This window comes from Escherichia sp. WS1265 (genome assembly GCF_046487585.1).
In the GTDB taxonomy this organism is placed as follows: Bacteria; Pseudomonadota; Gammaproteobacteria; order Enterobacterales; family Enterobacteriaceae; genus Escherichia; species Escherichia coli.
Genome location: NZ_JBJQJE010000027.1, coordinates 1 through 55,558 on the forward strand (window position 1 = coordinate 1; position 55,558 = coordinate 55,558).

The window sequence follows — 55,558 nt, forward strand, 5'->3', positions numbered from 1 at the left end:
AGCAAGCACCTGACCGCCACGCCAGAGCTGCTTGTACTCAAGCTGGCGGCGCATTTCATACCAGCCCTGATCCAGTATCGAACGGTTTAAACCTGATTTTGCCCGGACATTCCGCCCCGGCTGGCTGACCGTTCCCGCCGCTGACCTGGACATGTTGCTGACCTTCAAATCCTCAATGACTATCATTGCGTGGTTTTTGCTGACGGTCGTTGTGACTTTGTGAAGGTAGTCTCTGCGGATATTTGCGATACGGGAATGCAGTTGCTGTATTTTGCGTTTCTGCTTCTGCCAGTTGTTGCTGAATCTGACCTTGCGGCTTAACTGTCGCTGAAGTCTCGCCAGCGTCTTCTGGTTTTTCTGAAAACTGTTTACAGGATCAAAAATAGTGCCATCTGACAGCGTGGCGAGTTTAGCCACGCCAGCATCCAGCCCGACCATTGATACTGAAGGGTGAACCGGAGTTGATACTTCACTTTCTGTCTGAATACTGATGTACCACTTACCGCAGGACTGACTGACAGTGACATTTTTCACAACGCCCGTGACCTGACGGCTGTTCCGGTAGCGCATCCAGCCAAGTTTTGGCAGAAAAATTCGGCTGCTTTCCTGATCGAGCTTAACGCCCTGCGGGTAGCGGAATGCATCATTCTGTCCCCGCTTTTTGAATCGGGGAAAAGCCGCCCGCTTCTGGAAGAAATTTTTGTAGGCCCGCTCAAGGTCTTTCAGTGACTGCTGCAATGGCTGTGATGGGGCATCTTTAAGCCATTGGGTTTCAGTGGCATTTTTCCACTCAACCAACCACGAGGCCATCCTTGGGTAAGGAATATATTTGTTCCCTGCCTCATGGTTCTCATTCTGAAGCGCCAGAGCACGATTGAAAACGAAACGACATGCGCCTGCGAAGCGCCTCATTTCTCGCTCCTGTTGACCACCGGGTCTTAACTGGAATTTAAATGCCTGTAGTCGTTTCATTCGACCATTTTAAACAAAAAAAGCCAGGTGGAAAAACTCGCCTTATATCCTCGCCCTGAAGGACGGGGTTTTACGGCGCACTGGATAATGCTGTTGGCGCTTGAGGCTTTCTGCCTCATGGCGAAAAGGTGGTTTGTATCTTGTTGTGCGGCAGAAAGAAGAAAGCCCCGTAGTTAATTTTTCATTAACCCACGAGGCGATCCCAATGCTTGAACAACATCAGGATAGCCTCTTACCGCGCGTTACGCAAGGAGAAGAAGGCCATGAAACAGCCGAAAAACGCCCTGACCTGGTGTTTATTAATCGTGTGCTGCACATTGTTAATATTCACGTATCTGACCCGGAATCGTTTGTGCGAGGTCCGGCTGAAAGACGGAGACAGGGAGGTTACGGCAAGTCTGGCTTACGAATCCAACGGTAAGTAGCAACCCGGAGGCGGGCGAAAGCCCGCCTTTTTGGGGATGATGTGGTTCTGGCATTAAGCGCCTTTACAAAGGGGGTATTCTGTACGGATACCCCCTTTTTCCATGTATTTTCAGGATATTAACTGCTGAAAATGGTATAATTAGTCAATATGACAGCAATTATTGAGGCGAGTATGCAGCCAAAAAAAACACCCGTGATTGTGGTCAAAAAACGCCGCGTTCTGGTCATGCCAGAAAATCCTGTGGTGAATGAAAAGCCGCAGGAAGTACAAAAATCAGCAGTTAATGAAAACAAGAAAGTACAGAAGAAAGATGCTGTAGCAGAGAAAACACGTAAAAAGCAGCCTCAGCCCTGGTATTTGAAAAAACAAATCACTTTTCCCCCAAAATATCCGAAAGAATATTTTGAAAAGTGTTTCAATAAAGTTCGTGCTGTTTTTCCTGAACTATGGACAGACGAAAAAAAGAACTTGCCCCTGAAAAGCGGGATTCTCCAGGACGTTGAGAAATACCTGGCGGATAACCCGGATGTGGATCTGACGATTGAAGAGTGGAATTGTGCGGTTCAGGTGATGACGTTCCGGTGGCAATATCTTCAGAATTGTACTGTACCAGGCGCAACACGTTACGACCTTTACGGGAAACCTGCTGGTACAGTAAAAAAAGCACACGCAACTTATGCGCAACTGGTTCTCGATGCCCGTAAGAAAGCCAGCGAGAAGAAACAATTAAAACGTAAGGGATAAAGCCCCGAAGGGCTTTATCATTTCAGCCTGGCTGACTGTAGAATCCAGTGATTTTTTCCGTTTTCGTCCAGGCCGTGTTCGTAAGCTGCAAGAGCCGCTTTCATTATTGCTGTTTTTGTCTGGCCTGTTCGCAGTGCTTCCCGTTCCAGAATATCTTCGTAAACGTCCCCAAGCCGGACATTGGTCACTTTAGTTGCTCCCGATTTTTTGCGGGTAGCTTCATTGATGAATCGGGCTGTGTCTGCATTGGTTTGTTCTGTTTTTTGTCCTGGTATTACCGGAGTTTTCAAGTCAAGAGCCATTATATCACCTTTCGTGTGTTACATTAGCTTTACTGTGTAAAGCTAATGATGTAAAGCTGTCGTATTACATCCATTAGGGATTGATGCCTAACTCTTGCGCCAAAAGCTCTATTTGTGCTTTAGCTGTAGAAAGGCTGGATGCGCGACGTACATCATGAACGCCAGCGCCTTCATTACAGGCCGCTTCAAAAATATCTAAATCTGAAATACGTGTACGAAGTGGCTGTATCCACACCGGGTTCTCCCGGAGTAACTTGTCGAGATCAATCGCTGCTTTTCTGTGGCGTGGTTTTGTCGTGTTAATTCTCGTGAAAAGTACCCAGGGTTGCAGGTCTGGATTGATCTGTTGAGCTGTGCGAACTTTTTCTGTTACATGAGTCAGCGTTTCTGCTTCGAAATCTGAAGACGGCTTAACGAGAGTAAGCAGAGTGTCAGCTACAGTTAAGGCGCTGCGAAATTCCTTGCTGTCATGCCCTGGACAGTCAATGATCAGCACTTCACATATTTTTTTCAGGCGCTTAATGACTTCTGATACATCGCCATACTCTTCATAAACAGGAACCGGTAATAAGCCATTTTGCTTTCTTTTTTCGTTCCAGCTAAGAATATCATTGTTTTTATCGGTCTTCAGAATGATGACCGTTCGTGAATTATTTACCAGATAAGAAGCCAGGTTTGTTGCTGTGGTGCTTTTTCCTACACCGCCTTTATCTGATGCGACAAGTAATGCTCTCCCCATAGAAACCTCGGATATACAGTGTAAAGGTTTATTTGTCTTTACATTGTATTCATTATAGTTACGTTGTAAAGATGTTTCTGTATTTACAATGTAATTGTTTTTGTGCTTTACATTGTGTGTATGTTACAGGGTAACTTTTCAGGATGCGATTTTGCCTGGTGTGTTGTTGCGCCCGTAGCTCGCTGACGCTCACACGCGCAGTACAGCGCCCCGCCCTGCTGCAATGCACCAGGACGGCGTAAACTCGCTGGCGCTCGCGCTAACTGCGGCATTCTGCGGCGCAAATCAGCATGATCATGGCCTGTTGGTCCGTTGGGCTTTGCAGGGTGAAGGGATGGCCCTGTGCATCCTGGTATGTTCGTCAGCGGCTGCGCCGCGCTTCGGGGCGATGTGGCCCCGCTGCTCCCTGGTATTTCCTTTCGCCCCTTCTATCCGCTGACGCGGATTAAGAAATGAGCAAATCATCAAGTAAATTGCTGTTTTCAGGCAATAAATCTTGATGATACATCTAAATAGATGTATTATTATTTCATCGAAAGGGGATTGGCTCCTTTCCTTCTTAAGTCCAAACGGACAGGAGATTTAAAATGAAAACATTGACTTTTAATAACGGCACTGTTTCTGTTGGCGATGTGTTTGTATCTTCCTGGGGATATGAGCAAACGAACGTTAATTTCTACCAGGTTATTTCTGTTCATGGCAAAAAAACCGTAACTGTTCAGGAGATTCGCGCTTCAGTTCATCGGACTCATTCAATGAGCGGATATAAGACCCCATTACTTAATGATTTCTGTGGTGAGCCATTAAAACGGCGAGTGCGTGATTATTACAGTACGCCAGCAATTGAAATTGAGGAATTCGAAACAGCATATAAAGGATCACCGGAAGAAAAACACGAGTTCACATCATACTACTAAGAAAATAGTTGCAGGGGGTATCCCCTGCAACCATGTTAAAAATGTTAATAGTAGTAGTATTTACCCAGGGGGTTTTAGTATGAATGATGGGGTAAAACTCCGTCCTTCAGGGCGTGGAGAATGCCGGGCTAATGCAGCAATGTAATGTTGCGCCCGTAGCTCGCTGACGCTCACACACGCAGTACAGCGCCGCGCTTCGGGGCGATGTGGCCCCGCTGCTCCCTGGTATTTTCTTTCGCCCCTTCTATCCGCTGACGCGGATTAAGAAACGAGCAAATCATCAAGTAAATTGCTGTTTTCAGGAAATAAATCTTGATAGTACATCCAAATAGATGTATTATTGTTTCATCGAAAGGGGATTGGCTCCTTTCCTTCTTAAGTCCAAACGGACAGGAGATTTAAAATGAATATCCAGGAAGCATTAAACGTTTTTGGATTATCCGGCGAATTAACTGAAAAAGATATCAAAGCAGCATACAGAAAAGCCGCTTTAAAATATCATCCAGATCGTAACCCGTTAGGGGCTGAACTGATGAAAGCGGTAAATGCAGCTTTTGATGTCTTGATGGCAAATATTGATAAAATAAATCAGTTCCAGAGCGCTGATGAACATGCACGATATAATTACGGTGATGACCTGGAAAAAGTATTAAACGTTCTTTCTGGTTTATCTGGTCTGGTATTTGAAGTGATAGGTAACTGGGTATGGATTAGTGGAGAAACTATTACACATAAGGAAACTTTAAAAGAAATCGGGTGTAAATGGGCGGCAAAGAAAAAACAATGGTTTTATCGTCCAGACGAACATAAAAGTTACTGGAATCGTGAAGAACACACGATAGAAGAAATCCGCGCAAAATACGGTACAACCGGACAGCGCAGGGCGACAGGGTGGCAACGCGTGGAAACCAGAGCGTAACCAGAACGGGGGCGAGAAGCCCCCGATATCATACCAGCCCGTCTTTTGGGGCATCGAACCCAAAAAGACGGGAACAGCAGCCACGTAGCAAAAAGGGAAACAGATGAACTCTTTTTTTGAACAATATCACCCTGTCTTTGAAGTTGTCTGCCGTATCCTGGGGAACGGCTGGCGCGTGAACAAACTTGATGATTGTCCGTCTCGTATAAAACTGACGTCACCGCAGTTTAAAAATTACTCTGTGCATATTCGGATGGAAAAAGACCGATTTTCTGTTGTGGGGAGTGTGGATAGTCGTTCCTGGAGTAGTCCGTATCATGTTTGTACGTTATCCAGGAAGCGGAATCCCGTTGATATAGCAGCCAATATCGAGCGAAAAATTTTGCTAAATGCTTCGCAGGAGGTGTTACAGGCGATTGAGTATGAGAAACGCCAGGCGGCAAAAAAGGACGAAATTCTGATCCTGAAAGGTATGTTATCGCAACTTGTCCAGCTTGAAAGCTGGTATGGGGCATTGACAGGCTTTAAAGCTGAAAATGGATTGAACGGTAAAGTCACCGAGCAGGGCGAGCGTTATGATTTGCAGATTAGGGGTTTGAGTATAGATCAACTTGTTAAAATTACAGGATATTTGAAACAGTTATGAGAAAAAACAAAGGGCGATTGACTTATTATCTTGAAGTGATTGATAAAAAATACCATTTTGTAAAAAAAATAAGCAGTTATTCAAAGGAGTTCACTGACGGAAAAACAAAAAGAACAAAGAGAACGTTAAGTGAGCTGGTTTTTAATGAAAGTGAGGTCGAGGCAATAGACTTTACAAAAAATGGTTTAAGACCTGTTGATAAGAATATTCTCTTAACTATGGTGAAAGAATATAAGGAGAGTGATGCATGACTATTGAAAATACACCGGAAAACATAAAGAAATTACGTAAAAAAATTGGCCTTACCCAGACAGAGTGCGGTGAGATTTTTGGCGTAGGCTTAAGTACATGGCAGAAAAAAGAAGCTAAAACCCACAACCAGCTTAATTTATCGAAAGGTGAATTTGAGTACCTGTTATTACTTGCAGGGGAGCACCCTGAATACGTCCTGCATAAAAAAGCTGAATCCCGCTCACCGGAGGAACCGTGAGCGAGAAGAAAAACACCACGACGCAGAAATCTAAGATATACAGTGTAAAGGTTTATTTGTCTTTACATTGTAATTGTTCTTTGTCTTTACACAGTGTGTGTTTGTAACAGGGCGACTTTACATAATTGCGATTTTGCCTGGTGTGTTGTTGCGCCCGTAGCTCGCTGACGCTCACACGCGCAGTACACCGCCCCGCCCTGCTGCAATGCACCAGGACGGCGTGAACTCGCTGGCGCTCGCGCTAACTGCGGCATTCTGCGGCGCAAATCAGCATGATCATAGCCTGTTGGTCCGTTGGGCTTTGCAGGGCGAAGGGATGGCCCTGTGCATCCTGGTATGTTCGTCAGCGGCTGCGCCGCGCTTCGGGGCGATGTGGCCCCGCTGCTCCCTGGTATTTTCTTTCGCCCCTTCTATCCGCTGACGCGGATTAAAAAATGAGCAAACCATCAAATAACTTGCTGTTTTCAGGCAACAAATCTTGATAATACATCTAAATAGATGTATTATTGTTTCATCGAAAGGGGATTGGCTCCTTTCCTTCTTAAGTCCAAACGGACAGGAGATTTAAAATGAAATTCACTTCAACCACGAATCATGTTTTCACATTCGAACGAGTAACTCTTTGCACTATTACCCTTATACATAAGGGGACGGAGTATGTTGTCATCTTTACTGATAACAATAAAATTCGTGACTATAAAACCGGAATTGTTCCTCAGTTTGGCGAACTTAAGCAGAGTGATATTGATTTAATCCTTTTCTACAGGGACGAATATGAAAAATATTTTGATTCATTAAAAGATGGCGATGAATGCTTGAGTTTTAAAGATTTTATTGAGTGTCTTTGTTAAGCATTATGAATGCAGGGGCATCCCTGCATTTTCCTGAAAGGAGTTGATTTTATGAAAAGTGTTTATGTTGTTGGCAAAGGTTTAATCGTTGCCGGTAATAAAATTACAATCGATGGAAAAGAGCATGTCTCGGTAGAAAATAGTGAAAACATTGTTATCACTGATGATTGTATTAAAATTGGTAATAAAACAGTGGTTTTTAAAGGCAGGAGTATTAAGATAGAAATACATGGAAATGTAAATAAAATAGTAACCGAAAATGCTGATGTCAGTATTCATGGGAATGCTGGGGATGTTGAAACCGTGAGTGGTGATGTTGATTGTCGTCAGGTTAGTGGCGATATAACCACTGTAAGTGGTGATGTTACTTGTGGCGATGTTTCTGGTGACGTAACCACTGTCAGCGGAGATATAAACAGAAAATGATCACGGAATCGGATATGCTTACTGAAGCTAAAAAAATGGCAGTAGAGATGATGTTCTGGCCTGCTTGTCCTGTAGATGATGATTATTGTTTCGACGCTATAATGTATACATCAGTTATTGACAAGAAGTTTGAAGATGAACATGGGGTATATCTTCATCAGGTTTACAAAGAACTATGCTCAACACCTGAATTAAAAAAACTTCTAAAAAAGAAAGCAATAAAATTGATTGCTTTTAAGTACGATATTGATCTTGATTCAGCTAACAAGATTTTAATGAAAAATATGCTAAGGAGGATTGAAAACTGAAAAAGTGAAAGTGATCAGGTTGCTGGAACAACCTGATCACGTTATCGACAATCAAAACTGAATGAGGTTTTTAAATGTCAACGCGGCAGATCGTACAGCTTGCTGACTCCCTTGTCAAAGGCTGGGAAACCAGAATTCCGGCAATGACGTGCACGGAGTGGGATCAATTCCGGTGGTGGTTAAACTACCTGCAAGGGTATGAAATGTTTTAAATAACCGGGATAAATTCATATATGGGGAGAGTGTCATGCTCTCCCTTTCTTATTGGGTAGCGCGTTGTATTACATAATTGGCTTTACGTTGTAAAGATTTTATTGTCTTTACAGTGTGGTGCGTTTTCCGGCGGTTGCGCTGCGCTTAGGGTATGTGGCTTCTCTGCTCCCTGGTATTTTCTTTCACCCTCCTATTTGTCCGATGACTTTTGACAACAACGCCATTTGTAACTATAATTAGTTGCATGTTGGCAAGGGATGGGATTATAGCGTATGGGGAAAGCAGATAAGCTACTGGCAAAATTTTTAAACAGTAAAAAAACGTTTGAATGGGATGAACTCGTTGTTTTGTTTTCTTCTCTAGGATATGTCAAAAAGGAAATGCAGGGATCAAGAGTGCGATTTTTCAATGCTGAAATTAATCACACAATATTAATTCATCGCCCACATCCAGAAAGTTATATTAAAGGTGGAACGCTGAAAGCTATTAAACAGAACTTGAAAGAGGCTGGAGTTTTATGAAACATTTAAAATATAAAGGATATTTAGGTACGGTTGAGCCGGATTTTGAAAATAATATCCTGTATGGAAAGCTGGCATTTATTCGTGATCTGGTGACTTATGAGGCAGAAACATTGGCTGACCTGGAACGGGAATTTAAAACATCGGTTGATTTGTATTTACAGTCCTGTGTGGAGGACGGAAAGGAGCCTGACACGCCCTTTAAAGGTGTGTTTAACGTCAGGCTTGATCCAGAGCTGCATCGTCGGGTCGCTGAAATGGCGATGGAAGAAGATTTGTCGCTGAATGCCTTTGTCAATAAGGCACTGGAAAAAGAAGTCAGTCATCATCGCGCAGGGGCTTAATCGCCCCTTTTTGTTGCTCGCAGGCGTTGATGTTTCTTGGTATTACGGTGTAGTGTGTTGTATTTACAAACAATGCTTTACGGTGTATTACGATGCATACTCTTTAATTGCTTGCAATCTCTTTTCACGTTCGTTGCTTTGTTCAGCCTTTTTCAATTCACTGAATATGTACTCTTCATCTTTACCCGTGAGTTTTGAACCGGAGAGCAAGCGATTAACAACTTTACGTCGAATTGCAGGGTAATCTTTGGTTTTATCGAGTATGGACAATATGCGGTCACTACTAAGAATCTGGCCTTTCCCTGATTCCACATAATGTAGAAAAAATGCGATTGCGGACACGCCCAAAAGCACTGTAAGGACGGCTACACCATCAAGACGAAACTTTGATATAAAGGAATACGCGACCACTCCAATAATTGCTAAGCAGAGACATAAATAAATTAAGAGGTTTTTGTTGCGTTGTTTTTTTTGTGCGCGATCATGATCATCTATGATTTCCAGTATCTTTTCTGGGATTAGTTGAGTCATTTTCTTTCCTTATTTGGGAGACGGAGTGTTTAATTACATAGCTTTACATTGTAAATCTATGTTTGTCTTTACGATGTAAATGATGAGATGTGCAGTTAAAAGTGTCAATCAGGTATCATATAGTAAAACACTATATGATTTTCTATGTATCACATGCATAGCGATAAAACTGGATAAATGATTTACACTGTAAAGATCTATCTGTCTTTACAGTGTGGTTCAGAAGTCATGCGAATGAAATAATTTGCTTTTGTGTGTATGCGTGTGTATAATTGTTTTCAGGTTAGGGAGGACATATGAAATCTGCTGACCTGTTGAAAGAACTGATAGCTGCTGGTTGCGAGTTGAAACGGCATAAGGCAAGCAGTCACCAGATATGGTGGTCGCCAATAACAGGAAAAACTTTTCCTGTTCCTCATCCTAAAAAGGACTTGCCGCTAGGTACTGTCAGATCGATCAAAAAAATGGCGGGGATTTAATCCCCGCCGACTTTGGAGGTAGCCATGTTCTTTTCTGTTGGTGTCGAAACACCGAAAGATGATCATACAGCATACGGTATCACTGTTCCGGTTTTTGATTGCTTTGATTTTGGATGTGTTTCTGCTGCTGATTCTCAGGCAGAAATACCCGCAATGGCGCGTGAAGCGATATTGGCAATCGTGGAAGAGATGGTAATAAGCGGTGCTCATTCTGTTGATGATATTCATGATGAAGGGTGTTTGACTTATTCCGCCAACCCAAATTATAACCACTGTGATAGCTGGTTTGTAATTGATGTTGATTTGTCAGAAATTGAGGGCAAACAACAACGTATTAATATTTCATTGCCTGATGTATTGATTCGTCGTATTGATGGATATGTGAGAGAAAGTGGTGGCGTATACAAAGATCGTAGCCATTTTCTGGCTCAGGCGGCACGTCATGAACTTGCATATAAATAAAACTATCCCCGCGTTGTGCGGGGATTTTTTTTGATAGCTAACCGCTCGCCGCAGTCCAGCGACCGAGCATAGCGAGCGAGTGACGAGGAAGCGGAAGATCCACCGTTGCCAGGAGAAAAGCAGGTACGCACTATGCATTCTGCCCTAGTGATGCTTTCACAAACCACGCGGCCTGAACTATTACGCCATGAATCCAGCGCAAATCGGCATCACGATTTTCTTTTTTCATTTTTTCGCCACTTAAAGCCTTGCTTACGTGACTTTTTACCAGATTTTCGTGTAATTCTTTTGCTTCTTCAATTGTGAAACCACCAGGCAAATTTGGCGCTTCTGCTTCCAGCGATGCCAGAGCAATTTCATAAGCCCGGCGCTCAATATTGTCTCGCACGTCCAGGCTGCCTATGCGCTCTTTGATTTCTTTAATCATTTCTTTGTCGGTTAAAGTTGTCATGCCGCGTTTCCTTCTTTCTTATTAACAATTACACCGTCATATATTTCATTAAGGTGTCCTCTTAGCTCCATGCGCCTTAATGCAGATAACATGTAATCGCATTCAACCTGCTTATTCCCAGTAAATGGCTTATCGTCAGGATTACCCCAACAGCAATTCCCCTTGGGCCATCCATGTACTTTCCGTACTCTTCCGTTAACAACGTGAAGTAATCCCCAGCCGGGAGGTAAATCCTCAACTGAAATAATTCCCGGCTCACTAATAAAGAATCGCCAGTCGCCCATTCCAAGAGACGGATTTTTACGGAAACGCTTTTTTCTATCTGCCAACAAGTCAGCACGAGAACACTTCGCCTCTATCAAGCATGATGCTGAATTTCTGAATCCCATAGCATCTGGCTGTTCTCCGGTACTGGTTACAGCTATAAAGCGGTCATGAAAGCAAACCTTGAACCCGTTGCGCTTAAGGAACTTGTACGCAATCTGACAGAGTTCGCGGTGTGTTAACGCCATCTCACTCTCCTTTAGTGCGCAGATAACAGTGGTTTTTCCAGCGGTTTTGCACCGCGCTACGCTTATCTTTGACTCCCTCTCTGGCTATTCCAGAAAATGAGAACAACACCACACGGCGATTGCTAACTCTCAACCACTGGCTGGGGTAGCAAAGTCTGTATACACGGGAAATTAGCATCTTTGCTTTACGATTGTTGGTTGCCATATCGTTCATCCTTTGATGCATGTATTTACAGCCTGACAAGCCTCTTCGAGTACCCAGTCAACAGCGTCTTTCCACGCACCAGTCCCAACTGGCGGATTCTCATTTTTTACCTGCTCATAAAAACGCACCGCTTTAACCAGTCCTTCAGGCACTACCGACGCTGGCAAGGCAGCGTGACAGTAGAGTGGCATAGTTTTGTACAGTGGTTCGCCAGGACTTCCGTCAACCTGATTCCATTCTTCAACCCAGGCATCAACAACCGCTTTGCTGGTTGATACATGTTCTTCTGAATCTACATTTTGTCCTGATATACAGAACATAACTGGATCTGCTTCCAGCGATGCCAGAGTAATTTCATAAGCCCGACGCTCAATATTGTCTCGCACGTCCAGGCTGCCAATTCGCTCTCTGATTTCTTTAATTAGTTCTTTGTCCTCGTCGGTAAAAGTGGTCATTAGGGACTCCTTTTCATATTTATGGTTTTCTTGAATCAATTTCGTCTAGTTTGAGTTTTATATTTTGCTGGTCTGATTTTGGTAATTTTCTCATGCTCTCTTCAGTTATTTTTTTCATATCAAGAAAGGCTCTTGCATAGAAGCGCAGACTTGCCTCTTTTTCATGTTGTGCAACATACCAGGTTGCGCCAGAAAATGCCGCAGACAGGCATAATGTGCACAGGGCACAAATTGCAATGGCTGTTCTTGTACTGAAGGGTTTTACAGCCTTAGATAATGACTTCAACTTTTCTTCATATAATTTGTTGTTTTTTTCCTGGTTGCGTTTAATTCCAGATATGAGTTCAATAATATCATCTGTTAATTTTTCTTTTACCTCAACACTTGTTTCTTTTAGATCGTTTTTTCCCTCTTCTACTTTTTCTTTTATTTCATTATCCAGATCGCCGCACGTCTCAACAATATTCTTGAATCTTTGAATATAGTCATTTTCTACAGATGAAACGACCTGTCTGAAGCCCTCAGACAAGGCAGTGAAGTTAGCTTGTAATTCATTGCTGAATTTTTCCTGTATCTTTTGGTTCAGAAAAATTAATGAAATAACTGGATCATCTTTTGATATTTTATGCCCTGTCTCCTTGAATACATCAACAATAAAATTATCAATATCTTCACTGGAAACAGCCTTTTCAGGCTGTTTTAATTCTGGCTGATTAACTGTACTCATATTATTCACCGTGTTCATCGTCATAGATGCTATCTAATTGTTTGTAAATGTCATTGAAGACTCGTTTTAATCGTGATTTAGCCATTAATCCAAAATGGTCGGACTCAAGAGCTTCTTTCAGTGTTAGTGATTTTTCTGTTAGCTCTTTGATGTCAGAGGCAAAGGCATCACTTTTTCTGTCCTGAATAACCACAACGCCAGCGATTACATCCTTGTTTTTTTCAATGAATTTAGTTTCTATTAATGGGATATTTTCAAGTGCTGGAATACCCTGAAATTCATTTATCCAGACAATAAGTTTTACCTTACTTCCTTTAACCAGTTCTTTCAGTTCTTCAAATCCCTGCAAGGTATCCGCAAGAGCTTGTCCACCAACGATAACAGTATGGATATAAACGTCTTGTTCTACATCTTCAAACATGTCCATAACACAGTTATCATTGAAATACTGAATTAACGGTAAAAATGTAGATGCGCCATTGTCAATAACAAAAGTATTCTGACTATTGGTCAGCATTGATTCGAACATTGGATCAAATTTGGATTGTATTACTTTGCTGTTTTCAGTGATTTGTATCAAATCTGCATTTAATCTTTTTACTTTAACCGTAGTTGTATTAACCGGGTCTGTGTCACCGACTACGATATTATCCATGTGATTTTCATCAATAAAGTATTGTGCCAGTATTGCGGTCGCGAATGATTTTCCAACACCACCTTTACCCTGAAGGATGAAATTGATTGAGTTTTTCATTTATAATGCTCCTTTACTTAAAGATATTTATTTATGAATTTTTCATTCGTAGCACTTGGATCGTGCTCTATTTCTTTTTTGTTCTCACTAATGTTTGAAAAAAAACCTTTTACCCCCCCTCTCGGTTCATCGCCTTTAGCTTCATTCTGATCAATTACATCTATGGTTTTTGCCTGTTCTTTTGGTTCAGTGCATTTTTGTCTTTTTTTAGCCCTCTCTGTCATATTTATATAAGTCTTTTGGGCTAGTTCTGTCTTGGTGTTGTTGTTTATGTAATCAGCTATTTGCTCCCATGTATAATATTTCTTTGCTTCAAGTATATTTTGCAAATACATATTGAAGACAGCCTGTTTTGATTTCGATTTTGTTTCGTTTATAGCCTCGCATATTGGAGTTAATAAACTCTCGATCTTTTTCATTTGTTACATTTCCTCTCTCTCTCTACCTCCTACATTGGCATAATACCTTATTTAAAGCAATTTGCTCGCCGTTTGTGTGGGTGATTATGTGGGTTGTTTTGTGGGTTGTCAATGGGGTTGTGGTCTTTTTTGTGGGTTAAAGTGTGGGCGATTGTGTGGGCTGTGTGTTTTGAGTTGTGGGTGATTATGTGAGTCATTGTGTGGGCTGTATGCACGGCATTTTTTTGTTCTTCTAAAACACAGGCACGATACCGATTGTACACAAGACCGTTCCGGTCATGTTACAATCGTGTGCCAAAGGGGGACGCCCCTTTGAAACCCCGAACGATGCAGCCGTTCTTATGCGGTTCTACGAACCTTGAGGACATATGAAGAAAAAAACCAACAAAAACGTTCATGTAACATTCAGACTTACCGAAGAAGAATATGCTCCGTTCGATAGGGCTATAAAAGAGCTTAATATTAGTAAGTCTGAATTTTTCAGGCTGCTTACTATTGGTAAAATAAACACATATGCATCTGATAAACGTAACATACCAGAATACAAACGTTGTCTTTCTCAGTTGAGTTGGGCAGGAAACAACATAAATCAAATAGCGCACCGATTAAATTCAGATCATTTAAAAGGTATTATATCAGAATCGCTTTATAAAAAGGTTTTAAATGGACTAATCGGTATTCGTGATCGCCTTCAGGAGATAGCTAAATGATTGTCAGATACGGTGGTGGTAATGATGGTATCGTTGATTATCTGATAAATGGTCGCAAAGCAGAACGCCAGTACACGCGTGATGAACTTGATCATCGTGTTGTTCTTGATGGTGATTTACAGACTACAGATAAGATTATTGATTCTATTGAAAACAAAAGTCAGGAACGTTATTTGCACATTACTCTGTCTTTTCATGAAAGTCATGTGTCGAATGAAGTGTTAAAGGCTGTTGTTGATGATTATAAAAAATTATTGATGAATGCTTATCATCCTGATGAATACTCTTTTTATGCGGAAGCTCATTTGCCTAAAATTCGTCATATCCAGGATAATAGCACTGGTGAACTTGTTGAAAGAAAACCACATATTCATATTGTAATTCCTAAAGTAAATTTGATTACTGAAAAGTTCCTGAATCCAGTGGGAGATGTTACCAAAGGGCATACAATTGAACAGCTTGATGCTATACAGGAATTTATTAATAATAAATATAATCTTGATAGCCCTAAAGACTATCCGCGTAAAGATGCGGATTACGGAAAAATTATAAGTAGAGTTAAGGGGGATCTTTACAAAGAGCATCACTCTGAATTGAAAGGTGAGTTGCTTTCGCGTATAGAGAACGAGAAAATTGAAAATTACTCTGTATTCAAAGATATTGTTGCAGAGTATGGTGAACTTCGTATAAGAAATGCTGGTAAAACCAATGAGTATCTGGCTGTAAAATTGCCTGGAGATAAAAAATACATAAACTTAAAAAGTCCTCTTTTTCGTCAGAATTACATTGAGACAAGGACATTAACACTTGAGAAACCAACACACAAAGAGATAGAAAAGAGACTTAATACCTGGTTAAATAAAACAAGCCAAGAGATTAAGCATATTTTTAACCAGGCGGAGAAAACAAGGGAACTTTACAAGACATTAAGCCCTTCACAACAAATTGATTTCCTGCAAGAGAGGATAAAAGAATATGACTCAAGAGAAAAACTTAACGAAAGAAATTCTCAGCAAACGTCAGGACGAGCGGGAGGTTACAAGTCGTGTCCTAAAAAGTTTGCCAGAATCCGTCAATCTGAAGCAACAGTCGGATTGTCACGTATGCCCCAACGCGGTATGGTTTACGGAATCAATGGATTCACAAGACCCGACTCTGTCAGTGTATTGTCAGATATTTCGCAGCGTGATCTGGCAGAGCAATTATCGCAAAGAGAACATCCTGGTCAGGATGTGCGACGGGATTATGATAGACAATTCACAGAGTCAGGAATAAAAAGTCTTGAACGCTCTTCTTTTTTGTGTGAAACGATGTTTCAGACTCTGAATGAGGCGGCAGAGAAAAACGAAATTGCAACGATGGCAGAAATTCGCAGAAATATTGATCCTGTCAGGTTTCTGTCTTCTGCCGCCGAGCGTTTTAATATTATTCCAGCGCAGCATAAAATCAGAACAGCAAAGGACGGTTCCCCCCGGTTTTCTGTGGGGAATCGTAATATGAACGCATCTGATTTTCTGACAAAGCATATTAATCTTGCCTGGAAAGATGCGAAATCCTTTCTGCTTGAAGTTTATTCACAGCAGTTAGAAAACACGCCATATACGCGCTATCCAACCTACAGACGCCTTACGCATCATGAAGCCCGTGAGCGTCTTAACTCACTGAATTTATCGGAAAAAACATTACGAAATACTATCAGGTTTGAGCGTGGCAAGCTGTATAATGATCTGCGAGAGATGAGACGCGAGTTGAAGTTAATACCACGTGAACAGCGTGATATTGCCGTGGGTGTGATTGTTTACAAAAAACTAACCACACTTGAGCGTCTTTCTGAACTCGACACAGAGGGGCGACACATAATTCGTCAATATCATGCTGACTGGCATAAGGATAAAGATGAAATGAAAGCCCTTGAACGTCTCAAAAGCTATCTCAACTTCGATGAAATCAACGCCATTTCTGCTGACGAACCCGAACTTTCGCTTCAGAAAGCGGTGGATTCCCAGCGCCGCTTAGAAGAGGCGAAAAAGGTTAACTCCAAACTAAAAGATCTTGTGATGGATAAGCAGGATTCCAGGATTGTTTATCGCGATCAGGAATCGGAAAAGCCTGTCTTTACCGACAAAGGGAACTTTGTCGTTGCGGGTAAAAATCCTTCAAAAGAAGAGATCGGAATAATGCTTGAGTATTCCAGGGAAAAGTTTGGTGGTGTACTCAAACTTACCGGCTCTGAAGATTTCAAAAAAATGTGCGCTGAAGTTGCCGCAGAGCAGGACATGAAGATTATTTTACGCCCGGAGCAGTATCAACAGATGATGCTGGAATTAAAAGCAGAACTTCAGGGTAATAAGTTTGAGCAGGTGGAAACACAGGAAAATAGCCAGGAGTCCGAATCCAGAATAGAGAAAGGTGATGCATTGAAGGAACAGGCCACCGAACAGGAACAGGCTACAGAGCAGGCACAGGCTACAGAGCAGGCACAGGCTACAGAACAGGCACAGGCTACAGAGCAGGCACAGGCTACAGAGCAGGCACAGGCTACAGAACAGGCACAGGCTACAGAGCAGGCACAGGCTACAGAGCAGGAACAGGCCACCGAACAGGAACAGGTCACCGAACAGGAACAGGCTACCGAACAGGAACAGGCTACCGAACAGGCACAGGCCACAGAGCAGGCACAGGCCACAGAGCAAGCACAGGTCGCAGCGCAGGCCACATCTTCATATGATCCTGGTGTTATTACCAGGGCAAACACCCTGGATTCACAGATGCTTAGTAAAGGCACAAATGGTGAATTTGGCTATTTGAAATCTCTGGATAGCGATGAAAATGAGATTTGGGAAGTGCTGGGACATGTACCTGGAGACAGCGATGATATTTTTGACGTTGCCAGTTTTGATAATGAAAACGACGCAAAAGAATTTTGCAAAATTGTGAATGAGTTAGGTATTGACAGAACACAGGCTCTGATTCAGGAGCAGCTTACTACTCAACACGATCAGGCTACTGCGCAGGTGCATAATAAACAGGAAATTTATTGTATAAACTTTAGTCGCTTCCATGATTTGAATGAAGGTATCGTCTTTCATTCTAAAGATGCGGCTATTCAGTGTTATGAGGAAAGCAAATCTTCTGCAATAGAAAAATATGAAAGCAATTATTTAAATGGTGATGGTTTTGATACTGTTGTGCTTATGTCTAAAACTGTCTCAACCGATGAATTATCCTCTTATCCAGAGGGGGCATTAGTAACGTTTGATAGGCCATTTGAAATAATTGCCAATTCATATGAAGAATACCGTACTCCAGTGTATGCGGTTTCTTTTTCGAAGGATGAGTTTAGTGAAGATATTAAGACTTTTGAGTCATTGCACGACGCATCTGAATATAAAAATAAGATGCTTCAGGAGCACGGGCTTAACCAGGATGATATCTTAATCACACCTGTAACAAGAGAAGAAATCGCCTTTAAAGGAATTAAGGACGCTGTTAATGACGCTAATATGGCAGTGATGGAACAGGCGGGGGATTCGTCCAGAGAATCACCAGAAGAGATACTCGCCAGTATTTCAGCTAACGAGCATATGATCTCCGGGCTTGAAAACTTCCTGGTTAAAGACCGTTCTCAGTTCAGTTCCTGCAATGGGGATATCGTTGTGGAGGCGGAAATTACCAGGGGGGAAGGTGGTCTTTATCACCTTGCGGTCGCTGGTAAGCATGGCTTAGAGCGTGGTGATGCAGTTGCCAGAGTGGATGTTACGGAGCAGCAATTTGCCGCGATCACTGGAAAAACACCTTCTGAAGTTTTAACGGGGGACCAAACATCGGCTCGTGTTCCGGTAATTACAGGTATCCATTTCAGTACAAGGGCTATTGAAAATGTGAATAAACTGGAACAACAGAAGGATTATGTCTATTTCTCAACACATGAAGGCCTGAATGCTGAAATAAAAGATTTCAGCTCTCTCAAGGATGCTATTGAGTGGGGCCGGGTTGAATGCGAGCTACATGATCTCAATAAGCGCGATACTGTCATTTATCGCGTCGAGTCTGAACATATTTCTCAGGGGATTGACGCTGTAATGAAAAATGCTGAACGCGTGGAGCGTCATGAAATTGAGAAAGCACAGGGACGGGATTGCACGCCGGAAGACGGCAAGATTCTTGAGGCAATTGATCGCTTTGAGGACAAGTTCAGAGGGGAAGGACTGAAGTTCGAAAGGGAGAAGGCCGAATCCGATTTGCTTAATCACGGATTCACTCGTGAAATGGCAGAAGATGCTCTTGGAAAACAATTTGTCCAGGCCAGAGAAGAACATCTGGAATTGCAGCAACAGCGTGACAATTCACAGGACATGCACTAATTAAGAAAAAAGCCCGGTTTTCGGGCTTTTTAAGATACAAATTATAAATACTCTCAAGTGTATATTCAGTATGGGATTGCGCAATGATTGCCTAATAAAATTTCTGAAATATTTCTGTATCGCATAATTTTTTATATCAGATAAATTGTACTGGATTTCTTAAAAAATTGCAGTAAAATTGCCGCAATTATCCCACCGTTTATTTTTTGAGTAGTTTCTCATGATGCAGCATACTTCTGTGTGGTACCGACGCTCGGTCAGTCCGTTTGTTCTTGTGGCGAGTGTTGCCGTTTTCTTGACCGCGACCGCCAATCTTACCTTTTTTGATAAAATCAGCCAAACCTATCCCATCGCGGACAATCTCGGCTTTGTGCTGACGATCGCTGTCGTGCTCTTTGGCGCGATGCTACTGATCACCACGCTGTTATCATCGTATCGCTATGTGCTAAAGCCTGTGTTGATTTTGCTATTAATCATGGGCGCGGTGACCAGTTATTTTACTGACACTTATGGCACGGTCTATGATACGACCATGCTCCAAAATGCCCTACAGACCGACCAAGCCGAGACCAAGGATCTATTAAACGCAGCGTTTATCATGCGTATCATTGGTTTGGGTGTGCTACCAAGTTTGCTTGTGGCTTTTGTTAAGGTGGATTATCCGACTTGGGGCAAGGGTTTGATGCGCCGATTGGGCTTGATCGTGGCAAGTCTTGCGCTGATTTTACTGCCTGTGGTGGCGTTCAGCAGTCATTATGCCAGTTTCTTTCGCGTGCATAAGCCGCTGCGTAGCTATGTCAATCCGATCATGCCAATCTACTCGGTGGGTAAGCTTGCCAGTATTGAGTATAAAAAAGCCAGTGCGCCAAAAGATACCATTTATCACGCCAAAGACGCGGTACAAGCAACCAAGCCTGATATGCGTAAGCCACGCCTAGTGGTGTTCGTCGTCGGTGAGACGGCACGCGCCGATCATGTCAGCTTCAATGGCTATGAGCGCGATACTTTCCCACAGCTTGCCAAGATCGATGGCGTGACCAATTTTAGCAATGTCACATCGTGCGGCACATCGACGGCGTATTCTGTGCCGTGTATGTTCAGCTATCTGGGCGCGGATGAGTATGATGTCGATACCGCCAAATACCAAGAAAATGTGCTGGATACGCTGGATCGCTTGGGCGTAAGTATCTTGTGGCGTGATAATAATTCGGACTCAAAAGGCGTGATGGATAAGCTGCCAAAAGCGCAATTTGCCGATTATAAATCCGCGACCAACAACGCCATCTGCAACACCAATCCTTATAACGAATGCCGCGATGTCGGTATGCTCGTTGGCTTAGATGACTTTGTCGCTGCCAATAACGGCAAAGATATGCTGATCATGCTGCACCAAATGGGCAATCACGGGCCTGCGTATTTTAAGCGATATGATGAAAAGTTTGCCAAATTCACGCCAGTGTGTGAAGGTAATGAGCTTGCCAAGTGCGAACATCAGTCCTTGATCAATGCTTATGACAATGCCTTGCTTGCCACCGATGATTTCATCGCTCAAAGTATCCAGTGGCTGCAGACGCACAGCAATGCCTATGATGTCTCAATGCTGTATGTCAGCGATCATGGCGAAAGTCTGGGTGAGAACGGTGTCTATCTACATGGTATGCCAAATGCCTTTGCACCAAAAGAACAGCGCAGTGTGCCTGCATTTTTCTGGACGGATAAGCAAACTGGCATCACGCCAATGGCAACCGATACCGTCCTGACCCATGACGCGATCACGCCGACATTATTAAAGCTGTTTGATGTCACCGCGGACAAAGTCAAAGACCGCACCGCATTCATCCGCTGATTTCTCCCTGTATTTTTTCCAAACCCACCGCACACTCCATTCGTATTATGGGCGGTGGGGTGGGGTTTGTTATGCCGTATTTATCAAATAAACGCCTACTTGCTGAGATGAGTATCGCTCTTGTCATGGCGATCGTTGCCACGCTGACCCTTGAGCACAGTCAGATTGATCTGATGGTCGCTGATTGGTTTTATCTGGGTATGGGGCATTGGATGGTTGCCAAGCAAGCTTTTTTGCCAGATTTGCTACTGTATTCTGGACTAAAAAAGCTGCTGATGGCGATGCTGATCTACTTGCTGGTTGCGACCATTTGCCGTGCTTATCATGAGAAAAAGGGCAATGCTATCACTGCCAAGTGGCTTGTCCCAGTGACAAAATTTCGCGTGCGTGAGCTTGCGTATCTGGTGCTGACTTTGATCCTAGTGCCGACAGTTGTCGCGTCATTGAAGGCATATACTCATGTGGTCTGCCCTGTGCATTTGACGATTTTTGATGGTACGCTGCCGTATTTGCCGATGCTTGATAGTATGCGTAACACCATTCCTGATAAGTGCTTTCCTGCGGCGCATGCCAGTAGCGGATTTGCGCTGTTTGCCTTTGCGTTTGCGCCAAGTTTGCGCCGCCGTCGTGGTGCGATCATCATCGTGGTGATGGCATTGGGCTGGGCGATGGGCTGCTATAAGATGATTATTGGCGATCATTTTTTGAGCCATACGGTGGTGTCGATGATGCTTGCGTGGGCGATGTCGGCAGGGCTTGCGTGGGTGTTTTTTAAGAAGGGTGAACAATTCAAGGAAAAAAAATCAACCCCAAACAGAAATAACAGCTACAAAAATGGACAGTAATAATGCAATAAAAGTAATGTTGAGCCATATGTTGGACGAGTCTTTTAAGACTAATGAGGCTGTTAATGCCATTGTAATGAAACTAATGATAATAATGGCTGCAAATAAATATTGTACAATGTTTTTTATTGTACTTGGTTGCTCCCCAATTCTTTCTCTGTAATTTGCATCAACATTAGATATCCATTGAAGTAATAGAGCAATAAAACAGCCTACTCCGCAAACGGTGAATTGCACAGACGTCGGGTTTGAATCAAACAACGAGATCGCTAAGTTATATAAGTATACCGCGCCTGAAATCACCCCGACAACTAAAATAGAGATGAGTATAATCCGAAGAACTAATGTATTGCTTTCCTTTAAGGAATATATTAAAGCCGCTTTTTCGTATTCTTTCATGATTTAATCCAGTCTATAAGTATAAGAACCAACAAAACTGTCCAGGATTCATTTTCTGTGAGCATATGAAATCCCATCCAGAGTGATGATACTGGCAGAAACACGCCCACAGCCGGAATTATTAGTCTGGCGGAGAATATCCTTATCAGGAGTATCAATAGTGATAAGAACAGAAAAAGAGTGATCATGTGGAAAAACATTCACATCACCTATAACACTATTAAGATAGCCTGCCAGATATCCATTTCAGACAGGCTATATACAGGGTTCAATTCATTCTATGAAAGGTGTATAGGGATTGCTGATGTTTGTGTCGATCAAAAATCTAATATTAATAGATGAGAACTAATATACATATTTCCAGACGGATGGGGGGATTTTATCGTAGAGTTTATTCATTGTGAGTTCTGCAAGCCTGTGATCGGCGGCGGCATTAAACGACTCAAGCTCAGAAGGAGGGAGGCTGTTTTGGTTTTTTTCAATAATCTTTTCAAGTGTGTCGAGTGTTGAGCAACGTCTTAACTGAAAGAGCCAGTCTTGTTTTGTTTTCATTGTACAATTCCTGAAGAACATCCTTGTCCTATAGTAGCTACAACGATGTTTGATTTCTACTGCTGGATTTATTTCTTACTTTTTTGTGTAAACTCAAATCCCAGTTTCCCGGTTGCTTTGTCAACCAGTTTTACTTTTGCTGAAAATTCTTTGTTTGTTTTTTGACTAATGAAACCTTTCAATTCACTTGTAACTCCTTTTGTTATTAACGTTTCAATTTGTTTATCGGTTAATGATTTGCCGCAGAAATCTTTCCATATCTTAAATTCACATCCTGTACAGGAATAGCTTTTTGGCCTGATAACAATCTGTTTACCACAGGAAGGACAAGGAGAGGACAGGCGTTGTGACTGACCAGACGGCGCGCTGGGGGAAACTTTTATTTCAGCACTGTTCGCATTACTGATCATCGGTATCAGATCATTGTACAGTTCGTCAACGAACTGTTCGATGGTCATTTCTCCGTTTTCAATGAGTGTCTGTTTTTCCGCCCATAATGCCGTCATATCTGGATTAACAGCTATATCCGGCAGAGCATCAATAAGCGCATACCCGGTATCTGTCGGAATAAGTTTTCCTTTTTCCAGGGTGATATAGTTCCGTTTTTTCAGTGTTTCCAATATGGAAGCCCGCGTAGCTGGCGTACCAATACCGCCATGTTCGTCTTTTTTATCCCGATCTTTATCCTTCAGTAACTTTTTAATCACTGGATCAGTGACAAAATCTGCGACACGAACAAGCGCGGCAAGTAAAGTGGCTTCGGTGAATAATGGCGGTGGCGTTGTTTTCTTCTCATTCACAACCACTTCTTTTGTCGTCACTGTTTCTCCTGTGCGAATTTTACAGAGCAGATCAAAAGCGGAATCATCATTTTCGGCTTCTGATTCCTCATCCCCGGTATTTTCCTCACCAAGAAACGCTTCAAATCCGCTGTCTGTTGTTTTCCTGGCACGGGCATAAAACGACTCATCACCACACTGAATGGCAACGGATACTTCCTGGTATGTTTTTTCAGGCATGAACTGAACAAGATAGTGTTGTGCGATTGCCAGGTAAACATTGCGCTCGTCACTGCTCAGCGCGTTTACATCCGGTACGTTAACGGTCGGGATTATCGCCGTATGCGCAGTCACTTTCGCACTGTTAAACGCCTTGCTTTTACGTGTCGAATCAACGTCCAGTGGCTGATCGAATACTGACTTCAGGGCATCGAGAACCTGTGGTGCTTCGCTGAATTGTTCATCAGAAAGATATGAGCAATCTGAACGGTTGTAAGTAATTGCTTTGTATTTTTCACGTAGCTGCTGTGTGATATCCAGCGTTTGTTGTGCCGTCATTTTGAACTTCTTGTTCATGTACTGCTGAAGCCGGACCAGGTTAAAGGGCAATGGCGCAGCCGTTTTTTTATCGTCTGTTGCTGCTGCTTCAACTGTCGCTGGTTTTCCTGCAAGGGAAGCCGCTGCTCCATTCGCCCACGCCTTATCAAGTAATTTACGGTCTGTCAGTGGTGCGAACTCACCAGGTTTCCAGTTCGCCCTGATAACATCAACGCCGCGTTGAAAATGCCCGGTCATGGTGTAGTAGAAACTGGATTTATGATTCTTGTTGGCACGGGTGCGATTTACTATCAGGCCAAGAATAGGCGTCTGAACACGCCCGACCGAAAGTGTCCCTTTATAGCCTTTAGCCCGTGCCGGGATCGTATAAGCACGCGTCATGGATAAACCGTATATCGCGTCGGCTACAGAACGCGCCAGAGCCTTGAGATAGAGTCCTCTGAAGTCACGGTTATTTTTGGGATTTGCCAGTGCCTTTTTCACTGCCGGAAGGGTGTTGTCGTTGATCAGAACGCGCTTAACGGGTTTTGTGTTGCCTGCATATTCCAGGACCTCATCGACAAGTAGCTGTCCTTCGTCATCTGGATCGCCAGCATGAATAATTTCGGTCACATCGGCACGCCTGATAAGCTCAATAATCGTTTTAACTTGTTTTGCGGCGCTTTCTACTGGCTGGTATTTTACGGGATAAAGACGCAAAGGGAGTGTTTCAATCTTCCACTCTTTGTATTCAGGATTATAGTTTTCGGGGGGCTGTGATTCGATAATATGACCAAAACAGTTAGTCACAATAGTATTATCACTTTCAAACCAGCCATCATGACGGGTAAAATTGCCACCAAGCGCCTTAACAATATCATTCGCTACTGCGGGTTTTTCTGCGATAAAAAGTTTCATTTTGTTATCCTTTACATTGAATTAATCTTTTGGCACAACGGATAGCACGTTCTTCTGATACTGCCTGTTGCCAGTTATCTTCACTTACTGGATGTCTGAATCTGCGTTCACAGCCATTAAAAGCAAAAATCCCCTCACGGTTAAGTATATTAGTTGCAATATCCTGGTCTTTAATTCTCAAAAAGGCTGTTACGGCAAAACCAGAATACGAAGAAATTTTTGAAATGATGCATTCATCAGCTTTTATTAACGCGGCAAAAGGAACTATCTTTTGATGACCACACGAAATCAGAGGGAGTGTGTGAATATCATAATAAGCTATTGAATGACAATCCATGCGGGTATCATCAATAGCTGCCAGCCAGAATCCTGTCTGGTCTTTTATTTTTCTGCTAATATCTGAATCTGAAACACCAGGATTTAATAAATATCCACCATAACAGACATGGAAGGGGTGAGCAGATTCATCAATATCAGGAAGTTCTTTTACCGGATTTTCTTTCCAGTCCTTCAGAACACCGAATTCAAGAGCATCCAGCAAAAACTTTCGTTCAAATCCATCAAGCAATGCATATTGCATGTTAAACCTCTCAAAGAAGCTCTGATTTGTTGACCTCATGGTGAACCAGTTCACCATTGCGTAAGACAAACAGGTAAGAAAACTTTCTTTCCTTATCTTTCAGTCAGTTTTTGTATTCAGAAAGAATAAACACCCAGTCATCGGTGCTGTAATGAGATGCGATGACTCATTATCTTTTTAGTGATGAGTTGATTATTTTTAAAATATGCCTGCCTTTAATTAGCATGTTTCTGGAAACAGCCTGATTACGAATACCTCTCATCTGGTCAAACTGATAGGTTAAATCATGTTCTTTTCGTGAAAGTCCAAGAGTGGCTCTTTCATTATCCATCAGGACTGAAATTGCAATATATTCTCCAGATGCACACCAGTCTGCATAACTGGCAACGCAATGTTCCATCTCCTGACCTTCCTGACACAGAGCATCAAATGTAATTAATTCATTTACACCGTTATCAACTTTCTGCCAGTTTATCCCAGTTCCTTTCCATTTTGGGATTACGGGAATAACGTTATTCTTCACTTGTCGCGTCCATTCATCAGATAGTCTCCAGAAAGAAGGCCACTCCTGGTTTTTATGAATTAACCGTTCTTCTGCTAACAACCAGTCAATTGCATGACACAACTGATTCGTTTCCATTTCCCAGCGTGATGTTTGCCTGGATTCAGTATTACGGTCATAAAAGCCAATGTTTTTAAATAAATCACGATGATATTCTAGCCATTTTGAGCATATACGATAAATATCATTTTCTTTTTCTGAGTAAGCTCGAATGCTAATATAATCGATAATCCAGTAAATTGCTCTCACAGGATAGTTCTTGATAAGTGGATGGCGTAATAATCTGACTGTAAATCTGAATGATGCATTATCATGTTTATCATTTAAAGCATATACTAATGACAAACTAACATGTCGTAAACTTCTGAACTCACCATAACTAAGTTTGCAGGGAAAACTGATTTTTTCATATAACTCTTTTGTCTTTCCAGATAGTATAAACTGACCATTTTTATGTTGTTGTCTTAGACGACCAACCATAGGCCACAATCCGAAAAAATCCATATCATTCACAATATGGATTCGCTTTGAAAAATCCAGATAGTCCTCAAATAATGCCTGACGAATTGAATTGTAAGCTATCGAACAATGTGAAGCTCTGGCATATTGTGCAAATATCTTTTTATCTACCATTATCCATATAGCTTTACTCAATGCTTTTGAAGCATTAAATTCATTATCCACCCCTATAATTTTTAATGCTCTCTGATAAATTTTGTTTTTTATCTCTGCGAGTAAAATATGTCTGCTGATATATCGTGTATTATAGGGGTAGTTGAACGATGCTATTTTACCAAGGCAATGAACAATGTCATGTATTCCATACTCATATGAGTAATATACATTGGATGGATATAGTGTGGAAATATAACGACTCTCACTGTTTTCCTCTTCCTCTCCAATGCGTAACAAATAGAGTTTGTCTTCAATTGAATATCCAGCCTCAATCAATGATTTGATGATGTAGCTAATCGCATATTTTAACCAGTCGTCCATGTCGTATGCAGATTTTTTAGACCAGAATAAAAAAATCTTACCAGGAAATGAATTTCTTCTGGTCCATACCCCAGTGTGCTTATCTCTTAGCTTGTATCCCCACAAAGTGATTTTGTTATTCTTTTTGTTTTTTCTAATACGAAAAACGCCACAAATGATAATGGAGATGTACTTTTCATTCTCCTCTGTTTTTACAAGACGAAGCCCCCCTGTATTTTGATAGATTTTAAAAACATCATGCAACGTAAGAATATTATTGTCCCTTGTCTGTTGATTAATTACATACATGCCGCCCCCTGTTAAAAAGAAGCCTTTAATATTGCACAAAGATAAAAAGACAGAATCATGGCAAACCAAAAGAAGAATGCATTTTCTTGCCCCCTTAATTTCTGATACGCCATTCCCACGGTGGAACCGGATTTGCATCGGCCCACAAACCACGTTTTTGTTCCTGCGCTTCCCGTTGCAGAGCCGGTAATGACTCATCCACGTTGTAACGTTCATATACCCATGCAGCGCCAGACTGAACCATAAAGCGGCTGGCATCCGTGCCGTTCGTCGTGAACACATGACCGATAATGCGTCCGTAGCGGTCTTTATGTGAATAAGAGACTGTCACCTGTTTACCTGCAACCAGAGTTTTAAGCTGACTAGTTGACCAGCGTCCAAAAGGTTGTTTCTTTTCAGGGGCATCGATGTTTATCAATCGGACTCGGATCGGAACTTCATACACAACAATTTTTGCGGGTAGTGTTTTAATTTCTATGGTGTCGCCATCGAGAACGCGAATAACTTTCCCCTGAAGAATTTTCTGGTTAAATGTATAAGGTATTCCACCTGCATTTGCAGACTGAAAAGCGGTAAGCAGATAAATAAATATTGTTAATAAGATTTTCATAAAAGATTAACGTTAATTTGTCTGTGCAATGGATAGAGCGTTATTCTTATTTTCTTCCTGCCGCTTCATCGAAAAATGATGATTTTCCTACTGCTGCGGCATCATACTGAAATGAATATCCAAAATCATCGTCATGCTCAAAACCTGTATTTTCTCCATTTTTTAGTCTGGAAAGAATAATCTCAAGTTGACTGATTATATCTTCCCTTTCACTATGACGAGTGCCTTGTAAGAGAATAGTTACTTGTTGCAAAGGATATGCATGTTCAATCCATGCCTGGCTAGGTCCAGAGTGCGTTGTATATAAATTTTTTTGTGCCGAAATATTATTCAGAAAACAGTTTAAGTCATCATTGGAATAAATTTCTTTAATATTGTTGATGTTGGATGTTAGTTTTCCAAGTTGGAATGGTGGAGAATTTTTGTCTTCATTGTTGTCTCCTTTATCGTATTCTGGAAACACAATTAACAAAGGTGCACCATTAGTTCTCTTCATAAAACGGGTTACTAGCCGCCCAATATATTTATTGGACATATGCTGTTCAATGTCCAGGACAGCATATTCCTCCGCTGGGAATATTTTGTTTTTTTCGATGGATTTAATTTTTCTGGTAAGATGAATGTTTCTGATAAGCAAACCTACTATCAGGAAGTAAATAAATATCCAGAATAAAAAATCACTCTGTAGTTGTTCTATCATAAGTGAATCCTCTAATTTGTTAATGGACAAATCATTACCCGTTCATCAATGTTTGTAGGAAGTTCGCCAGGAGTAGGGACGCGTTCTCCTCGCTGGGCGGCTTGTGCCAGTGTTCGTAGCAGCAACACGCTGGCATGAAATATGGCCTGTTCTTTTGTGGCTGCGCTTGTTTCCAGGTCGAAATCACTCAGAGTCACAACGACTTGCCCGTTTCTGTTCTCGACCGTTGCCGGGTAGGGAACAAAATAGGGAGCGATTTTGCTGGTTTGCTTGCGTCGGGCATCGAGTTTACTGACAAGTTGATAAGCCCGAAGGTGTGTGTATCGTTTCAACATGTTCAGGGAGCGATGGCCTGAAATAGCGGCAACCTCAATGACGTTCAATGTACCAAGTTCGAAAAATCGGCTGATAGCCTCATGACGGAGGTCATGAAAATGCAAGTTTTCTATCTTCAGTTCCTGAAGTGCTGTTCGCCAGGCACTTTTGAATCCCGAAGAGGTATAAGAAAAAATATTACCGTTAAGCTGTGTCGGCAGCATTTGCAGGTAATTACGGGCTTTCCTGGATAGCGGAACATCGCGTGGAGCACCGTTTTTGGTTGTTGGAAGATGAGCTACCCCATGTTGCAGATCGACGTGTTCCCAACGCAATGACAAGATTTCACCTTGTCGCATTGCTGTTTCCAGCGCCAGATGAAAAATGACGTAAAGAGCCTGATTTTTTTCTTTGAAATACCGCGAAAGTCGGCGTTCTTCTCCTGAAGTCAGGCGACGATCGCGCCCGCTACTGATTTTGGGTTTTCTGACCAGTTCGACAGGATTCATGCGGCATGTTCCCCATTCCACACGGGCGATATTGAATAATGATGACAACAGGGCAAGTTCAAGACGGACGGTGTTTCCGGTTATTTGACGCCCCGTTCGTGGGTTAATTTGCGCCAACCGTTGATCCCGATAATTGGCAATATCAACAGTGGTAATGTCATCCATATAGCGTTCAGCAATAGGGTGACGTTTAATCACATTTACGCGATAAAACTCCTGTAGATGGCCTTTTTTGTGGATGGATACTGTCTTCAGGTATTTGTCCAGCGCCCGGCTGATTGTCATTTTGCGAATTTTGATTTTCTGAAACATATCCCCTCCAGACAAAAAAGGGGGGAAGGTAGAGATTCTTGCTTCGAAATGCAATATCACCGTGCCAATCCGGTGTGTGGAGAACTTCCGGTTCCTCTAACGGTAGTTACAGTAATCTTGGATCACACCGAGGATCATTTACTGGTCGCAATACGGGAAGTGGTACGCTGTTTGTTTACGCCTCTGGAGGGAATGGTGGTTCCGCCGGGGGAGATTGTGCTAACACATCCAGATTGCAGGGATACGTTGCAGGGGCATTGATTAGCACAAATGCGAGTAATAACCCATCTTATGGGAAGACAGCATTCATCTCTTTTGCTGTCCCTGCTGGCGCAACTTATCAGATCACCTCTTATCCGGCCCAAAACTACTCTTGTGGCTCAGGGGTATTTTCAGTATTTGGATACCAAACTTAATTGAGAGTTACACAGGACGCAATACAACCTGTCTTGTGCTCGTATTTGTACCATTTTCGTGAACCAGATGGACTCTCGACTACCTGGCAGTAATGAGAATCCTCAGCATTTCCCATTCTGGCAATGGCACAAAAGTCAAATTGCCCCAAGTAACCAGTGCTGGAAAGTTGAGTAACCTTGAGCTTTCCACCTAATGCCCTCCACACACCGGATTGGCACTGGCCTCCGTGCCAATCCGGTCGGTGGTCTGGTGGCAATAAAGTGAACTACTCCGCCTGTAAGTGGTATCAATCATCTGTAGCAATGAATCACTTCATTGGCGGGAAAAGTGGAGGATCTATCTACTACAAACCCATTCAATGCCCGACCGGATTTATCATGACAGGTACACGCATGTATGGCATTGGTGATGGCGTTGATGAGGAACACGTTGATGCTTATTGTTGCCCCTTCGGTTAAATCCCAGCACCAGGAAGATTCAGGCATGTAACAGTAATTGTGCCGCCGGACTCATAATTTCCCCACGCATAATTATTCACATACCAAACCTTGTTTTGGTCGGAGTATACCTGCTGAAACCCACCAAAAGGCGCACCATTAAGGTATGTCCACGAACAGTACGCATGTACGCCAATGCTCAGATTTCGGGTGTTTTTCCCGATATTGTACGTACTGGTAGTGAAGTTCACTTTTGCCGTTGTCCAGATACCGGATTGGCACGGAGGCCAGTGCCAATCCGGTACGTGGAGAAGGGCATCAGGTAGCACTGTTCTGACAGGAAAAATAGCAAATGGACAACAGATCCCATTGCCATCTGGTTTTTCTGCCAGCCAGTGTACCTGGAGTGTCAGTAATGCAGAAAATCCGCACGGGTGGAAGCCGAATTATTTTGCGGGGTCAGTTGCAACCTATGATGCCAATCGAATTGTGAAATGCGGCTTCTATGACGAATACAACTTTTATGGCGGTACTCACCGAACTGACCTGTCGGGGAAATGTAGTTACATCGTGGTTTGCCAGTGATAAGTATCGTCACTGGCAAATGGCGTAAACTGTAATTGAACCATTTTGATCTTCGGTCGTGTCGCAACTGGCAGTCCATGCATTGTTGCCTGAAGGCATGGAACGTGTGAGCCATATAAATCCGGTATTTGATCTGCATTGACCGCCTCCACCAATGACTTTCTTGCCAGATGGACATGTTGCCGTTGCTCCAGGCCAACGCCACGCAGTAGCTGAAGCGGTAACAATTTGGCTATCACCTGCGCCAATTTTTTTCCACGTACCGGATTGGCACGAAAGTATCGCCCCTGTACTGTCGCGGCCTACAAGCCCGTTAGGGGAGCAGGAAGCGCCAGCCGTTGCTGTTTTTTCAAGCTGTAAATACTCGCCTGTATAGAGGCGTCCATCAGCGCGTACAGTTCCACCTTTTACCTGGCCGCCAGTATAAATCCCTTTATTATTCACGCTGCGCAACCAGGACGAATCGGACATATACCAGCCGCCACCATAGGTACTGTTCATCCAGCCTTTGCTGTTTTTTGTGACCAGCCAGCCATTATTCGAAGTGATATCGCCGTTGGTTGTGGCTGTATTTCCTGAAATTGCGCCAGAGAACGTACCGTTACGTGCGCTGATATCGCCGGAGAGCGCGGCGGCGTTGCCGTTTAAAGTGCCGACGTTGTTCAGATTGTTGCTGTTCATATCAATCGCCGTATGCATCCTGTTAAGGTCGGGACGATTGGTTATGGAGTAACGATATAAACGGTCGCTTTCCTGCAAATCAGCGCCAACAAGTGCCATTGCAATATGCCCGGTCGCGCAGTTCAGCCCGTAATTTGAAGGCGTGTCAGACCAGCCGCCACCCGCGCCAATCGCCTGCTTGCTGCTGTTGATGTAGCCGCCAAGCCCTTCAATCATGCTTGCTACCGAGCGCATTCCGGCTTCTGACAGGGACTGACCGCCATTACTACAGGTCAGGGCTTCCAGACGGGATGTTTTGCTGTTCTTTGCAATACCGGTAATGTAGCTTTGTCCAAAATTGGATTCAGAAAAACCAGATTTCAGATAGCCTTTCTGAATGAGTGTTGCTGGCGTGATTGTTTTGGGTAAAGAGCCAGCAAGTAGTGTTGATGCATTGTCAGCAACATAATTACGAACAGCGGTGTTATAGGTATTTGCGTGTTCTGCTGCATTCTGCCAGCGAACATTATTCAGATGGTTTTCAATGTTTTCATAAACTTTAGGGATAACCATCACCATTATGCCGATGACAAGCAATACCTCAAGGAGAGATACACCTTTATCTGTCTTTTTCATTGCTCTTAATCCTCAGAATAATATTCCCGGTACGAGTGAGTAAACAAACATTCCGCCACAAAGAAATGGGCCAAATGGGATATATTTTTTTTGCTTGTTTAATCCGCCAAGAGTGAAGAAAATAATTCCGCCGATAACGGCAATAAATACAATTGAACAGGCAATCTCAGGCGTTGGAAACCATACGCCAGTTCCTGCAATAAGTAGCACATCTCCCATGCCGAAACTTTCCGTTCCGTTTTTATATGCAAAGTAAAGTCTTACAAACAGCATAATGAAGAACATCAGTATTGCACAAAACAAACCAGACAATATATTGTTATTCCATGTCTGATATAACAGGCCGGAGAAGATAAATGTCACGGTATAAAGGCGTGGTAGTAGAAATGAAAGAAGGTCTATACAGGCCATTAATGTAAGGAAAGCATAGAAAATAATCACTATTATAGATTGAATCAGTGATAGCTGATTTAATGAAAGATACATAACGGCAAGCGTTGTCAGTATCAGGCAGTAATATTTCTCTGCTCCGGTTTTATAAGATACATTAAGTTTATTTAAACGGAATTTAACTTCATTGTAGGCGTAGCATTGACAGACGATATTTGCACAGCAAAGTATCGCCGTATTAAATATGCTGTTTAGCATAAGTTACCTTACCATGTATTTATTGTAGACATAGCGTGCGTATTTGATTCTTTTCTGTTCGTTACTTTCTTTGAAACCAGCGTTATAACTGCCAAGACAACTCCAGTTTATGCCGCATTTCTGAAAATGTGTTGCCAGAATCCACGCGCCAATCTGTATATTGAGACAGGGGTTATCAATAAGCTCTGATTTGTCTTTTATTACGCCAAGTTTTTTCAGGTTAGGGATGTGTGATGAATTAATTTGCATTAGTCCGTAATCGGTGCTTAATATTTTTCCTTTTTCTTTGTTGTGATTTATCCGGTCTGGTATGAGTGAACTTTCTACAGTGGCAATGCTTTTCAGAAGCAGGGGGTCAATCAGGTAACGTTGCCCGGCTTGTGCAAAGCAGGCATCAAATCGGGTCGTTGTCGCTGAATATGCGGGTTGCAATGAAAAGATTAATGATGAAATACATGATAGCAGGATATAAAGAACAGAACGCACAATACTCCTCCTTAAACATGGAAAAAATAAGCGCCCGAAGGCGCTTATCCGATGCACATGAAAAATCAGGAATCAGTGCTGAAGGTCAGCGTATTGCTGTCAGATGCGCAAACAGTTGCTGCACTGACGGTTGATGTGGAAGTGTTGTTAATTTTGGAGATTGCGCTGGAAGAACGCAGGGCGTTTACCATTGCCATGCAGTTTTTCTGTGGGACATTGGCCTCTACAACATTGAAGGAGTATTTATCCGAAGAGGTGGTGATTGTAACGGAGCCGCCCCACGGGTTTTTCGCGCTTGCGCCAGTTGTATCTGCGATCATATCGGATGGCAGTAATCCTTGCGCGTAGAGAGTCTTAATATAGTTACTGTCAGTATAACGCCCCTGGAATTTCAGTGATTTCATGTTGGCAATCACTGTCAGGACATTGTTTTGTTCATTGGATGATTGAATGTTGGATTGCACCATTGAATAGAGTTTATATGCACTTGCTGCAAGTACAACAATAACACCAACAACCAATAACACTTCCATCAGTGTTGCCCCTTTGTCCTGTTCTTTTTTACGGCGTGCAGAAAGAGAAGAAAAAACAGAACGCATATTTAAAATATTAATAGAAGACATAATAAATAATTCCTTATTTATTGAGAGGTTAAAAATATTAGGGATTAGTGTTGCAGGACGTTACTGACATCGTAGAGAGCAGTAATCATCATTACAATAAATGCGAAAACAATTAATGCGGATACTACAGTTATCCAGACTCCTGTTGATTTGACTTTTCCTTTTGCTTCCTCCAGCCATTTATCAGCATAGTTAGACATCATCAATGCATTGTCAGCATTTTCAGAATGAAGTAATAGTTTGTTAATGCATAATTTCGATGGGAAGTCATAACCGCAACTTTTCATTGCCATTGCAAGTGACTGTCCAAGTAAAACATATCTCCTGATTTCTTTTATTCGTTCGAGTAGCCATCTGTTTTGAGTGCTGTTTTTCTCCAGCCTTTCCAGTGCTTTTGCAACGGGAATATCAATACTTAACATGGAGGCCATGTTGAAGAGAAAACTTACACCATTAAATGTTTTATAAAGTGACCAGGGGGGAATGTAATCAAGATACTGACGGCCCGGTCCTGTATAACGCGCAAGCGAATATCTGATCAGGAAAAACAGTACGATGCAGAAGCAGAGAATATACGTTCCGTTTTCTATCAGGAAACCAGACGTATCTGTCAGTAATCGCATAGAACTTGTCCAGCGTTCTTTCGGTGCGAGAGAAAGGAAAACAGGTGTTATGGTATCGTGGACCATATACATGTTTGCCAGACAACCAAAAACCAGTACGGATGGATAAATCATCGACATAACAAGAGTCATTGTCATTTCAGAACGACTTCTGACAATTTTTATGGCCTGAACTAACCCTCCCGCAAGGTCGCCGCGAATTTCACCGCTGGATATTAATTGATATTCATCCTCCTTTATATATTTTTTTAATGCTGAAGATATTGCCCCTGTGTTATTCAGTGCATTAAGGCACTCACAACAAATATAGTAGGTTGCAGAAGACCCCGTTTTCTTCCCGTAGTCTGTTTCTACATCAATCAGGTGTGTAAGAGCACGCTTTACATTTATGCCATCATTTAACATTCCAGATAAATCTTCATATAAACTTATTCTGGAATACCTGAATGTGTATTTTGCCAGCCAGTGGGATATTCCAGAGAAATCAATTTCTATCGAATTGAGTTTCTCAAATATATCTTTTATCGCCATGTCCCCTCCGGGAGCATTGAGTATTTATCTTCGTCAATGGGGGATATGAAGTGTGCGGACAGCGGATCTACCAGGCCATGATTAATCAGGTGTAATAAGTGCTGATTACGGGTAATTCCTCCAAGTTCATAGTGCCAGTATGATTTTGCTTCCAGACGCCCGGACTGACGATATAACTGAAAAAAACGTGCGTCGGGTGAGACGACTTCTGCTATAACCGTTCTTCCCGTTACGCCTTTATAACAGTGCTCGCAACCGTCAAGATTGCGCAACCGGACCTGTTCCGGCAGGCAATTTTCCTCAATGAGTTTCCGTTCTTCTGTACTCAGTTTGTCTGCCATTTCAGCATAAGTGCGCTTACAGTAAGGACAGAGTTTTTGTACCAGCCGTTGACTCAGCAGACCGATAAACAGAAGAGGATCTGCAATTAGCCTGGCCTGAATATTCTCCATTTCAAGGCGCTCAATAATATTCAGGGCATCGTTGGCGTGTAAGGTCGTCAACAGAAGGTGGCCTGTCATCGAGGCTTTGATTGCTGCTAATGCCGATGCGTGATCACGAATTTCGCCGTTCAGTATCGCGTCTGGATCAAGTCGCATAGCGGATTTAATCGCGTCAACCCAGCCATCGACGGAATCCCTGACTGCCGTCTGTATTGCGCCGGGAATGCGGCCCTCCGGCGGTGATTCAATGGTGAAAAGGCGTTTTCGGGGGAGACGCATATTATCGTTATGGTTGAAACCAAACGTGCTCAGATAGGCTTCTGAAGCCGTTCTCAGAGTCGTTGACTTACCGGACCCTGTAGGGCCGGATAAAACGATAATTCCTTCCGGGCGTTGTAACATTCGCCTGATTGTCTGGATTTGTTGTGGCATGTAGCCAAGTTCTTCGAAAGTGGGAATATCCTCGCTGTCATCTTTAATCAGGCGGAAGACCGCGTACACACCACCCACGCACGGATAATGCGAATAGCGCGCCCCAAAAAGATTTACAGGCTTCAGAAAATTCTCTGCGATACGTGCATCCTGCGGTATTGCCGGGTCAAACTGCGTACCTTTGATAACATCGCTCATTCCAGAATAGGCAGCACCCAGCAATTCCAGCCCTTCTTTACGCGGGATGACATCCAGAATTTCCAGTTCCCCATGCACGCGTGCTTCGACATAAGTGAACTCGGAACCGTCCCGACCAGGTGTGATGTGCAAATCGGAACTTCCCAGGTTGTTTGCTTTCGCCAGGTAGCTAATGACCTTTTCCTGGTTGCTGTTTAAGTGTTGTGATGAGTTTGAATCAGACCTTCTTTCGCTGTCCTGGTAGCGGGATGCGATAACATCAAGAGTGGTCCAGGTTATATTTACCTTTCCGGGATATTTAACATTCAGAGTGCCAATATAAGCCTGAACAGCACGCTGTCCTTTACTGTTATCAGCGATATAAACATGAACAGGTTTATCGTCTTTTTCAGATATACTGACGTATACAACATCAGAAATATCTTTTCCGGGATAGTCTGCGTCAGAAAAAAACATTATGTGTCGTCTCTTTCAATAGCATTAAAGAATAAGCTGGCGTTTCTCTGTACCATTCTGAATCCAGACGCCATTACCGGTGATTGATGCCACCTTATAAGAAGTACCAGGAATACTTTGCCCGACCTTGACATCAGTTACTGACCCGTCCAGGAGAGAAATTCGTGCTGACATTTGTTGTGGTGTACCAAATATTTCAATAACACGAAGTGATTTAGCGGCTACACGTTGCGCTGGTATATCGGTATCTGCAAGAGAAGAATACCCGGAAGAGGGCGTTATTGCTGGCGTTGCGGACGCTACACCATTCAAATCAAGATTACGCAATTCACTGACAGCCTTCTGACGCGCCAGCTTTGCTTCGTAAATTACCGTTTCAGCCTGAATCTGCTCTACCTGTAAAATGGTCGGAGATGAATATTTTATTTCGTCTTTTGGCGTGCTTTCAGATTCTGTTGCGTAAGCAAGTGAACTGAAAAAACAGACAGAAATAATCGTTGGTTTAATTATTTTTAACATAGAATGCACCTTTAATCTCATAATTCAGTCTTCCTTCTTCCAGTTTTATTCCTGCATACTGGAAGCGAACGGCAGGTTCATGAAAGTTAGCGAAAAGTATTGAAGGCGGGGTGCTGGTCTGAATCATTAATTCATACTCGTTCCACGGGAGAATTATTGGACGGCCTTCTTCATCTGTTTTTGTGTTTTCAATTTCCTGCCAGGTGAGTTTTAACCTCATTTTTTGTGCAAATGTTGTCAGGCGTTCCTGAATATCTGTTGCCTGTGGCAATGTGTCCGGGGTAATTGGATCAGGTGAAACGTCAAAACTGACAGGAAGAGAAAATCCCCCGGCGCTGCCTTCTGGCAATACAAAAGTTGCTGTGGTTGTCCCCTGGAATATTTCTCGTATCCGTGTGCTGAAGTCCTCGACCGTAACGCCGCTCAGTTCCTTATATGATGTGCGTAACAGCCCGTCATTACCGGATGTGCTGCATTCAGCAAGGTCAAAACGCCATCCGGCGATCGATAAGGGCAGTGCATCCCATTTATCAATGCATTTATCAATAAATGGTTTTATTTCAGGTAAATGTTGCCACGGTGGGGCAATCTGTATTGCCTGTTTGTCTGCCATTTCTTTTGCCAGACGAAGACGTGCAGCTTCTGCCGCAGCTTCTTTTTCCCGGTATTCCTGGTACATGGTGATCCCGTTCCAGAGCAGTATGGCCAGAATGGCACTTCCGCCATAAATCATGAACTGACGTTTTCGGGATACGCGAGTAAACGCCGCCTCTTTCGGCGGTTTTTTTACGTCAATCAACGCAGACAGAGTGAGTGAGGGGAGTGCCTGGCTGATATCCCATGATTCAGGCTGGTATAGTTTCCAGCCGGGTTCTGGTGTTTCATTAAACTCAAGAAATGTTGTCAGAGCACTCATGATCTGACTTTTGTTACCTACAACATCGTTGACGAGAACGTTATTGACGCAGGAAACAAAGCCATAAAGATCACCGAGTTCGCAGATAGCGTATCCGTCAGGTTCGATGAGGGGTTTTATCATCAGTGCCAGTGACCAGAATGAGGACGCCCCTGTGGGAAGATCCTCTTTTCTGATAAATGCCACCATCGTTTTGGTTTCATTTTCTGAATCCTGATACTGACAGGAGAGAAAATATTCAGCGTCGTTTTTTCTTGCGAATGTACGCGCATTCTTTTCTTCTGAAGGAAGCGTTTTCCAGTCCAGACCGGAGAAAAAAGCACGCTTGTTTTTAATAACCGAAGTGAAATTCCGGTTATTCTGATTATTCTCAGACAAAGTGACCTCCAAAAAAACTCCCTGTGTTTTTTCAGGGAGTTTTCAGTTAATTAGTTCACATTTTTTATTACTGCACTGGAGCCGGAATTAAGCACATTTGGTGTAATCAAAACGACCAGAATCGTGTCGCCGTCTTCGCTGTTAATGCCACCCCCAAGTCCAAAGAAGGAGGGGGTTATTACACCTTGCTTACTGGTTTTCCGGTTTGATTGCTGGAATCCACTCAGAATAACTGTCTGGCCTGATTTCAGGTCAATAGTCTGATTAATTGTTTTCAAATCCACATTCGGTGTTTGTGCTTTACTGCCGCCACTTTCGAACACCTCAAAAGTAGGTTTGTCAGACAGACTCATTGAGAACAGCAATTGCAGGTTTTGTGAATCCGGCTGAATGTATGGAAGCAGAGTCATATTGAATCCGGTCGTTATTGTTGCCGCATTCAGTGACGTGGATGATCCCACATTGGCGGTGGAATCGGTTGTGACACTTTCAATGAAGCCCTGCTGATTGGCAATTTGCATAGGGACGGGCGTCAGGTTTTTAGTCACAGCGGAGTTTTGCGTTACGACACTGACGCTGCCTTGTGACGACAGGGCTTTCAGAAATGCTTTTGAGCCAGCCAGCTTACCGTCCACGATGGATACACCACTGGTAATAACATTCTCGGCGGCATTACCAAATGAGCCACCAAGACTCAGACCAAGATGACCATCATTAAATACTGCGTTCCAGTCGATTCCCGCCTGTTCCTGGCTTGATTTCTTGATACTCAGGATTTCAACGTTCAGCACAACCTGACGACTCATTTCATTATTGCGCTTGTTCACAATCTCCTGAACGCTGTCCAGTACATCCGGGGTATCTGTTACTGTCAGTGAACCAGTGGACAGATACATGCGCCCTGTGCCTGGTGTCAGCATTGAGGAAACTTCGCTTTTCAGGTCGTTGTACAGCGATGATTTCATTTCCACGGTTGTAGTTTGCGTATTTGATGCGTCGCCAGTCATACCGCCAGAGCTGGTAGAGCCGGTACTGCCGCTGGAAGACATTGTGCCGCTCACAACTTTTGAGTTGTATGCCACATTGCTGTCCATATATGTGATCGGGAATGAGCGCGTTTCCAGATAGAAGAATGTGATACGACCTTTATCGTATTTCCAGGATATTCCCAGCCGTGAGGATACGGTTTGCAGTAGGGCAGGAAGCCCGGAGATATTCAGTTCCGGGAGTGATGTACCGCCAGAAGAGACTTTTACTGGCTGACTGCCTACTGACGCCAGAGGAACCATTCCATTTGCATCCGGTGCTGGAATTGATCCTGTCATTTGTTGTGTTGAGCCAGTGCCTGTACCGTTCAGATAGGTCCAGACATCGGCGCTGATTCGTACCGGGATATGACAGGTTTGTGTGATGCGTTGTGCGATCTGGCGTAGCTCAATATCTGAACGAGTATTAATCACAATCGGGCAGGGCGGCGCTGATTGCTTTACCTGCTTTTCAATAATTGGCGTTGTATTAATCCATTGTTTTGTTGAGTCCTGGATAACCGGGTTATTACGAATTTTTTTCGCGTATTCAGTCGCTTTTTGTGCGTCTTTTTCGGCTGCAAGTTCATTAGTATTGATTTTTTTGAAGTTTGCACAGCCTGATAATAAAAAAGAGGATATTAATAAACAAAGCAATTTTTTATTCATATTTAATTAACTCCGGTACTGGAATGATAACTGTGCATCCTATTTCATCGTGAGAGCGGGTTAACGATATAACTGTGTCGAAAAGGTTTTGTATCTGCACGCCGCCATCTGAAGGAGTCGTGACAACAATAAGACGTTTGCCACGTTTCCTGGCTGTTTTAATAAATCGAACAATAAACTGAACAACTTTTGATTCCCGTAAGTTGTTACCGATGGCTACACTATTAAGAACCAACGTTTTTTCAGGTGCAGATAAAAAGTCAAAATAATCAAAATTTTCATCGCAAAGATAATGGTGTTTTAGAAGGGGAAGGTGTTCATGGCGTTTATAAATATCACAGAAATCAAAATATTTAACGTCAGTGTCATTGATTAGCAATTCTGCTAAAAGTGTTGATTTTCCAGTTCCAGTTTCGCCTATAATCAGAATATGTTTTTCAGAGTTTATCAAAACATCAATGGCTTCTTTCATCATATTCATATTCATATTCATATTCATATTCATATTTATCATATTCGAGTGTTTTATTCTCATAATAGAATCCTGTCTTTGCTAATCAATAGTATCTTTATTGCGAGGATTATTCAGATACGTCTGTTTTATCGTGATTATCAAGGTCTGGATTAGTAATCACATTGCCTCCGGCAACCATGACTTTTTTTCCTCCAGCTTTAGGGAGATAAATTTCTGCAATTTTTGCTATTTCATCCATGACTTCTTGTGTAAACAGGTTTGGAATGTCAACATGATTGTTACGGGCGATATCCACGCGGCGTTTAAACTCTGGTTCTTCAAACCAGATTATTTTGTTGGCAATAAATGGTCGGCTAAATTCACTGGTTATAATTTCACGGATTGCAATATTTCTGGCTTTATTCTTCTTATCCCGGAGAGACACAATTTCTTCAGGAAGAAGAACCGGGCGCTCTATTACATCATCATTCCGTGTACGTGAACTTCCTCCCTTACCACCACCACTGGATATTGAGCGTTTGGATATTTTCATATCACGCACCCCAATCTCTTCTGAAATCTTTTTAGCCAGAGCATTTTTTGATTTCGGCGGATAGTAAAGCACAACAGCACTGTTTTCAGTGAATGTGGTCCATCCTTCCTGACCGTACATATCGCTTTTTTGCCCTTGTCCTTCATTCTGAAGAATGAACATAAAGCGAAGGTTATAACCTGCTGTAAAACCAACAGCGCGTTCAATGACCTCCGATTTACCCATTGATGTAAATTCATCCAGGAGAATAAGGCACTGGTATTTCAGGTCCGGGTTATGTTCCGGCAGTTCACGACAGTTTTCATTAACCAGTAATGAGAAGAAAAGGTTTACAATTTTCTCATGAGTGATTAAGGCATCCGGTGTCAGACCAAGATAAATTGACATGGGTTTTTTACGAATATCCCGGATATCAAAATCACTGAAATTCGTCGCTTCAGCAGTAACAGGGTTGCTGAATATATTCAGTGGTGATGAAAAGTTCGTTTTTATACTTCCCCTTGTGCGATCTGGTGCTGACATGAACTCAAAGAAGAATGATTTTGTTTTATCGCTAATCCAGCTACGATTTTCAACTTCCTGTCCCATCCATGCGGCGAGATCTTTTCCATTATCGGGAATCGACGTTTTCAGTATGGCGCTGATGGAAACAAGGACGTCCGGTGCATTATGACCTTTGGCTTTCTGGTCCAGGTGAAAACGCTCCTTGTCCAGCAGGTAAAGCCCTAACCCGACAAAAAGGTTGCGTGCAGAATCAGACCATATAGGATCATCACTTGCCGGGATAAGGATTGCGGCAATTTTTGCCAGGTCCGTTTCACGAAGTAAATCACTGCGACTGACGCAATCCAGAGGATTCCAGCGGTGAGAGCGTATCTGTCCTTTAATTGCCTGGTCGATAGTTTCCGCGTATCCGGCGGGCGCAAAGAGAAAGCATTTTTGCCCTAATTCTTTTTGCCTGAATCCGGCTGATAAAAACCAGTTTTCAAGTTTGATATCCAGTATGACCATACTTCCTGGATAGTTTACGCAGTTGGGGATAACAATCCCCACCCCTTTACCAGAACGTGTCGGGGCATAAAGAATTAAAAATTGTTGTCCGGCGAAATAAATAAATTGTTTTTTGTATCTCCCCTTGAACATTTTACCGATGAGTATTGGTGGATGTTTGTAAGGTGATTTTTTATCCGGGAAAAAACCTGATTTACTCAGGTCCATATCAGTTGCGAGCCGGGCGTCACCGTAGATGACTTTTTTAGGCATAATCCCAATCACGACAATTAACATGAATATGGCAAAGAATATTAATGGAACGCTGAATCCAAACCATGCCATAAAAACGAGTTTTTTATATTGTGGGTTGCCAGAAAATGTTGAGATTACAGAATGGAATGTATCCCACTTGAGCAAAGACATATCAACGGATGAATATCTTAATGCTGTGTATCCACCGAGATAGTTTGAGGCTATAAGCACACCCACAAGAAGCAGTAACAGGAAGAGAATTAACCCCCCCATCTTTTTTGCATTCATAGTTATCTCCACAATTTACATTGTGCTCAAAAAACGATTTTTTTCTTCGGGTTCGTAATACAGTTCAGTCATTCTGGTATGGTTGAAAAAAAGAATGACATCAATTGATGTTTTTATCGTGCGCATGATGAGGTCCATATCAACAGTCATACCAACATCAGATTGTTTTACAATACTTGCCAGTCGTGAAAATGAGGCATAAGTATTATTAGCATGAATGGTACTGATTGAGCCTTCATGCCCTGTATTAAGCGCCTCCAGATAACTCCATGCTTCGTTACCCCTAAGTTCAGCAAGAAAGATGTGATCTGGCTTTAATCGCATACACGCTTCAATGATTTCCTTCGCTTCAACGGTATTTTTTTTGTAGAAAAGCCGGATGTGGTTTGGATGCAGCGGCAGAGACATTTCCGGTACATCTTCAACGGTTATATAACGCCGTTCAGGTGGAAAGATATCTGCAATTGCCTTTGCTATAGTTGTCTTACCGGAGCCAGTCCCACCTACGATTAAAAAATTAAGACGGTCTTTAACTGCCTCTCTTAAAAATTGAGCTTTAGATTGACCATCCGGACGCCGGGATAATTCATACAGGTAGCGTTGCCGTTCAGTCAGTATTGCTTCGTGTTTTGTTGCAATCCTGACATTATCAAAACGCCCTGTTCGGACATAATCATCTATAGTGAAGCGTGTTAATGATGGCTTGCGGATAGATATCACAACGCTGTTATTTTCCGTTGCAGGTGGAATGATGATTTGTCCACGTTCCCCACCGGGAAGAACTACCGATGCAATGGGATTATCATGGCTAAGTGGTATTTTTATCTTTGATAAGTTCGTCAGAGTTTTGGCAAGTGTCATTAAATTATCAAAAGTCGCGTCTGGCGCATCTTTAGATTCCCAGCCATTTTTCCCTTCAAACCATATTGTTCCTGGTTTATTCACAGATATTTCTGTGACATGTTCAATATTAAGAACAGACTGGATACCCGTCATATCCAGATATCGTCTTGCGGTTTTACTGTTATCTCGTGGTTGTGATGTATTACTGGTATCTCTGATGTTATTCATATCAATTGCTTTACTGAATTACTGAAGTTCATATACGGATGAAAAGTCGATATTTCGCGGAACAATAACAGACAATACAGTCCCCTGATTAATATATGCCGTGGGGGGAATATTTATCGTATTGTCCAGCGTTGTTTTTGCCATTTCTTTTGTTGCGTCAGATGTGTTTTCGTAGGTGATATTGCTGTTTGAGCCTGTTTGTTGCGTGCTGTTTTTCAGAATATCTAAACCATCACCAAGTAATGACAGCAGCAATGCACCACCAAAACGCTGACCAAAATGATTATCGACCCATGCAGGAAGGCCGGAAGCGCCCAGACTGTCAGTGCCAAGTGCGCCAATGCGCACATTGACATTTTCATCTTTGAGCGTTGTCCAGTTAACGAACACACGGGCTACTCCCTGTGTCATGACTTTATTCTGCTCCCCGATCAGTAATGCTCCTTTACGGGCAAGAAGCACTTCGCCGTTATCCGACCAGACGTCTCGTGTTAACTGACACATTGTGATACCGGGATAAGAGGTTACGATTTTCGTTTTGAGCACACAGGATAATGCTGTTCCCGCAGATAACAGATATCGGCGGTTCAGCACAGGGGATACCTTTCCGTCTGCGTACTGACTGCCCTGTAAATCATCTCTTTCCTGGTTTTTTTCGCCTGGTTCCTGATTGTCGATCTTCACCATTGTGTCGCCCATCAGTTGTCGGACGGATTTTGGCAATGGTTGTGGTTGGTTTGGATCTCCACTGGCGGTTTGGGGACTGCCGTTGGCTATCACATTGACGGCTGTTTGATCGGCCTTTTGTGATGCTGGCGCTGACGGGGCATTGTCTGCCTGTTTCTGTTCTTGCTCCTCCTGTGCTTTCCTGCGGTTAGCGGCATCGAGTTTTTCCTTTTCTTCGATGTTTTTCATCATTGTTGTCAGTGAAACGCCATTGTTGGTATTTGTGACCAGTGTCTCGTCAGACTTCTCAAGAGGTGTTTGCTGAACGACCTGTTCTCGTGAAAGAACTTTAAACAAGATAATGATCACAAATAACGCGGCAATCAGTAATATGATGAGGATTAATATTTTTTTTGGTGCTGCTTTACCTTTTACTTCGATAATTCCGCGATTTCCCGCGTCATTATTTTTTTCATCATCTTTATTTTTCATAGCTGAACTTCTCTACTCGTGTTTTTCCGTTTGACGTACCTTTTTTATTCCACGGACGATTAACGATTGATGATGTTCTGATATCTGCAACCTGATCACCCAGGCGCAAACGGAGATTTTCAGCCACGTCATAGTAAACCATTGTGTTTTTATTTCTGTCTCCGTTAACCAGATGTTCATTTCCATCGGCATCAACACGATAAAGGACCGGAATTTCCTGTTTATTAGTCCATCTCATGCATGTAAATTCGCCATTATCCCATACCTGATAAGGGAAAATTGATTTGTCCCCCTTGAGTTGATAATGACCATTAATTATTCCACCATCAGTGCATGGAAATGGCTTTTCAGTCATTACGGTAGCTGACGGTGGTTTCGGATAATTAAAACGCAGAATATACGTGGGTTGTTTCGTGGTTGATATCAGGTAAAGAGGATATATATGCTTATTGGTCTGAACGGTAACGTTTGTATCCGGTTCTTCTGCTTTTGGACGCAGAAACAGAGTGTTGTCCCTGACCGATACTGACCAGGCTTCTGGATCACCAATTCCGACATCTTTTATTGTTTCGTCTTGTCCGAACTTAATTGTTGTTTGTGCGCCTGCTTTTACGCGCACATTAAATACATCCTGCTCGTTATAATCTACGGTCTGAATACGCCCGTCTCGTTCCGATGGTGTGCCGTACATAGCTGCTAAAGCACCAGGTACTTGTAGCATCGACAAAAGAACTATCGCAGTAGTGCGTTTAAGCATCATTTTATAACCTCTGGATCAGGTTGGTAGCTCAGAACTTGCAGTCCCAGCGGATTCACAAGGCGCTCTTTTTCTGTTTTGATATCTTTATCCCAGTCAAAAGAAATCGTCGAAATCCACTCTGTTGCTCTGTATCCGGGGGCGGGTTTACCAGATAAATCCAGTACCATTTTTTTGAAACGCACCTGCGCCATATCCTTCCTTAGAAGGATTACTGAATTAATCTGGACCTTAATTTTGTAGTTGTTTTTCAGAATGTTCAGTGGTGAGGAATCAGCACGAATCATGGTGTCATAAGCTGAAAACACCTTTTGGGAAGACATTGTTTTTACTGTATCGGCCTGTTCCTGGATAGTCTGCCAGTCGTATGCTTCATAGTTAATGAGATATTTTGACAGGAAATATTTAGTCTCAACATCCTGATAACTTTCCTTAGCATCAGATAATTGAGGGGCAATATCAGTATATCCAGTGCTGTTATCCACTCGCACAAGGAACGGTACAGCGGTTTTTAATGGAGCAAGGGAGGCTATTGCGAAACCAAGAATGCAAATTACAACAAATTCACCAATGGCGAGAATGGTAAATGTTTTTGCCTTTTTCTTTATGATTTCAATTTCACTACGCTCAAAGTCACGTATGGCCTTGAAATAATCCTTTTTTTCGTTCTTTTCTTCAAATTTCTTTTTGGAGGCTTCTTTTTTTGAATGTTCATAATAGTTTGTGTTTTCCATTAATAATCACCTGCTTTGATCTGTTCAATTGCTGTGTTTAACTCAAACCATCCCCCTTTTTTCTGCACAGGATTGGGGGTGTGAGAACATGCACTAATTAATAGCGCGGAGGCAATTATGAGGGGGATTTTCATATTGTTTTCCGTTCTGTATAAAACAGAGAAATTAACCGTTCAGGCGTTTCAGGAGTTCTGGTATCCAGATATCAGGAGCTACATCTCCTTTTTCAGCAATAATCTCATCAAAAATAGACAGGCCAGTTTCAGAGCCAGAAAGCACGGGGATAAACTCATCGAATCCAAACAAATCCATTTTGGCGAAAACAGAAGAGCCAGATTGCTTGATGAGCATGGTCCTTGACTCCTTCGTCAGTTCTTTGAGTTTTTCAAACTCTTTTTCAGTAAGCCCAATTTCTTTATATCCTTCCCATTTTGCATCGGGATTGGGCAGGAGAATTTTCGTTGCGGTTTGTTGTACCAGCGCCGCAAAAATTGCGCAGTTTATGGCGTCTTCCGGGGACTGTGATGTTAACCACATCATTTCACCTTTCATGCGCCCCGCTTTCAGTGCGCTTTTAATCATGCTTTGTGTCATGGGAAAGTTTGCTGGCATCCAGAACTCTTCAATAATGGAGAGCATCAGATTGCCGCCGCGTTGCATGATTTCTTTGTAGAAAAACAGGACCGCGAGTAAAGGTTCACAGGCAGGATGAATACCGTTTTTTGTGTCCAGGACAACGGTTGTATCAAATCCCACTTTTTTATGATGCAGTGGATTGAAGGTATTCCGGGGGGAATCCACCGCCCAGGCATATTCGCCGTTGTCGCACCATTTGGCGAGACGCGTCTGAAGTTCAGGACTGACTATATCGAGAAGAAGGGCTGTCCGGCGTTCTTCGACAGGCATTCGCATAATGCTTTCCACGGCAGCGTTTAATTCAATGCCATGTTCATCAGAACAGGGGTTGCCCTGGTTGTCTCGTGCCAGAACCTGTGTCCAGCGTTTCAGAAATGCGAGAAGTCTGTGCCAGACGGGAGATTCCGGGCCTTCTGCCAGTTGCCACGGATTGCAGCCGGTATAGATACCTTCCTGCAATGTGAAATAGCTCCCTCCGTATGCGCGGACAAAAAGTTCGGTAGAACGGTTGTAATCCACAACAAACATTAAAGGGTCAAAGCGTTGAAGAAAGCCGCTGGCTGTTGCTTCAAATGTTGTTTTCCCTGTGCCTGTTGCGCCAAGAAACATTGCGTGTCCGGCAATTTTTTGCCCGGTAACATTTTTTTCCGGTGGGCTGTAATGTGTATTGAACCAGTAAACGCTGCCTGAATCCGTTTTTAAAGGCATTATGGCGGAGCCATCACCAATAGGATTGCCTGATTTTTTCCCGGAGGAATAATTGTGAAAAGACATCAGACAGGCCAGGTTGGTAATTGTTCTTCGGGTATCCAGTGGACGCCTCTTATTCAGCGGCATATGACTGAAAAAAACAAAAGGTGATGCGAGTGAGGCGCGACTGAAGCGGAATCCCTTACCCGAAGTAATAAACTCAGCAGAGAGCTTTATACCATTGCTTCTGGCCTGATCTGGTGTATCACCGAATACCGTTAATGCGCAGTGTAGTGAACCAAACAACGTAATTCCGGCTGCGACCGCTTCTTTACCAGCTTCGAGTTCTTCCTGCTGTATTTTGGCTGCATCATTAGCTGATTGTAGTTTGTTTAACTGTGAATCGATATTCTTCAGGGTTTTTGTTGGTGACTCAAAAATAAAGGATTGAGTAAGAATAAATTCATAGGGTTGTTTGAGAAGGAAATCCCATTGTCCGGGGGTTGTTTCTATCGGGAAATCCTTCAAAATATAATTCGTTGCGAATTTTTTACTATCCGATTCGTTGTTACGCAGTTCAAGAACATCAGCACCAAAATACCATTCAGAATCACAAATACTGGATGATAAGGGGGTGGATGATAAAGGAATCATGTTATGTTCTGCATTTAGCAATAGTGATAGATAGTCTGCCACCTCACTAATATAAGTATTGTATACGGATAATAAAGAAGCGTTAAATGGTAGAAGTGCTTTTTGCGCCTGTTGTGTCATTTCATTCATGCGCTCGATTCCGGTATCAACATCATCGTAGGGAATCCCAAATGTCAGATACCATGTTGATTTATAGAATGCGCTGGATGTGAACAGAGCAAGGTATTTTTTTGAAAACCTGCTTAAAAAATCATTGTCATAATTCCATTCTCCATTGATGGTTGCTCTTTTCTTGATAAGATGAGTCCATAAATACAGGTCGCCTTCCTTTCCTAACCCAATCAGGAAGTTTTTAACGCTGTTAAATAAATTTGTAAGAACATTATCGTTCTCCGTCTCAAATGGAATGCCTGCTACAACAAGTGAAGCCAGCATTTTTCTGTCAGAAGTAAAGATAATACTGTCTGTTACATGGAAGCGATAATCGGGATATTCACGAGCAACATCCATATTGTCACTGTTTTTTAATTTGATTTTGTGCATATATGTTACCTGACAGATGAATAACCAATAATTAAATCTCTGTGGCGGATTTTTAACAAAAGCCCCATAAGGTTTAAACGGATGACTCTTAGTGCGTTTGAGTCATTTTCACAGGCCAGTTTTACTATAAAAAGAAACAGCGCACATATGACAGGAATAATTATCCCTTTTATACCCCAAAGGAAAATAGCGGGGAAGCCTGTCAGAACAGCGAAAAAAGCCGTGAACAATAACAACATTAAGGGTATACCAGCAATTAACGCAGGACGGTTAAACCCGTTATAAGTCATGAATGACTCACTGACATGTTCATTTACTTTGTCCATAACTCACCATGAAAAAAGCCGCAATTCACACATAAGGTAAATATGCGGCACAGTTGTATATATGGATTACTTATTTGAAGAGTTCCAGCGCCCAGTTCCCGGCGTAAAGTGCACCGCCAGCGAGGGAACAATAGACAAGCGCCATTCCTACATCAGACCAGCTTTTCTTCTCCATGAATGCCATGATGACGTTATAGATCAGGTAACACAAAGCACAAACACCACCAAAGCTAAATGCCCATGTCTTAAGTTCTGTCATGGTATTTGTTGCGGTGTCGAGTCCACCTGCATAGGCAACGGAGGCGGTTAGTGACAGGAAAAACGCCAGGATAAAATACTGCAAAGTTGATTTGACTTTCATTAATTAAAATCTCCAAAAACATCCCAGTCCGGTGATGTTTTCTCTTCATCATTCGGGGGTTTTATTTCTGATTCATCAGTTTTTTCACGGATTGATGGCACGATATAGTTATTCGCGTTACGAATAACCCGTTCCAGATAAGAAGTGTTGTTGAATTTCTTTTCTTTAATAAATCCTGTTGATTCGTTACCCGAATAATACAAAGATAAAGCGCGGAGAATTTTTTGATTACTACTACCCTCCTTTTGTCTCAGATAATTGTCCGTCAGGACTGCCGCTCCTGCTTTTATATTTGTACACGGGTCAAAAACTGTTTTATTAGTCAGATTGAGTGATGGGAAATTTTTGCTGTATATCTGTGTCAGACCTGCACTAAATCTTTTATTTTCTGCTGTTAATTTTTCTGCATATTCAATAGCTCCTTTTTCATCTTTAAAATACTTACTTGTTCCGTCAGAAACATTCGCTATTACATATGGATTAGCCCCTGATTCAGTCATAATCAGGGCATTCATCGTATCGGGTGATACATCAGGGGCACACTGACTTATCAGTGCTGCCAGAACAGCCGCTGATAACTGCATAAGGGATTTATCTCCTGATATTAAATTCGTGAAGAACGTTTTTTCCTGCGGGGGCGACGAACGATACTGTCCAGCTCATTAGCGCCGGAAAGAAGTTCTTTCAGCGAGACAATTTTTTCCCTGACAGGTATAAGGGATTTTGCCCCCGGACATTGTTCAAAGTCTGATTTGTACAGGTCGTATAAAACAAGCGTATGTTTTACATCCTGTGACAGATAATTATGTTTATTCTGGATGTTACCTTGTTCGATATTTTTGATAACATCTGCTGAACGATGAATTAAATCTGTATAGATTCGGGTGTTTTTAAGGGGATTTATTTTTATATATTCAGAAGCAAGCTGAATAAGATTGCATCGTAAGATAAGGACTTCACGAGTGGCAATATCAAGCTCGCTGAGATCATCATTATCCTGCATGGGTATCTCCGGTAAAGATTTTCTGGACTGAAGTCCGCGCCGTAGCGATATATCCGGCCCACATAATGATGTGTCGGATATGCAGACTCCAGTTCAGAATCCCCTTGTCAGGGGATATTTAGTTAATGAGTACAATAGCCTCTTCTGGAATGGAGGAAGGAACGGGAACGCCCATATCATTCCCCTGATTATCGACAATCTTCTTATTTTTTACTCTTCCTAACATTGCTGAATGTTTTGTTTGCTGCTGCAAAGCAGACATCAGACCTTCTGTATCGGCAGACCAGATATAAACTCGCTTACCGTAAATAATATGATGAATATCATAAACGGGTGTTATACCGATTTGCTCAGATGTTAACGTTCCTCCTGAATTACGTTTGTCTGGATATTTATAAAGATAGTCATTGATAACATTTGCGAAATGGACAAATTCAATTGCTTCCTGTTTTGCAGGAAGCAACTTCATTCGCTGTATGGTTTGGTTATTGTTATCTGTCAGATAGTAACTGCCTATTGACAGGAATATCAGGAGCAAGCTGAAGAACCAACCCATAGCGATTACTCCTGTTGTGTGTCTTTAATTGTGATTACGCATTGTGAAATATTCCTGAATGCGTATAACGGTTTATCTGCTGAAAGATAAAGCATCAGCGTATCTTTTAATGCAGATTCAAAGTTTCCCCGGAAAATAAGAGGAGCATCTATTCTGTAGTTCACAGGAGTATCCCATACAAGATTCCAGGTTGAATTACCACACGGTGAACTTGACGCCCATTCGGTGAGGCCATCCCGCAGCGTCGAACCTTTTTTAAGATTCCAGGTGAGTTTTTCTGTCTGTTTTTGCGGAACGGTGACAGGCGTTAGCGGTTTTTGAGGTAACTTGTCAGAGGAAACTGGTGTCCTGACAGGAGATGCAGGGGTTTTGTCAGGAGATACAGGTGCTTTTTGTGATGTTTTCCCTTTCTGTTGTTGAAAATCAATCAGAAGATGTCTTTTTTCGGTGTTCTTAATTACCGTCAGACCGTAGTTGCGAAGCATTTTATCCAGGACATAAGGCCATTGATCGTTGCCCTGCCAGGATATCGTGCGACGGAAAGTTTTCGTTACCTCCGGGGATATTTCAGCCGTCCAGTCCGATGGGACAATTTCTTTTAATGCTTTTTGCAGCGAGCCTTTACCATCATGGCGAACAAAGTAAATTTGCTTTTCAGGTGTTGATGGGCCTGTAAGCGTGGTGGCCGGAACAGCGTTGTTAGCGTTTTTTTTCAGAAAACCGCTTTTTGACATTAGCGGTGGTTGTTCAGGACGCGGTTTTGTCTGCTGATCAGTCTTTTGTGCCGTTTGTGCCTGATGGTTGTTGCTACTGATTGGCTTTGCGGGAGAGAGTGCTGGTTGTTCAGAATGCTGTTTAGTTGCTCCTTTGGCTGCTGTTTTTATCTCACCAGATGAAGTTATGCTGTTTGTTGTCGGCTTCAGAAAACTATTATTGCTGCCCTGGTTTTTTGGCGCTGTCGCTGATTGCTCAGAACGTGGTTTTACGGTTTCTGCAATACGAGGCGCGGGAGTTACGTTTATGGCTTCCTTTTTGAGATAATTATCATTGCTGTATTGAACAGTGCTGTTTGGCTGTGACACGGGCTGCTGAAGGGCCACCCCGTTATAGTATGTGTCTGCTCTTACCTGCTCAATTGTGGTATTCAGTTCATACCAACCTCCTTTTGCCTGTGCGGGTTCAGGGGCATGGGAACACGCATTCAGCAATAATGTGGTGGGAATAATAATGAGCTTTTTCATGGTTAACCCCAGGAACGTCCGAACTTACTCATGATTTTTGAGATCGCCGCAGGGTCTGCGGTCGTGCATTGATTAAGAAACGCTTTTCGGGCATCAAAGGTTTTGCTCCAGCGAATAGATCCCTTTTTCTTTTTGATGATATTAAAGAAGTCCTTTTCGGCGCTTTTGCATTCGCTCCCGCCGCCGCTACCGATAGCTTTACCGTACAGACAAAGAACGGAAGCACACGGATCAGACGCATATACGGGGGCAGTGAGTGCGATAGCACTTGCGGCAACCATCGATAAAATGATGGATTTCATGGTGTTCCTCCATATTTCAGGCAAAAGAAAACCCGCACGAGGCGGGTTACTTGACAGGTTTAAAATATCAGCGGGTATCTGCCATGTGATAGACGTCGCTGCCTTCTCTTTTTCCCACAGAAATCACAAGCAAAACGACCTTCTCATCAATTACCTGATAAACGAGCCTGTAACCGGATGCGCGAAGCTTAATTTTGTAACGGTCAGTATGACCATGTAGCTTGGCTGCGGGGACGCGTGGATTTATCAGGCGTTCTGACAGTTTCTTTTTGAATTGCTCACGAACAGTGTGACCGAGTTTTTGCCATTCCTTCAGTGCTCTGTGGTCAAATGCCAGTTCATAAATCATCCAGGTTAACCCTTACAATGTCTGGATTTTTCATTCTTTCATCAGCAATTGCGTTGAGTTCAGCGTCTTCAGCGAGTTCCCGGTAGTAGGCATAAAGTTCTGGTGGGACACAGTAGAACGCTGGTTCATTTCGGTTCAGGATTGCGACGGCATCCCCTTCTCCTTCGGCTACAGTTCCCATAGGATTTTTTTTCAGGTCAGTAATACTGGCTGCTGTCGTAGTCAGAATTTGGTAGCTCATAAGTCCTCCATTTGTATCATGGAGATTGTAGCACCTTAAAAAGACTTTTAAAGGTGCTTTTGATTGCGGGGAACGACAAAAATGATCCGGGGTTGGGAATCAACGCACGTGTGGCGTAATGATGACAATCCGGTTCTCACTTTGGCTATCAGCATTAACTCCAGTAAAACCACTCACGATAAGGGGCTGGTCCGGTTTGAGTAAAATATTCTGCTTGACAGTCAGTTTCCGTATCGGGTCAGTGGTTGTGAGTAGCAGGTGGAAATTTCCACGCTCAATCTCCGGTGCTATCCGCATTGTGAAGCCAGCAGTCCGATCTTTTTCAGCCAGTGTAGTGTCACCGGATATTGCCTGACGGGGGATCAGTTCCGTGGCAGGTTCCCAGCTTCCGGCAGATGTTGTTTGTGATTCAACGCACGGGGTACTCTGCATTATTTTGCGGATTGTTTCGGAGGATATCGCCTGACCGTCATCAAAGAATGCACTACGGAAAATCACGTTCTGATTTTTGGCAAACAAGCCTGGATGCCGCTCGCTCAGACTTTCGTATATATTCATACCATTCAAACAAACAGGAGAACTGTCCGGCAGGTCTGTTCGCACGGTATCAATTTTCAACGTTATCTGGTGGTCATTTGAGGTTAACGGTGACTCAGGTACTGGTTGTGTTTTGCTATCCGCGCAGCCTGACAGTAATGCGGTGGCGGCAACCATCGATAAAATGATGGATTTCATGGTGTTCCTCCATATTTCAGACAAAAGAAAACCCGCACGAGGCGGGTATGAATGAGCCATTAAAGGCGGAATTGCACTCTTTGTTTAGTTTTGATATCTATCCTGTTGCATCATCAGAACAGAATACTGGAGTTAAGTTGGTTATGGCGCGGTTTTATTTAAATGTACCTTTTGAAGAAAAGGAGTTAGCCAAACAAAAAGGGGCGCAATGGGATCAAGAACAACGGAAATGGTTTGTTCCACAGGGGAAAAATCCAATTTATTTTATTCAGTGGGTAAAAGAATTAAACGAACATGATTACAATATTTTTTCTCAACGTTTTTATATTGCGGAAAGTTACCAGTCATGTTGGCGCTGTAAGAAAATAACTCCTGTGTTTGGTGTTTTTTTGCCTCGTTGGTTTAGTTATAGAGATGTTGTTTGTGGGGTTAAACCTGCTGAATGGGAAGGTCGCATATTAGATAAATGGTATGAAACATCTTCTCCACGAGGTATGGTATATTTTGATTCAAAGAAAAATATAATTTATCAGTGGTTAACCAATCCAAAAGCATGGGCTATTTTATCCAACGTAAGAAGGATATCATCTTCTGCGTTATCAATAATCAATAAGCATTCTAAGTTATATTATCCCGCCTATAGTAAAACAGCGAAAATGACCTACTACGCGAATCATTGTTGTCACTGTAAATCAATGCAGGGAGACTTTATGATGTTTGATGAGCCAGGTGGTGTGTTTTATCCAGTCACATCTGAACAGGCGAAGAAAATAAAACTCCATGAAGTAATAAATGAAACAATTTTTGCTAATGCAAACCACAGGCAAGCCATAGAGTAATGCTTGGTAGTGGAGGTTTTATAAATCTTTACGCAAGATAAGACCCGCACGAGGCGGGTTTTTTATCATGGCATAAGTTTATTTATTGGAGCGTCCAAGCATTTGACTCATGATTTCTTTTCGTTTTAGATCATAGAGTGCTTCGTTGGCATTTTATGTATTCCTTAATCAAGGCGTCTTCTCATTTCACTAACTTTCTTTTTATATTCACTATCTTGTTTTTGCTGAAGTGCAGCACGAGCATTATCGCAATTCTGGTCTGTTACTATGCCTTTTTTGCAGTCATCAATGATTTTTTCAGCCTTGTCAATATTAGAGGAATAATACTCTACAGAGTAAACTTCTTCCTTACATCCGGTTAACATGAATACTGCAAATAGCATGAATGATGCAATAATTACATTTCGTGACTTGTTCATCACCTAAATGTCTCTCTCAATTTCTTCTTATACTCTTCTTTTTTTATCTGCTCTAATGCCGTGCGAGCATTATCACAATTCTGGT

At 42.6% G+C, this 55,558-nt stretch carries 66 protein-coding genes and 4 pseudogenes (1 of these 70 cut by a window edge); 22 read left to right on the top strand and 48 right to left on the bottom strand.

Annotation, left to right across the window (positions count from 1 at the left end; all coding sequences use genetic code 11):
- Window positions 1–972 (bottom strand): RNA-guided endonuclease InsQ/TnpB family protein (locus tag ACJHX3_RS21575; protein WP_175085153.1); only part of this gene is annotated, 972 nt, incomplete at its 3' end.
- Window positions 973–1,177: 205 nt separating this feature from the next.
- Between ACJHX3_RS21575 and ACJHX3_RS21580 the strand changes: the two are divergent.
- The 3 genes and pseudogenes from ACJHX3_RS21580 to ACJHX3_RS21590 all read left to right on the top strand — a co-directional run.
- Window positions 1,178–1,330, top strand: a pseudogene (locus ACJHX3_RS21580) (DUF5431 family protein); the annotation flags it as partial.
- Window positions 1,275–1,397, top strand: coding sequence for a Hok/Gef family protein (locus ACJHX3_RS21585; RefSeq protein ID WP_223685802.1), 123 nt, complete (start codon window positions 1,275–1,277; stop codon window positions 1,395–1,397). The pseudogene ACJHX3_RS21580 and the gene ACJHX3_RS21585, both read left to right, overlap by 56 nt.
- A 149-nt stretch (window positions 1,398–1,546) precedes the next feature.
- Window positions 1,547–2,143: a ProQ/FINO family protein gene (locus ACJHX3_RS21590; protein ID WP_000125165.1), complete on the top strand. Its 597-nt coding sequence runs from the start codon at window positions 1,547–1,549 to the stop codon at window positions 2,141–2,143.
- Window positions 2,144–2,160: 17 nt separating this feature from the next.
- On the opposite strand, the gene ACJHX3_RS21595 is transcribed toward ACJHX3_RS21590, so the two are convergent.
- Together ACJHX3_RS21595 and ACJHX3_RS21600 are read right to left on the bottom strand one after the other, a co-directional pair.
- Entirely contained in the window at window positions 2,161–2,445 is a 285-nt protein-coding gene (locus ACJHX3_RS21595; protein ID WP_001162371.1) for a hypothetical protein, read from the bottom strand.
- Window positions 2,446–2,518: 73 nt separating this feature from the next.
- A complete protein-coding gene (locus ACJHX3_RS21600) occupies window positions 2,519–3,184 on the bottom strand; it encodes a division plane positioning ATPase MipZ (RefSeq protein WP_000532149.1) in 666 nt (221 codons plus the stop codon).
- Between the two features lie 587 nt (window positions 3,185–3,771).
- Between ACJHX3_RS21600 and ACJHX3_RS21605 the strand changes: the two genes are divergently transcribed.
- From ACJHX3_RS21605 to ACJHX3_RS21655, 11 genes are all read left to right on the top strand, one after another.
- Window positions 3,772–4,101: a hypothetical protein gene (locus ACJHX3_RS21605; RefSeq protein ID WP_000855119.1), complete on the top strand. Its 330-nt coding sequence runs from the start codon at window positions 3,772–3,774 to the stop codon at window positions 4,099–4,101.
- A gap of 403 nt (window positions 4,102–4,504) precedes the next feature.
- A complete protein-coding gene (locus ACJHX3_RS21610) occupies window positions 4,505–5,020 on the top strand; it encodes a J domain-containing protein (RefSeq protein WP_001025393.1) in 516 nt (171 codons plus the stop codon).
- A 103-nt stretch (window positions 5,021–5,123) separates the two neighbouring features.
- Window positions 5,124–5,666 (top strand): hypothetical protein, encoded by a 543-nt coding sequence (locus ACJHX3_RS21615; RefSeq protein WP_001083904.1) that lies wholly within the window; start codon window positions 5,124–5,126, stop codon window positions 5,664–5,666.
- Entirely contained in the window at window positions 5,663–5,917 is a 255-nt protein-coding gene (locus ACJHX3_RS21620) for a hypothetical protein (protein ID WP_001230709.1), read from the top strand. The genes ACJHX3_RS21615 and ACJHX3_RS21620 overlap by 4 nt, the downstream gene beginning before the upstream one ends.
- Window positions 5,914–6,156: a hypothetical protein gene (locus ACJHX3_RS21625; protein ID WP_000151456.1), complete on the top strand. Its 243-nt coding sequence runs from the start codon at window positions 5,914–5,916 to the stop codon at window positions 6,154–6,156. Before ACJHX3_RS21620 ends, ACJHX3_RS21625 begins: the two co-directional genes overlap by 4 nt.
- A 220-nt stretch (window positions 6,157–6,376) precedes the next feature.
- A complete protein-coding gene (locus tag ACJHX3_RS21630; RefSeq protein WP_410236206.1) occupies window positions 6,377–6,577 on the top strand; it encodes a hypothetical protein in 201 nt (66 codons plus the stop codon).
- 148 nt (window positions 6,578–6,725) lie between these two features.
- Window positions 6,726–7,007, top strand: a complete 282-nt coding sequence (locus ACJHX3_RS21635) for a hypothetical protein (RefSeq protein ID WP_410236207.1) — start codon at window positions 6,726–6,728, stop codon at window positions 7,005–7,007.
- Window positions 7,008–7,016: 9 nt separating this feature from the next.
- The gene (locus ACJHX3_RS21640) at window positions 7,017–7,433 is read left to right on the top strand and encodes a phage tail protein (RefSeq protein WP_097728064.1); all 417 of its coding nucleotides are present in this window, start codon (window positions 7,017–7,019) and stop codon (window positions 7,431–7,433) included.
- Window positions 7,434–7,447: 14 nt separating this feature from the next.
- Entirely contained in the window at window positions 7,448–7,741 is a 294-nt protein-coding gene (locus ACJHX3_RS21645; protein WP_001401669.1) for a hypothetical protein, read from the top strand.
- A gap of 485 nt (window positions 7,742–8,226) precedes the next feature.
- Window positions 8,227–8,475: a type II toxin-antitoxin system HicA family toxin gene (locus tag ACJHX3_RS21650; protein ID WP_106509039.1), complete on the top strand. Its 249-nt coding sequence runs from the start codon at window positions 8,227–8,229 to the stop codon at window positions 8,473–8,475.
- On the top strand, window positions 8,472–8,819 hold the full coding sequence (locus ACJHX3_RS21655; protein ID WP_000681609.1) for a type II toxin-antitoxin system HicB family antitoxin: 348 nt from the start codon (window positions 8,472–8,474) through the stop codon (window positions 8,817–8,819). The genes ACJHX3_RS21650 and ACJHX3_RS21655 overlap by 4 nt, the downstream gene beginning before the upstream one ends.
- A gap of 87 nt (window positions 8,820–8,906) precedes the next feature.
- On the opposite strand, the gene ACJHX3_RS21660 is transcribed toward ACJHX3_RS21655, so the two are convergent.
- Window positions 8,907–9,350, bottom strand: coding sequence for a hypothetical protein (locus ACJHX3_RS21660; protein ID WP_244611468.1), 444 nt, complete (start codon window positions 9,348–9,350; stop codon window positions 8,907–8,909).
- Window positions 9,351–9,646: 296 nt separating this feature from the next.
- Here ACJHX3_RS21660 and ACJHX3_RS21665 point away from each other — a divergent pair, with 296 nt between their 5' ends.
- Entirely contained in the window at window positions 9,647–9,829 is a 183-nt protein-coding gene (locus tag ACJHX3_RS21665) for a type II toxin-antitoxin system HicA family toxin (protein WP_000833470.1), read from the top strand.
- 24 nt (window positions 9,830–9,853) lie between these two features.
- On the top strand, window positions 9,854–10,291 hold the full coding sequence (locus tag ACJHX3_RS21670) for a type II toxin-antitoxin system HicB family antitoxin (RefSeq protein ID WP_000466318.1): 438 nt from the start codon (window positions 9,854–9,856) through the stop codon (window positions 10,289–10,291).
- A 130-nt stretch (window positions 10,292–10,421) separates the two neighbouring features.
- Here the strand turns inward: ACJHX3_RS21670 and ACJHX3_RS21675 are convergent, their stop codons facing one another.
- The 7 genes and pseudogenes from ACJHX3_RS21675 to ACJHX3_RS21705 form a co-directional block, all read right to left on the bottom strand.
- A complete protein-coding gene (locus ACJHX3_RS21675) occupies window positions 10,422–10,742 on the bottom strand; it encodes a hypothetical protein (protein ID WP_001401701.1) in 321 nt (106 codons plus the stop codon).
- Window positions 10,743–11,075: 333 nt separating this feature from the next.
- Window positions 11,076–11,254: pseudogene (locus tag ACJHX3_RS21680) on the bottom strand (hypothetical protein).
- A 1-nt stretch (window position 11,255) separates the two neighbouring features.
- Window positions 11,256–11,459, bottom strand: coding sequence for a hypothetical protein (locus ACJHX3_RS21685; RefSeq protein WP_000224735.1), 204 nt, complete (start codon window positions 11,457–11,459; stop codon window positions 11,256–11,258).
- 323 nt (window positions 11,460–11,782) lie between these two features.
- A pseudogene (locus tag ACJHX3_RS21690) lies at window positions 11,783–11,914 on the bottom strand (hypothetical protein); the annotation flags it as partial.
- 19 nt (window positions 11,915–11,933) lie between these two features.
- Window positions 11,934–12,641: a hypothetical protein gene (locus ACJHX3_RS21695; protein WP_000108794.1), complete on the bottom strand. Its 708-nt coding sequence runs from the start codon at window positions 12,639–12,641 to the stop codon at window positions 11,934–11,936.
- 1 nt (window position 12,642) lies between these two features.
- The gene (locus tag ACJHX3_RS21700) at window positions 12,643–13,395 is read right to left on the bottom strand and encodes a conjugal transfer protein TraL (RefSeq protein WP_000797966.1); all 753 of its coding nucleotides are present in this window, start codon (window positions 13,393–13,395) and stop codon (window positions 12,643–12,645) included.
- A 17-nt stretch (window positions 13,396–13,412) separates the two neighbouring features.
- Window positions 13,413–13,814 carry a zinc transporter gene (locus ACJHX3_RS21705; protein ID WP_172687991.1) on the bottom strand — a complete coding sequence of 134 codons (402 nt, stop codon included), beginning with the start codon at window positions 13,812–13,814 and terminating at the stop codon, window positions 13,413–13,415.
- Between the two features lie 368 nt (window positions 13,815–14,182).
- Here ACJHX3_RS21705 and ACJHX3_RS21710 point away from each other — a divergent pair, with 368 nt between their 5' ends.
- From ACJHX3_RS21710 to ACJHX3_RS21725, 4 genes are all read left to right on the top strand, one after another.
- Entirely contained in the window at window positions 14,183–14,524 is a 342-nt protein-coding gene (locus ACJHX3_RS21710; protein WP_000730722.1) for a plasmid mobilization protein, read from the top strand.
- The gene (locus ACJHX3_RS21715) at window positions 14,521–18,888 is read left to right on the top strand and encodes an LPD7 domain-containing protein (protein ID WP_410236208.1); all 4,368 of its coding nucleotides are present in this window, start codon (window positions 14,521–14,523) and stop codon (window positions 18,886–18,888) included. Before ACJHX3_RS21710 ends, ACJHX3_RS21715 begins: the two co-directional genes overlap by 4 nt.
- A 220-nt stretch (window positions 18,889–19,108) precedes the next feature.
- On the top strand, window positions 19,109–20,734 hold the full coding sequence (locus tag ACJHX3_RS21720) for a phosphoethanolamine--lipid A transferase MCR-1.1 (RefSeq protein WP_049589868.1): 1,626 nt from the start codon (window positions 19,109–19,111) through the stop codon (window positions 20,732–20,734).
- 71 nt (window positions 20,735–20,805) lie between these two features.
- On the top strand, window positions 20,806–21,579 hold the full coding sequence (locus tag ACJHX3_RS21725; protein ID WP_052234578.1) for a PAP2 family protein: 774 nt from the start codon (window positions 20,806–20,808) through the stop codon (window positions 21,577–21,579).
- On the opposite strand, the gene ACJHX3_RS21730 is transcribed toward ACJHX3_RS21725, so the two are convergent.
- The 9 genes and pseudogenes from ACJHX3_RS21730 to ACJHX3_RS21770 all read right to left on the bottom strand — a co-directional run.
- Complete coding sequence (locus tag ACJHX3_RS21730) at window positions 21,538–21,978, bottom strand: hypothetical protein (protein ID WP_000666084.1); 441 nt, start codon at window positions 21,976–21,978, stop codon at window positions 21,538–21,540. The genes ACJHX3_RS21725 and ACJHX3_RS21730 overlap by 42 nt on opposite strands.
- A gap of 345 nt (window positions 21,979–22,323) precedes the next feature.
- Window positions 22,324–22,530, bottom strand: a complete 207-nt coding sequence (gene hha / locus ACJHX3_RS21735; protein ID WP_000850854.1) for a hemolysin expression modulator Hha — start codon at window positions 22,528–22,530, stop codon at window positions 22,324–22,326.
- 68 nt (window positions 22,531–22,598) lie between these two features.
- The gene (locus ACJHX3_RS21740; RefSeq protein ID WP_063078686.1) at window positions 22,599–24,764 is read right to left on the bottom strand and encodes a type IA DNA topoisomerase; all 2,166 of its coding nucleotides are present in this window, start codon (window positions 24,762–24,764) and stop codon (window positions 22,599–22,601) included.
- A 4-nt stretch (window positions 24,765–24,768) separates the two neighbouring features.
- Window positions 24,769–25,344 carry a hypothetical protein gene (locus tag ACJHX3_RS21745; RefSeq protein WP_001303470.1) on the bottom strand — a complete coding sequence of 192 codons (576 nt, stop codon included), beginning with the start codon at window positions 25,342–25,344 and terminating at the stop codon, window positions 24,769–24,771.
- Window positions 25,345–25,513: 169 nt separating this feature from the next.
- Window positions 25,514–27,190 carry a PcfJ domain-containing protein gene (locus ACJHX3_RS21750; RefSeq protein WP_000289347.1) on the bottom strand — a complete coding sequence of 559 codons (1,677 nt, stop codon included), beginning with the start codon at window positions 27,188–27,190 and terminating at the stop codon, window positions 25,514–25,516.
- A gap of 94 nt (window positions 27,191–27,284) precedes the next feature.
- Window positions 27,285–27,800, bottom strand: coding sequence for a thermonuclease family protein (locus tag ACJHX3_RS21755; RefSeq protein ID WP_000698398.1), 516 nt, complete (start codon window positions 27,798–27,800; stop codon window positions 27,285–27,287).
- 46 nt (window positions 27,801–27,846) lie between these two features.
- Window positions 27,847–28,500 carry a hypothetical protein gene (locus tag ACJHX3_RS21760; RefSeq protein WP_170852113.1) on the bottom strand — a complete coding sequence of 218 codons (654 nt, stop codon included), beginning with the start codon at window positions 28,498–28,500 and terminating at the stop codon, window positions 27,847–27,849.
- Window positions 28,501–28,511: 11 nt separating this feature from the next.
- Window positions 28,512–29,636, bottom strand: a complete 1,125-nt coding sequence (locus tag ACJHX3_RS21765) for a site-specific integrase (protein WP_000486716.1) — start codon at window positions 29,634–29,636, stop codon at window positions 28,512–28,514.
- Window positions 29,637–30,048: 412 nt separating this feature from the next.
- Window positions 30,049–30,270, bottom strand: a pseudogene (locus ACJHX3_RS21770) (shufflon system plasmid conjugative transfer pilus tip adhesin PilV); the annotation flags it as partial.
- Window positions 30,271–30,313: 43 nt separating this feature from the next.
- Here ACJHX3_RS21770 and ACJHX3_RS21775 point away from each other — a divergent pair.
- Window positions 30,314–30,511 (top strand): hypothetical protein, encoded by a 198-nt coding sequence (locus ACJHX3_RS21775; RefSeq protein WP_001356717.1) that lies wholly within the window; start codon window positions 30,314–30,316, stop codon window positions 30,509–30,511.
- A gap of 573 nt (window positions 30,512–31,084) precedes the next feature.
- Here ACJHX3_RS21775 and pilV read toward each other — a convergent pair.
- The 26 genes from pilV to ACJHX3_RS21905 all read right to left on the bottom strand — a co-directional run bounded on the left by pilV (window position 31,085) and on the right by ACJHX3_RS21905 (window position 54,215).
- Complete coding sequence (gene pilV / locus ACJHX3_RS21780) at window positions 31,085–32,371, bottom strand: shufflon system plasmid conjugative transfer pilus tip adhesin PilV (protein WP_015057162.1); 1,287 nt, start codon at window positions 32,369–32,371, stop codon at window positions 31,085–31,087.
- 12 nt (window positions 32,372–32,383) lie between these two features.
- Window positions 32,384–33,019 carry an A24 family peptidase gene (locus ACJHX3_RS21785; RefSeq protein ID WP_000934977.1) on the bottom strand — a complete coding sequence of 212 codons (636 nt, stop codon included), beginning with the start codon at window positions 33,017–33,019 and terminating at the stop codon, window positions 32,384–32,386.
- 3 nt (window positions 33,020–33,022) lie between these two features.
- Window positions 33,023–33,505 (bottom strand): lytic transglycosylase domain-containing protein, encoded by a 483-nt coding sequence (locus ACJHX3_RS21790; RefSeq protein ID WP_001258095.1) that lies wholly within the window; start codon window positions 33,503–33,505, stop codon window positions 33,023–33,025.
- A gap of 65 nt (window positions 33,506–33,570) precedes the next feature.
- Entirely contained in the window at window positions 33,571–34,128 is a 558-nt protein-coding gene (locus ACJHX3_RS21795; RefSeq protein ID WP_000095048.1) for a type 4 pilus major pilin, read from the bottom strand.
- 44 nt (window positions 34,129–34,172) lie between these two features.
- Window positions 34,173–35,282: a type II secretion system F family protein gene (locus ACJHX3_RS21800; protein WP_000974903.1), complete on the bottom strand. Its 1,110-nt coding sequence runs from the start codon at window positions 35,280–35,282 to the stop codon at window positions 34,173–34,175.
- Window positions 35,273–36,811 (bottom strand): GspE/PulE family protein, encoded by a 1,539-nt coding sequence (locus ACJHX3_RS21805; protein WP_000466225.1) that lies wholly within the window; start codon window positions 36,809–36,811, stop codon window positions 35,273–35,275. The genes ACJHX3_RS21800 and ACJHX3_RS21805 overlap by 10 nt, the downstream gene beginning before the upstream one ends.
- A 24-nt stretch (window positions 36,812–36,835) precedes the next feature.
- The gene (gene pilP, locus ACJHX3_RS21810) at window positions 36,836–37,330 is read right to left on the bottom strand and encodes a type IV pilus biogenesis protein PilP (RefSeq protein WP_000912553.1); all 495 of its coding nucleotides are present in this window, start codon (window positions 37,328–37,330) and stop codon (window positions 36,836–36,838) included.
- Entirely contained in the window at window positions 37,314–38,636 is a 1,323-nt protein-coding gene (pilO2, locus tag ACJHX3_RS21815) for a type 4b pilus protein PilO2 (protein WP_000454142.1), read from the bottom strand. The genes pilP and pilO2 overlap by 17 nt, the downstream gene beginning before the upstream one ends.
- Before the next feature lie 38 nt (window positions 38,637–38,674).
- Window positions 38,675–40,318, bottom strand: coding sequence for a PilN family type IVB pilus formation outer membrane protein (locus ACJHX3_RS21820; protein ID WP_001035592.1), 1,644 nt, complete (start codon window positions 40,316–40,318; stop codon window positions 38,675–38,677).
- On the bottom strand, window positions 40,311–40,853 hold the full coding sequence (locus ACJHX3_RS21825; RefSeq protein WP_001220544.1) for a sigma 54-interacting transcriptional regulator: 543 nt from the start codon (window positions 40,851–40,853) through the stop codon (window positions 40,311–40,313). Before ACJHX3_RS21825 ends, ACJHX3_RS21820 begins: the two co-directional genes overlap by 8 nt.
- A gap of 46 nt (window positions 40,854–40,899) precedes the next feature.
- Entirely contained in the window at window positions 40,900–42,858 is a 1,959-nt protein-coding gene (locus tag ACJHX3_RS21830) for a type IV secretory system conjugative DNA transfer family protein (protein ID WP_015059539.1), read from the bottom strand.
- Between the two features lie 15 nt (window positions 42,859–42,873).
- A complete protein-coding gene (virB11, locus tag ACJHX3_RS21835) occupies window positions 42,874–43,929 on the bottom strand; it encodes a P-type DNA transfer ATPase VirB11 (protein WP_001059977.1) in 1,056 nt (351 codons plus the stop codon).
- Between the two features lie 18 nt (window positions 43,930–43,947).
- Window positions 43,948–45,087, bottom strand: a complete 1,140-nt coding sequence (locus tag ACJHX3_RS21840) for a TrbI/VirB10 family protein (protein WP_000790640.1) — start codon at window positions 45,085–45,087, stop codon at window positions 43,948–43,950.
- The gene (locus tag ACJHX3_RS21845; protein ID WP_000274524.1) at window positions 45,077–45,778 is read right to left on the bottom strand and encodes a TrbG/VirB9 family P-type conjugative transfer protein; all 702 of its coding nucleotides are present in this window, start codon (window positions 45,776–45,778) and stop codon (window positions 45,077–45,079) included. Before ACJHX3_RS21845 ends, ACJHX3_RS21840 begins: the two co-directional genes overlap by 11 nt.
- A 65-nt stretch (window positions 45,779–45,843) precedes the next feature.
- Entirely contained in the window at window positions 45,844–46,578 is a 735-nt protein-coding gene (locus ACJHX3_RS21850; protein ID WP_000432282.1) for a virB8 family protein, read from the bottom strand.
- Between the two features lie 165 nt (window positions 46,579–46,743).
- On the bottom strand, window positions 46,744–49,101 hold the full coding sequence (locus tag ACJHX3_RS21855; RefSeq protein WP_063078682.1) for a VirB4 family type IV secretion system protein: 2,358 nt from the start codon (window positions 49,099–49,101) through the stop codon (window positions 46,744–46,746).
- 5 nt (window positions 49,102–49,106) lie between these two features.
- Complete coding sequence (locus tag ACJHX3_RS21860; RefSeq protein WP_000362080.1) at window positions 49,107–49,427, bottom strand: VirB3 family type IV secretion system protein; 321 nt, start codon at window positions 49,425–49,427, stop codon at window positions 49,107–49,109.
- A 70-nt stretch (window positions 49,428–49,497) separates the two neighbouring features.
- Entirely contained in the window at window positions 49,498–49,788 is a 291-nt protein-coding gene (locus tag ACJHX3_RS21865) for a conjugal transfer protein (protein ID WP_000865479.1), read from the bottom strand.
- Window positions 49,788–50,372, bottom strand: coding sequence for a lytic transglycosylase domain-containing protein (locus ACJHX3_RS21870; RefSeq protein ID WP_001177113.1), 585 nt, complete (start codon window positions 50,370–50,372; stop codon window positions 49,788–49,790). Before ACJHX3_RS21870 ends, ACJHX3_RS21865 begins: the two co-directional genes overlap by 1 nt.
- 20 nt (window positions 50,373–50,392) lie before the next feature.
- Complete coding sequence (locus ACJHX3_RS21875; RefSeq protein WP_001153665.1) at window positions 50,393–50,791, bottom strand: hypothetical protein; 399 nt, start codon at window positions 50,789–50,791, stop codon at window positions 50,393–50,395.
- 118 nt (window positions 50,792–50,909) lie between these two features.
- Window positions 50,910–51,347, bottom strand: coding sequence for a type IV pilus biogenesis protein PilM (gene pilM, locus ACJHX3_RS21880; RefSeq protein ID WP_000539665.1), 438 nt, complete (start codon window positions 51,345–51,347; stop codon window positions 50,910–50,912).
- 5 nt (window positions 51,348–51,352) lie between these two features.
- Complete coding sequence (locus ACJHX3_RS21885) at window positions 51,353–52,588, bottom strand: TcpQ domain-containing protein (RefSeq protein WP_015059538.1); 1,236 nt, start codon at window positions 52,586–52,588, stop codon at window positions 51,353–51,355.
- Window positions 52,589–52,590: 2 nt separating this feature from the next.
- Window positions 52,591–52,890 carry a TrbM/KikA/MpfK family conjugal transfer protein gene (locus ACJHX3_RS21890; protein ID WP_000835764.1) on the bottom strand — a complete coding sequence of 100 codons (300 nt, stop codon included), beginning with the start codon at window positions 52,888–52,890 and terminating at the stop codon, window positions 52,591–52,593.
- 67 nt (window positions 52,891–52,957) lie between these two features.
- A complete protein-coding gene (locus ACJHX3_RS21895; RefSeq protein WP_000638823.1) occupies window positions 52,958–53,239 on the bottom strand; it encodes a type II toxin-antitoxin system RelE family toxin in 282 nt (93 codons plus the stop codon).
- Entirely contained in the window at window positions 53,229–53,480 is a 252-nt protein-coding gene (locus ACJHX3_RS21900) for a type II toxin-antitoxin system Phd/YefM family antitoxin (protein WP_000121741.1), read from the bottom strand. The genes ACJHX3_RS21895 and ACJHX3_RS21900 overlap by 11 nt, the downstream gene beginning before the upstream one ends.
- A gap of 99 nt (window positions 53,481–53,579) precedes the next feature.
- Window positions 53,580–54,215, bottom strand: a complete 636-nt coding sequence (locus tag ACJHX3_RS21905; RefSeq protein ID WP_015059536.1) for a hypothetical protein — start codon at window positions 54,213–54,215, stop codon at window positions 53,580–53,582.
- Between the two features lie 47 nt (window positions 54,216–54,262).
- Here ACJHX3_RS21905 and ACJHX3_RS21910 point away from each other — a divergent pair, with 47 nt between their 5' ends.
- The gene (locus tag ACJHX3_RS21910) at window positions 54,263–55,054 is read left to right on the top strand and encodes a DUF5710 domain-containing protein (RefSeq protein WP_022645137.1); all 792 of its coding nucleotides are present in this window, start codon (window positions 54,263–54,265) and stop codon (window positions 55,052–55,054) included.
- A gap of 164 nt (window positions 55,055–55,218) precedes the next feature.
- Here the strand turns inward: ACJHX3_RS21910 and ACJHX3_RS21915 are convergent, their stop codons facing one another.
- A complete protein-coding gene (locus ACJHX3_RS21915) occupies window positions 55,219–55,473 on the bottom strand; it encodes an EexN family lipoprotein (protein WP_106708604.1) in 255 nt (84 codons plus the stop codon).
- Window positions 55,473–55,558, bottom strand: the end of a protein-coding gene (locus ACJHX3_RS21920) for an EexN family lipoprotein (protein ID WP_106708603.1). 160 nt of this gene lie beyond the right edge of the window; the window shows 86 of its 246 coding nt (coding positions 161–246); the start codon falls outside the window, past its right edge — the gene reads right to left on this strand; its stop codon occupies window positions 55,473–55,475. Before ACJHX3_RS21920 ends, ACJHX3_RS21915 begins: the two co-directional genes overlap by 1 nt.

Coding starts and splice junctions, on each gene's coding strand:
- ACJHX3_RS21590 (WP_000125165.1), top strand. CDS start 1,547: ATGACAGCAATTATTGAGGCGAGTATGCAGCCAAAAAAAACACCCGTG.
- ACJHX3_RS21595 (WP_001162371.1), bottom strand. CDS start 2,445: ATGGCTCTTGACTTGAAAACTCCGGTAATACCAGGACAAAAAACAGAA.
- ACJHX3_RS21600 (WP_000532149.1), bottom strand. CDS start 3,184: ATGGGGAGAGCATTACTTGTCGCATCAGATAAAGGCGGTGTAGGAAAA.
- ACJHX3_RS21605 (WP_000855119.1), top strand. CDS start 3,772: ATGAAAACATTGACTTTTAATAACGGCACTGTTTCTGTTGGCGATGTG.
- ACJHX3_RS21610 (WP_001025393.1), top strand. CDS start 4,505: ATGAATATCCAGGAAGCATTAAACGTTTTTGGATTATCCGGCGAATTA.
- ACJHX3_RS21615 (WP_001083904.1), top strand. CDS start 5,124: ATGAACTCTTTTTTTGAACAATATCACCCTGTCTTTGAAGTTGTCTGC.
- ACJHX3_RS21620 (WP_001230709.1), top strand. CDS start 5,663: ATGAGAAAAAACAAAGGGCGATTGACTTATTATCTTGAAGTGATTGAT.
- ACJHX3_RS21625 (WP_000151456.1), top strand. CDS start 5,914: ATGACTATTGAAAATACACCGGAAAACATAAAGAAATTACGTAAAAAA.
- ACJHX3_RS21635 (WP_410236207.1), top strand. CDS start 6,726: ATGAAATTCACTTCAACCACGAATCATGTTTTCACATTCGAACGAGTA.
- ACJHX3_RS21640 (WP_097728064.1), top strand. CDS start 7,017: ATGCAGGGGCATCCCTGCATTTTCCTGAAAGGAGTTGATTTTATGAAA.
- ACJHX3_RS21645 (WP_001401669.1), top strand. CDS start 7,448: ATGCTTACTGAAGCTAAAAAAATGGCAGTAGAGATGATGTTCTGGCCT.
- ACJHX3_RS21650 (WP_106509039.1), top strand. CDS start 8,227: ATGGGGAAAGCAGATAAGCTACTGGCAAAATTTTTAAACAGTAAAAAA.
- ACJHX3_RS21655 (WP_000681609.1), top strand. CDS start 8,472: ATGAAACATTTAAAATATAAAGGATATTTAGGTACGGTTGAGCCGGAT.
- ACJHX3_RS21660 (WP_244611468.1), bottom strand. CDS start 9,350: ATGACTCAACTAATCCCAGAAAAGATACTGGAAATCATAGATGATCAT.
- ACJHX3_RS21665 (WP_000833470.1), top strand. CDS start 9,647: ATGAAATCTGCTGACCTGTTGAAAGAACTGATAGCTGCTGGTTGCGAG.
- ACJHX3_RS21670 (WP_000466318.1), top strand. CDS start 9,854: ATGTTCTTTTCTGTTGGTGTCGAAACACCGAAAGATGATCATACAGCA.
- ACJHX3_RS21675 (WP_001401701.1), bottom strand. CDS start 10,742: ATGACAACTTTAACCGACAAAGAAATGATTAAAGAAATCAAAGAGCGC.
- ACJHX3_RS21685 (WP_000224735.1), bottom strand. CDS start 11,459: ATGGCAACCAACAATCGTAAAGCAAAGATGCTAATTTCCCGTGTATAC.
- ACJHX3_RS21695 (WP_000108794.1), bottom strand. CDS start 12,641: ATGAGTACAGTTAATCAGCCAGAATTAAAACAGCCTGAAAAGGCTGTT.
- ACJHX3_RS21700 (WP_000797966.1), bottom strand. CDS start 13,395: ATGAAAAACTCAATCAATTTCATCCTTCAGGGTAAAGGTGGTGTTGGA.
- ACJHX3_RS21705 (WP_172687991.1), bottom strand. CDS start 13,814: ATGAAAAAGATCGAGAGTTTATTAACTCCAATATGCGAGGCTATAAAC.
- ACJHX3_RS21710 (WP_000730722.1), top strand. CDS start 14,183: ATGAAGAAAAAAACCAACAAAAACGTTCATGTAACATTCAGACTTACC.
- ACJHX3_RS21715 (WP_410236208.1), top strand. CDS start 14,521: ATGATTGTCAGATACGGTGGTGGTAATGATGGTATCGTTGATTATCTG.
- ACJHX3_RS21720 (WP_049589868.1), top strand. CDS start 19,109: ATGATGCAGCATACTTCTGTGTGGTACCGACGCTCGGTCAGTCCGTTT.
- ACJHX3_RS21725 (WP_052234578.1), top strand. CDS start 20,806: ATGCCGTATTTATCAAATAAACGCCTACTTGCTGAGATGAGTATCGCT.
- ACJHX3_RS21730 (WP_000666084.1), bottom strand. CDS start 21,978: ATGAAAGAATACGAAAAAGCGGCTTTAATATATTCCTTAAAGGAAAGC.
- hha (WP_000850854.1), bottom strand. CDS start 22,530: ATGAAAACAAAACAAGACTGGCTCTTTCAGTTAAGACGTTGCTCAACA.
- ACJHX3_RS21740 (WP_063078686.1), bottom strand. CDS start 24,764: ATGAAACTTTTTATCGCAGAAAAACCCGCAGTAGCGAATGATATTGTT.
- ACJHX3_RS21745 (WP_001303470.1), bottom strand. CDS start 25,344: ATGCAATATGCATTGCTTGATGGATTTGAACGAAAGTTTTTGCTGGAT.
- ACJHX3_RS21750 (WP_000289347.1), bottom strand. CDS start 27,190: ATGTATGTAATTAATCAACAGACAAGGGACAATAATATTCTTACGTTG.
- ACJHX3_RS21755 (WP_000698398.1), bottom strand. CDS start 27,800: ATGAAAATCTTATTAACAATATTTATTTATCTGCTTACCGCTTTTCAG.
- ACJHX3_RS21760 (WP_170852113.1), bottom strand. CDS start 28,500: ATGATAGAACAACTACAGAGTGATTTTTTATTCTGGATATTTATTTAC.
- ACJHX3_RS21765 (WP_000486716.1), bottom strand. CDS start 29,636: ATGTTTCAGAAAATCAAAATTCGCAAAATGACAATCAGCCGGGCGCTG.
- pilV (WP_015057162.1), bottom strand. CDS start 32,371: ATGAAAAAGACAGATAAAGGTGTATCTCTCCTTGAGGTATTGCTTGTC.
- ACJHX3_RS21785 (WP_000934977.1), bottom strand. CDS start 33,019: ATGCTAAACAGCATATTTAATACGGCGATACTTTGCTGTGCAAATATC.
- ACJHX3_RS21795 (WP_000095048.1), bottom strand. CDS start 34,128: ATGTCTTCTATTAATATTTTAAATATGCGTTCTGTTTTTTCTTCTCTT.
- ACJHX3_RS21800 (WP_000974903.1), bottom strand. CDS start 35,282: ATGGCGATAAAAGATATATTTGAGAAACTCAATTCGATAGAAATTGAT.
- ACJHX3_RS21805 (WP_000466225.1), bottom strand. CDS start 36,811: ATGTTTTTTTCTGACGCAGACTATCCCGGAAAAGATATTTCTGATGTT.
- pilP (WP_000912553.1), bottom strand. CDS start 37,330: ATGTTAAAAATAATTAAACCAACGATTATTTCTGTCTGTTTTTTCAGT.
- ACJHX3_RS21820 (WP_001035592.1), bottom strand. CDS start 40,318: ATGAATAAAAAATTGCTTTGTTTATTAATATCCTCTTTTTTATTATCA.
- ACJHX3_RS21825 (WP_001220544.1), bottom strand. CDS start 40,853: ATGAGAATAAAACACTCGAATATGATAAATATGAATATGAATATGAAT.
- ACJHX3_RS21830 (WP_015059539.1), bottom strand. CDS start 42,858: ATGAATGCAAAAAAGATGGGGGGGTTAATTCTCTTCCTGTTACTGCTT.
- virB11 (WP_001059977.1), bottom strand. CDS start 43,929: ATGAATAACATCAGAGATACCAGTAATACATCACAACCACGAGATAAC.
- ACJHX3_RS21840 (WP_000790640.1), bottom strand. CDS start 45,087: ATGAAAAATAAAGATGATGAAAAAAATAATGACGCGGGAAATCGCGGA.
- ACJHX3_RS21845 (WP_000274524.1), bottom strand. CDS start 45,778: ATGTACGGCACACCATCGGAACGAGACGGGCGTATTCAGACCGTAGAT.
- ACJHX3_RS21850 (WP_000432282.1), bottom strand. CDS start 46,578: ATGGAAAACACAAACTATTATGAACATTCAAAAAAAGAAGCCTCCAAA.
- ACJHX3_RS21855 (WP_063078682.1), bottom strand. CDS start 49,101: ATGCACAAAATCAAATTAAAAAACAGTGACAATATGGATGTTGCTCGT.
- ACJHX3_RS21860 (WP_000362080.1), bottom strand. CDS start 49,427: ATGGACAAAGTAAATGAACATGTCAGTGAGTCATTCATGACTTATAAC.
- ACJHX3_RS21865 (WP_000865479.1), bottom strand. CDS start 49,788: ATGAAAGTCAAATCAACTTTGCAGTATTTTATCCTGGCGTTTTTCCTG.
- ACJHX3_RS21870 (WP_001177113.1), bottom strand. CDS start 50,372: ATGCAGTTATCAGCGGCTGTTCTGGCAGCACTGATAAGTCAGTGTGCC.
- ACJHX3_RS21875 (WP_001153665.1), bottom strand. CDS start 50,791: ATGCAGGATAATGATGATCTCAGCGAGCTTGATATTGCCACTCGTGAA.
- pilM (WP_000539665.1), bottom strand. CDS start 51,347: ATGGGTTGGTTCTTCAGCTTGCTCCTGATATTCCTGTCAATAGGCAGT.
- ACJHX3_RS21885 (WP_015059538.1), bottom strand. CDS start 52,588: ATGAAAAAGCTCATTATTATTCCCACCACATTATTGCTGAATGCGTGT.
- ACJHX3_RS21890 (WP_000835764.1), bottom strand. CDS start 52,890: ATGAAATCCATCATTTTATCGATGGTTGCCGCAAGTGCTATCGCACTC.
- ACJHX3_RS21895 (WP_000638823.1), bottom strand. CDS start 53,239: ATGATTTATGAACTGGCATTTGACCACAGAGCACTGAAGGAATGGCAA.
- ACJHX3_RS21900 (WP_000121741.1), bottom strand. CDS start 53,480: ATGAGCTACCAAATTCTGACTACGACAGCAGCCAGTATTACTGACCTG.
- ACJHX3_RS21905 (WP_015059536.1), bottom strand. CDS start 54,215: ATGAAATCCATCATTTTATCGATGGTTGCCGCCACCGCATTACTGTCA.
- ACJHX3_RS21910 (WP_022645137.1), top strand. CDS start 54,263: ATGAATGAGCCATTAAAGGCGGAATTGCACTCTTTGTTTAGTTTTGAT.
- ACJHX3_RS21915 (WP_106708604.1), bottom strand. CDS start 55,473: ATGAACAAGTCACGAAATGTAATTATTGCATCATTCATGCTATTTGCA.